Consider the following 56111-nt stretch of genomic DNA (forward strand, 5'->3'; position numbering starts at 1 on the left):
CAGGACATGCCCCTGACCCAGGCCGCGCAGACCGTACAGGTCTCCGCCTACCCGGACGCCTACGCCCAGTGGGAGCAGCAGGCCACCGACCTCGTTGGCCAGCACTGGAACAGCTGACCCCCACCGCACGAACCGACCGATGGCCGGCACCCCGAACCCGGGGTGCCGGCCATCGGCATACCCAGCCCCCGCTCATTGACCTGGCCGCCACCCCGAGTTGGGTGCCGGCCATCGGCATACCCGGCCATCGCTCATTGACCTGGCCGCCACCCAGAGTTGGGTGCCGGCTATCGGTGTACCCGGCCATCGCTCACTGACCTGGCCGCCACCCCGAGCCGGGTGCCGGCTAGCGGCATACCCAGCTCCGCCGAGTGACCGGCCGACCCGCACATCCACGGGCGTAGCTTGGCTGACCGGCATCGTCGGCCCGCGTGACGGTGAATCTTGGACAGCTTCCGTTCGGGCCCTAACGGAAACTGTCCAAGATCTCGGCATGACGGCCGACCGCCGACGGGCGGCGGGCGGCGGGCATTGGGCGGCCGGTCAGGTGTCGGCCGTTGGTATGCCCGGCCCGTGACTGACCGCCGATCGGCATGCCGACCTGGGCGACGCGTGAACCCAAGCGGCATGCGGTGCGTCGACCCGCGCGGTGCGTCGACCCGCGCGGCGCGTACTCCCGGGATTTTCAGTCGTGGTGGCTGCGGAGGATGTCGATCAGCGCGGCGACCAGCGCGAGCGCGATGATCCCCGTGGCGAGCAGTAGCGATTTCTCGAAGGCCGACGTCCAGTTGCCGCGACTGTCGGCGAGCGAGGAGAAGAACATCGACCCGACCGCGGCGATGCCGGCCGCCGCCCCGATCCGCTGGCCGGTCTGGAGCATGCCGGCCCCGCTGCCTGCCTGGGGAACCGGCACCTGGGCGAGGGTGAGTGTCTGGTTGGGGGCGATGACCAGTCCGCTGCCGATACCGGCGACGAGCAGCGGCGCGGCGGTGACCCAGGGCGCCGGGGCGTCGGGCGCGAGGCGCAGTGCGAGCACCGTGGCGGCCAGGCCGACCACCACGCCGAGCAGTCCGATGGCGACCAGGGGACGGCCGAAGCGGTTGACGATGCGTCCCCCCAGCGCGGACGCGGCGGCGGACCCGAGCGCGAACGGGGTGATGGCGAGACCGGCGACGAGCGCGCTGTAGCCGAGGCCGTTCTGCAGGAACAGGGTGAAGATGAAGAAGATCGCGGTGAACCCACCGAAGTAGACCAGCGCGATGAGCGATCCGAGTGTGTACGACTGGAAGGTGAACAGGCGCAGGTCGAACAGGGGCTCGCGGTGCCGCGCGTACCACCGTTCCCACAGCCCGAAGGCGACCAGCACCGCCAGGCCGGCTGGGATGAGCGCCCACTTCCACGGCGTACGCCACTGCTGCTCCTGTACGAGTGGCAGCAGGATCAGCACCACGCCGACGCCGAGCAGTAGCACGCCGATCGGGTCGAGTCGGCGTCGGCCGGGCTGGCCGGCGGGTCGACCGGGCAGCAGCCGCCACCCGAGGATCACCGCGACGATGCCGACCGGCACGTTGACGAAGAAGACCCACCGCCAGCCGTGCTCCTCGCCGCCCAGGGCGATGAGCAGCCCGCCGAGCAACGGCCCGACGGCGGTGGAGATGCCGATGGTCGCGCCGAGCAGACCGAACGGGCGGGCTCGTTCCGGCCCTCGGAACAGCTGTTGGATCAACCCGATCACCTGCGGGTTGATGATGCCGGCGGCGGCGCCCTGGAGCAGCCGGGCGGCGACCAGCCAGGTGGGGGAGGTGGCCAGGCCGGCGAGCGCGCTGGTCAGGGTGAACAGCGCGATGCCGAAGACGAACGCGTTGCGCCGCCCGCGGAAGTCACCGAAGCGGCCGGCCGGTACGAGCACCAGCCCGAAGGTCAGCGCGTACCCGGAGAGGACCCACTGCAGGTCGCTCGGGGAGGCGTGCAACGCGCGGTCGATGGACGGCACCGCGACGTTGACGATGCTCACGTCGAGCAGCGTCATGAACGCGGCGACCAGCCCGACCCCGACGGCCTGCCAGCGTCGGCGGTTCTCGGCCGCGTCGACCGGCTGCGGCTCGTGCGCCGCACTCATGGTGCCCCCCGTTGACGGTCGATCATGCATCCCTGACCGCTACCCCGGCAGGCGGGGGCCAACCGTCGGGGGTCACGCCATCTGGCGGGCGCAGAATCGGGGGCCGAAGTCGAGGCCGGCCATCGGCGAGTCCTCGCGGTGCAGCAGGCCCTTCTGCGTGAGTTCGTGCAGTGGGGTGTGCACCTGCTCCTCGGTCAGACCGGATCCTTCGGCGATCAGGTCCGGATAGGGGACCTGGCCACGAGCTTCGAGGGCGGTGACCGCCTGGTACACGCGCTGCTCGACCTCGGACAGCTGAACCCGCTGCATGATCTCCTCCTTTGCTCGTCCGCTCCCGCGCGGACGGTCGCGCCACGTCGGTTACCCCCTGCCTGACCGAAGATGCCCACCCGATCGGGCGTATGGCAGCTCGCCGTGCCCGGGCCGCGCAGCGGAGGGTGCCCTAGGCTGCAACCGTGATCGTCTGGGATCTCGTCGTCGTCGGCGCCGGCCCCGCCGGGCTCTCCGCGGCACACGCCGCGGCCCGCGCCGGCGTTCGTACGCTGGTTGTCGAGCGGGCCGCGCACCCGCGGTACAAGACCTGTGGCGGTGGCCTGATCGGCACGTCGCTGGCGGCCGTGCGCGGTCGCATCGAGGTGCCCGCGCACGACCGGGTGGACCGGGTGACGTTCACCCGCGACGGCCGGCGGGAGTTCACCCGCCGCAACGGCAGTCCGGTGGTGACCATGGTGCGCCGCGAGGAGTTCGACGACCGGCTGCGCGCGGCGGCGGTCGCCGCCGGCGCGCAGATGCGGGAGCAGGTCGCGGTCCGCGCGATCGAGCAGGACCCCGAGGGCGTACGCCTGCGGCTGGCCGACGGTACGACGATCACGGCCCGCACGGTGATCGGCGCGGACGGTTCCTCGGGGGTGACCGCCCGACACGTGGGCGTGCGCTACCGGCAGGTGGACCTGGGGCTGGAGTTGGAGGTGCCGGTGCCGCCCGCCGAGCAGGAGCGTTGGCGCGGGCGACTGCTGCTGGACTGGGGGGCGATGCCGGGCTCGTACGCCTGGGTGTTTCCGAAGGGCGACCGGTTGACCGTCGGTGTGATCGCGGGCCGGGGCGCGGGGGAGGGGACGCGCGCGTACCTGCGGGAGTTCGTCGACCGGTTGGGCCTGACCGGGCTGCCGGCGGAGCACGACTCGGGTCACCTGACCCGTTGCCGTGCGGAGGACTCCCCATTGCGCAACGGCCGTGTGTTGGTGGTGGGGGATGCCGCCGGGCTGCTGGAGCCGTGGAGCCGCGAGGGCATCAGCTTCGCGCTGCGCTCCGGGGAGATGGCCGGCGCGGCGGTCGCCGACGGTGATCTGGCCGGGTACGAGCGGGCGGTCACCGAGCGCCTGACGCCGGAGATGCGGGCGGGATTCCGGCTGCTCGACCTGTTCACCCGCCGCCCGGAGGTCTTCCACGCGCTGTTGGCGACCCCGCCGGGTTGGCGGATGTTCGTCCGCTTCTGTCAGGGTCGGGCAAGTTTCGACAACATGCTGCGACGCAGACCGGTCCGGGCGGCGCTCGCGGTGCTGGACCGGCTGCCCGCCCCGCGCCGGCCGGCCGCCAACATCTACTCCTGAGCAACAGCCCGGCGGTCCGCAGGCCCGCCAGGCCCGCCTCGCCTGCGCCCGTGTGCCCGCCTGGCCTGCGCTCGCCTGCGTCCGTCTGCTCGCCTGGTCCGCGGGCTGACGGCCGACGGCACCGGTCTGGCCGGCGACCGGGTCGTGGCCCAGGCCCCGCGCCCCCGCCCTGTCGAGGGCGCGTTGCTCGGGCCACACACCCAGGATCCTAGGATGCCTTACGCGATGTGTCGGCCCGCACCCGACGGTCGAGGGGACTGTCAGCCGAGAGGCCGGTGCTGCGGGCCGCCCGCCGTCAGACAATGGCAGGGCAGAAGGGGGTGCCGATGGCCGAGCAACCGTTCACCGAGGACGAGTACGCGTTCCTGCGCCACATCCGGTTCGGGGAGTTGCCGCCCGCTGTTCGCCCGGACGAGCGCGTCGCGCTGACCGAGACCGATCCCGGGCGGGACCGGCCGGAGAAGGCCGAGGACCCGATCCGCTGGAACGTGCAGGGCTGAGGCGGGAACGTGCAGGGCTGAGATTGGAACGTGCGGGGCGCAGAGACGAGCAGGCGGGCCGGGGCGTCGCCACCCACGGCCCGCCTACGTGCTGCGATCAGAAGACCGGCACGCCCTCGCGTACCAGTCGCCAGTTGGGCTGGAAGAAGTCGTCCGGGTTGATCGTCCCCTTGGCCTGCGCCCAGTCGATGAGCAGCTGGCGGATCTCCTGCTGCGCGTTGTAGACCTGGGTCTTCACGATGCCGGGGAAGTTACCTCCGCCGCTGCGCCGGTAGTTGTTCACCGCCATCACGAACTGCGCGTCGTCCGCCACCGGGGTGTCGGTGCCGGGAAGCACCAGCCGGGTGATCCGCTGGCCGACCGGCTTGGAGATGTCGATGTCGTAGTCCAGGCCGGAGATCACGTCGTAGTTGTAGTCCGGAACCGCGGGCGAGTCGCTGATCTGCTCGGTGTCCACGGGAGCGCCCGGGGCGAGGGTCCGGAAGTACTTCGCCGAGTACTCCAGGTACGCGCGCACCTCCGCGCCGCTGAGCACGACCGCCTCGAGGGTGTTGTCGTACACGTACAACCCGGCCACGTCACGGATCTTGACGTCGCCGGCGGGGAAGACCGCGGTACGGCTGAACGGCGAGGCCTGCGACAGCACCGGCAGGTTGGCGTACTGCGTGCCGGCCAGCGCCTTCGTGACGGTCTCGGCCTGGACGTGGTTGATGAAGTCCAGGATGGGGGTGTCCTTGTACCGGGACTCCACGGCGGACATTTCCACGCTGGCCTGGGCCACCACCTGGTTGACGTACGCGATGGTCTTCTGGTGTTGGGCCCGCACGGCGGCGAGCACCTTCGGGTCCTCGACCACCGTGTTGGTGTTGAGCATGGTGGCGGCCTTCTTGGTGATCGTCCAGCGGCCATGCTCACGGGCGAGGGTGAAGTCCATCCGGGTGAGCCGCTGGCCCCACTTCGACGGCTCGGAGAGCAGCACCTGCGCGCCGGTCCGCTCGTTGGTGACGAACCGCTCGACGACCTCGTTGTGGGCGTGCCCGAAGAGGATCGCGTCGATCCCCGGCACCTGCTGCGCGATGAGCGCCACCGGGTTCTCGTTGGGCAGCTCCGGGCCGTAGCTGGAGGTGCCGCTGTCGCCGCCGTGCGCGGAGATCAGCACGAGGTCCGCGCCGCGGGCCCGCATGATCGGCACCCACTTCGCGGCGGTCGCCACCATGTCGTCGAAGCGCAGCTTGCCCTCGACGTTGCCCTTGTCCCAGATGGCCACGCCGGGGTTGGTCAGGCCGAGGATGCCGACCCGCAGGGTCGGCGCCGCGAAGCCGAGGGAGACCTTCTTGATGACGTACGGCAGGAAGGCGGGCTTGCCGGTCTTCGCGTTGATCGCGTTCGCGGCGAGCGCCGGGAAGCCGAGCTGGCGGATCCACAGGTCCAGCAGCGGCAGGCCGTAGTTGAACTCGTGGTTGCCCAGCGTCACGGCGTCGTAGTCGATGACGTTCATGGCCCGGGCCATCGGGTGCTTCTCGCCGGTGGCGGTGATCGGCTCCTGCTTGGCGTAGTACGTGGCGAGGGGGGTGCCCTGAATGGTGTCGCCGGCGTCGAGGACCAGCGTGGCCTTGCCGCGCCGCTCGGCGCGGATCTGGTTGATCAGGGTCGCCAGCTTCGCGACACCGATGTCGTTGTGCTTGCTGTCGTCGTACTCGGCGTCGCGGTAGTAGTCCCAGTTGTAGACGTTGCCGTGGGTGTCCGACGTGCCCAGCAGCGTGAGGTCCCAGGTGCGCGACCGGGCCGGGCCCGCTGCCTGCGCGGGGGCGGCGGCGATCAGCGGGGCGGTCGCCGCCGCGGCGGCGACGGCGAGCACCTGGCGACGCGACGGACCGGATCCAGAGGTCATGACGTGCCTTTCCATGGGGGTGGACGCGCCTCGTGAGCGCCTCGCGCACCATAACCAGCGCCTGTCACGTGCGCCACGCCAGCCCCGATTTTCGCAGGCCGTCGCAGGTAGGGCGCTCTGGACGAGGTCGCGGGGGAGCGGCCCGCGGTGCGAGGAGGAAGAAGGGGCGGCAGTTCGGCACCGACACCCCGCAGGGTCGGCCCGGCCAGCGGCGGAGCTGGCACCCCGGCGGGACGGGTTCGCGGGCGGTGGCGTCAGCGGGGCCAGGTGGCGAAGCGGTGGCGCACCCTGGCGACGTCGTCGGCGTCCAGGCCGTAGCGGCCGAAGCGCTTGTCGGACAGCCGGTCCAGGTAACGCCCGGCGGCCCGCACGTCGGCCGGGTCCAGTGCGGGGTCGACCTGCCGGGCGAGCATCAAGAGCTGCGTCACGTCGTAGTGTTCCAGGGCCGCCGCCACGTCGATGAAGTCTCGGACCTCCCGCCGGTTGACCAACGCCGCGATCTTGTTGGCGACCAGGTCGCGCACGTCCATCACCGGGCCGAGGTCCATCACCACCGGGCTCTGCTGCCGGTCCAGCCGGGCCAGGCTGAGCCGGATCTCCCGCCCGTCGCGGCTCACCACGAAGTCCTTCATGTCCTGGCCGTACCCGTCGAACAGATCGGCGAGCTCGCTGTCCGGGTCGGCGTCGGTGACGGTGAACCCGGCCCGCTCCAGCGCCACGCGCACCCCGGCGGTGGCCGCCGCGGCGGCGCCCTCGACGTCGGCGAAGAGGTCGACGTCCTCGGTTGGCCGGGCTACCAGGCCGTGCGCGGCCCAGGCCACCCCGCCACCCAGCACGAACCGGTACGGCCCGGCGGCGGTCAGCGCCACCCGGGCCACTTCCCGGTAGAACTCGTGCAGGTGTGGTGCGATCACGCCGCGCGCAGGCCGCGGTGCCGGCTCTCCCAGGCGAGGCGGACGCCCCGGGGCAGGTTGAGCAACCGCCACACCCGGCGCAGTGTCCGCCCGTTGATCAGGCTGCGCAGGTCGTCGGCGCTGGCGGTCTCGCGCAGCACGTTCTCGTACATCCAGAGCAGCTGGTCGGGGTCGCCGAGGTCGAAGGTGCGCTCGGCGTTCCACATCAACCGCACCGGCAGCTCGACCAGGCCGCGGGTGGGGCCGGTGAGCTCGGTGAGGGTGCGCGCCACCACGGCCGGACGACCCGGGCGGGCCAGGAAGGCCACGCCGGTCGCGGTGGGCGAGACGGCCTGCATGCTGTCAGGGTAACGCCCGCCGGTCCCGGTGTCGCTCAAGCGACCTTCCTCGGACTGCGCGCACGTCCCGACGTGGTTAACGGAAGCTGCCAGATAACCGACAGCTCGCCCGGTTCTTCGGGGCTAGGGTGGCCGCTTCCCGGTGTCATCTGAAGGGACTCGCGGTGAGCGGTTCGTCAATGTCGTTCGAAACCGCCCGCCGTATTCTCGGCAAGCACGACCCGGGGTGGAGTGCGAAGCTCGGCACCCTGCTGGGATTGGCGGCTCTCGGCAGCGGCGGCGCCGGCGCCCTGCTGCCGGCGATCAGCGTCGCGTGGGGATGGATCGACCAGAAGAACGAGCTGGTCCAGCAGATCACGATGGCCGTCGAGCGTTTCCGTGACCGTACCCTCGGTGCGAAGGGTCGGGAACGGCATGAGTTGATCGCGGCCGCGCACACCGCACTGATCGCGGGCGCCTTCTTCACTGCCCTCAACAAGGTGGTGGGCGAGGGCTACGCACGCCTTCGTCTCACCGAGGGCGAGAAACAGAAGATGGTTCGCGGGAAAAGCAACGTCACCCACGACACCATCGTTTCGTACCTGCTGGGTGTGGAACTGCCGCTGCCGTGGGCGGGCTGTGGGTTCGAGGCCAACCTGAGGGCCTCGGTGATTCCGTTCTACGAGTCGATGACGGAGCGGTGTCTGGGTTTCTTTCGGGGCCTCGCCGCCTGGGAGAAGATCGAGCCCGACGGGCACAACCCGTTCGGGCCGTCGCCGATGGAGATGCGCATCGTCACCAGTGCGATCGGAATCTACCGCGACGACTACCGTCGGCTGGCCGCCGACGTGCCGGAATTCGGCATGTGGGCGTTGCTGGACCAGATCGGGTTCGTGGCGGCGACGCAGGAGGACGCGCACCGGACGTCCGTGCAGTTCCAGCAGCGGTCGCTCGCGCTCATGGAGCAGCTCCTCAACGACCTGCCGTACCTGCCGAACAGGCAGCACGGACACGACCGGACGATCATGGCGCAGCGTAACCGCCATCTGCTGTCGGAGCCGATCGCCCAGGTCACCGAGATGGATCAGATGTCGGGCCTGCGGATGCCGACCACCGAATCGGGTTACGTGAATCCGCACTTCCAGTGGGCCGTCACCGACGGTCAGTCCCGCACCTGGGAGGAGGAGTGGTGGAAGCAGCAGCGGAACGGACACCGGCTGGATCATTTTCTCGCCGCGTACTTCGCCTCGGCTCGCAGCGCGGAGCGTCCGCTGGTGATCCTCGGTCATCCGGGCGCCGGAAAGTCCCTGCTCACCAAGATCACGGCGGCGCGGCTGCCGGCCGAGCATTTCACTGCCGTCCGTGTGCCGCTGCGCGAGGTGAAGAATCCGGCGGGCAAGATCTACCAGCAGATTCAGGAATTCCTGGACGACGACACCCACCTCGGTGTGCGGTGGCGTCAGCTGTCCGACGCCAGTCAGGACGTCACCAGAGTGGTCCTCCTGGACGGTCTGGACGAACTGATGCAGGCCACCGGCGCGACCGAGTCCGGTTTCCTGCACGAGGTGCGCGAGTTCCAGGAGAAGGAGGCATCGATCGGTTCGCCGGTCGCCGTCGTGGTGACCTCCCGTACCGTGGTCGCCAACATCGCGAACATCCCGGCCGGCTCGCTGGTGATCAAGTTGCGCGATTTCGACCGGGAGCAGGTCGGCGAGTGGGTCGACATGTGGAACGAGGTCAATCGGGAGCCGATCGCCAACGCGACGGTCAAGCCGCTCGCCGCCGACACCGTGTGGTCGATGGGCGAGCTGGCCCGTCAGCCGCTGCTCCTGCTCATGCTGGCGATCTTCGGGGCGACTGACGACCCGCCGGTGGACGGCGCCGGTCAGGTCACGCAGGGGCAGCTCTACCAGTGGCTGCTCAACGGCTACGTGAGTCGTGAGGTCACCAAGGCGCCCCGGCCGGCGGGTCGACAGCTGGAGGGCGACGAGGCCGCCGTCCAGGCGGACCGCGAGCTGTGGCAACTGGGAATCGCGGCGTTCGCCATGTTCAACCGGGGGCAGCAGTCGGTGAGTGGCCAGGACCTGGACGCCGACCTGGCGCCGATGCTGCTGTCGTCGGCCGCGTACACCGGGAACCGGAAGCGTTTGTCCCGCCCGCTGGACCCGGCGATCCGTACGATCGCCCGGTTCTTCTTCATCCACGCGGCAGACGTCGACAGCAGTCTGGTCACCGGCAGCAGCTACGAGTTCCTGCACGCGACGTTCGGTGAGTACCTGATCGCCTACCACGTGTTGCATCAACTGGACGGCCTCGCGAACGCGCGGCGATACCTGCCGGTCGGTCAGGAGTGGACCGATGACCAGTTCTTCGCGCTGCTGTCGCACCAGCAGTTGTCGGTCGGCGGCGCGGTCATGCCCTTCGTGCGGGAGCTGTTCGAGACCAGGTCGAGTGGGCAGCGGGCGGTGATCGTGGCCGAGTTGAAGGCGCTCATCCGTTCCAGCCAGGAGCGCGAGACGTTCGGCCGGTTCCGGGACTACAACCCGTCCGGGCGCAACCTGCTCGGCCGGGTCGCCGCCTACCTCGGTAATCTGCTCACGCTTCTGGTCGAGCTCGGCGATGCGTCCATCGCCCTGCGCGATCTCGTGCCCGACGGTCGTGACCCGCTGTCCTGGTGGCAGTCGACGATCAGGTTCCTGCACGCCGGTCTCGACGACAACGGCTGGGCGATGCTCCTGTCCGCCATCGACTTCTCCGCCGGTGACGAGCCGGTGGTGTCCAAGCGGCGCGTGCCGATCGACCGGTTGCTGCGGCACGCCCATGAAGCCCGCCTCGCCGGAGATTCCCGGCGGGAGCTGCAACTCCTGCTCGGCGCGACCGCCCTGCACGGTCGCCGGGTCGCGCAGTGGGACGACGAGCAGGGCGACGTGTGCATGAAGGTGGTGTCGTCCCTGGTGCACCGCGACGAACGCCCCGGCGACCACGAGACCATCATGGACGCCTCGGCCCTGCCGTCGGCGCAGGAGATCGTGAGCCTGCTCATCGAGTATCTCGTCCACCACGCGGGTCGCCTCGAATACGAGGACGTACGGAAGCTGACCCAGCTGGTGCTCTGGTCGGACGGCACCGAGGCGGCGGTGCGGCTCGCCCCGGTGCTGGCGCAGCACCCGAACCTGTTCATCGAGTTTCCCCGGCTGTTCACGATCTACGAACGTGACCTCGTCGACGCCCGTGAGGTGGCCGAGGTGTTCGCCGCGATGCGCGTCGGCCTGGTCGTCTGGCAGGGCAGCGAGGCGCAGGCGTTCAAGGACGTGATCGGTCAACTCGTCAACAAGCAGCGGGGTCGGCTGCGCGAGGTCTCCATCCAGCAGATCAAGGACCTGTCGAAGTTGGCCCCCGAGGTCGCGCGTCCCGCCATCCCGCCGTTGGTCGCCATCCTGGCTGACGATTACCAGCGTCGGGGCGCGGTCGAGGTGCGCACGTCGCCGCTGTCTGACGGGCGGCACCGCAACGACCAGCCGCGGCCGCCCCGCGCCGGGTCGGAGGAGGATCGTCCGGCCCGGTGATGAGTTGTCGCGCCCGCACCCGTCATACCTGCGACGGGACATGACGAGACGGGAGCATGACGTGACGAGTGCGCACACGGACGAGCAGGTGGGCATGGGTGATCTGGGTGAGGTCGACGAGTCGGCCTTCGCAGGGCTGGCGGGTCGGCACCGGCGGGAGCTGCACGTGCACTGCTATCGGATGCTGGGGTCGTTCGAGGATGCCGAGGACGCCGTGCAGGACACGTTGCTGCGCGCGTGGCGGCGGCGGGAGACCTTCGCGGGGCGTTCGTCGTTCCGGGCCTGGCTGTACCGGATCGCCACGAACGCCTGCCTGGACCTGCTCGCCAGGCGCCGCCCGGAGCCGGCGACCGGCGGCGAGGTGCGGTGGTTGCAGCCGTACCCGGACCGGCTGCTCGACGAGCTGCCGGCCGGCGACGCGGACGAGCCGGAGACCGTCGCGGTCGCGCGGGAGACGATCGAGCTGGCGTACCTGGTGGCGGTCCAGCACCTCGCGCCGCGCCCCCGGGCCGTGTTGATCCTGCGGGACGTGCTGGGCTGGCCGGCTAAGGACGTCGCGGAGCTGCTTGGGGACTCCGTCAACTCGGTGAACAGCGCGCTGCAACGGGCCCGCGCCGGCATGCGCGAGCACCTGCCCGCCGAGCGACAGGACTGGACCGGCGGTGCGGAGGACGCCGGGACGCGTGAGCTGGTACGCCGCTTCACCGACGCGAGCGTGGCCAAGGACATCAAGGCCCTCGCCACCATGCTGCGCGACGACGTCCGCTGCTCGATGCCGCCCACCGCCGGCGTCCACGTCGGCCGCGACGCGGTGCTGAACGACTGGGTCCAGGATGGCTTCGCCGACCTGGGACGCCTGCGGGGCGTCCCGACCGCCGTGAACCGGCAGCCCGCCGTCGCCTTCTACCTGTGGCGGGAGTCCGAGAACGCGTACCTGCCGCTGACCATCGACGTTCTGCGCGTCGCCGGCGGGGCGGTCGCCGAGATCGTCACCTTCCACGACGACCAGTTCCCGCGGCTCGGGCTGCCGCAGCGCCTCCCCGAGGACGGTGCCAGGTGAGCGCCGCGGCCCCGGCGTCGGGCCGGACCAGCCGTACCCACCGACTGCGCGGGCTCGTCGGTGTCGGGCTCCTCGCCACGCTGGTCGCGGTGCTGGCCACCACCGTCGCCGCCGCGCTCGCCCGGGCCGCCGGCGTCGACTTCGCGGTCCCCGCTGGTGGCGAGACGATCCCGGTACCCGGGTTCGCCGTGGTGACCGGCGTCTTCTCGGTCGTGGGCATCGTCATCGCCGCCGCTCTGCTGCGCTGGAGCGCGCGTCCCGCCGCGCGCTGGGTGTGGACGGCGGTGTCGCTGACCGCGATCTCGTTGATCGCGCCCCTGCTCTGCGGGGGCACCGCCGCCACCATCACCGCCCTTGTCGGACTGCACCTCGTTCCCGCGGCCGTGATGATCCCCGCGCTGAGTTGGAGCCTGCGCACCGAGTGAGGTTGCCGCGGCGCCACCCTCTCGATTAGCGAACAGTCCTCATCTGACTTATGTTCGTGAGGTCGCTCGCGTGGGAGGGGGTGTCGGCGGTGGGTCTGCGGACGTTCATCGAGGGCTGGCCGGTGTATCGGCAGCTCACCGGCACGGACCCGTTGGGCCGGGGCGCGGCGGCCAAGTCCGCGCGCTCGGCTGGCCTGACCGCTCGTACCGACACCGCCGACTCGGTCGCCCGGTCGGTCTGTCCGTACTGCGCCGTGGGTTGTGGCCAGCGGGTGTTCGTCAAGGACGGGCAGGTCACACAGATCGAGGGTGATCCGGACAGCCCGATCTCGCGGGGCCGGCTCTGCCCGAAGGGCTCGGCGAGCAAGAGCCTCGTGACCAGTCCGTTGCGGCAGACGACGGTGCGCTACCGGCGGCCGTACTCGACGCAGTGGGAAGACCTGGACCTCGACACCGCGCTCGACATGATCGCCGACCGGATCCTCGCCGCCCGCGAGCAGACCTGGGAGGACGTCGACGAGCAGGGCCGGCCGCTCAACCGGACGTTGGGGATCTCCAGTCTGGGCGGGGCGACGCTGGACAACGAGGAGAACTACCTCATCAAGAAGTTGTTCACCGCGATGGGGGCGCTCCAGATCGAGAACCAGGCCCGTATTTGACACTCCGCCACCGTCCCCGGTCTGGGGGCCAGCTTCGGTCGTGGCGGTGCGACGGATTTCCAGCAGGACATCGCCAACGCTGACGTCATCGTCATCCAGGGCTCGAACATGGCCGAGGCGCACCCGGTGGGTTTCCAGTGGGTGATGGAGGCCAAGCGCCGTGGCGCGAAGGTCTTCCACGTCGACCCACGGTTCACCCGGACCAGCGCGGTGGCCGACACGTACCTGCCGATCCGGGCGGGCACGGACATCGCCCTGCTCGGCGGCGTGGTGCGCTACATCCTCGACAACGAGCTGGACTTCCGGGAGTACGTGCTCGCCTACACCAACGCGGCGACGATCGTCAGCGAGCAGTTCAGCGACACCGAGGACGGCGACGGCTTCTTCTCCGGCTTCGACCCGGAGACCGGCAGTTACGTGCAGGACAGCTGGCAGTACGAGGGTCACGAGGGCTCCTCCGGCAGCGGGCACACCGCCCAGGAGCGCGACAACGCCGCGGGGTTGGCGCACGAGTCGCACGGGGCGCCGGTCGGCGGGCAGACGCAGCGGGACGAGACGTTGCAGCATCCGCGCTGCGTCTACCAGATCCTCAAGCGGCACTTCTCCCGCTACACGCCCGAGATGGTGGAGCGGGTCTGCGGCATCCCGCAGGAGAAGTTCCTCGAACTGGCCCAGGCGTGGACGGCCAACTCCGGCCGCGACCGCACCGGGATGCTCATCTACTCGGTGGGATGGACGCAGCACAGCGTCGGCGTGCAGTACATCCGTACCGGGGCGATCATCCAGCTGCTGCTGGGCAACATGGGCCGCCCGGGTGGCGGGGTGATGGCCCTGCGCGGTCACGCCAGCATCCAGGGTTCGACGGACATCCCGACGCTGTTCAACCTGCTGCCCGGCTACCTGCCGATGCCGCACCACGCCGACCACCCGACCTTCGGCGAGTGGGTGGACAGCATCCGGCACCCCGGCCAGAAGGGCTTCTGGGGCAACGCCGAGTCGTTCGCCGCCAGCCTGCTCAAGGCGTACTGGGGTGACGCGGCGACGCCGGAGAACGACTACTGCTACGGCTACCTGCCTCGGATGACCGGTGACCACGGCACCTACCAGCAGGTGCTCAACATGATCGACGGGAAGATCAAGGGGTACTTCCTGCTCGGGCAGAACCCGGCAGTGGGCTCGGCGCACGGCCGGGCGCAGCGCCTCGGCATGGCCAACCTCGACTGGCTTGTCGTGCGGGACCTGTTCATGATCGAAAGTGCGACCTTCTGGCAGAACGGCCCCGAGGTGGCCACCGGCGAGATCGTGCCCGAGGAATGTCGCACCGAGGTGTTCTTCCTGCCGGCCGCCTCGCACGTGGAGAAGGAGGGCACGTTCACCCAGACGCAGCGGTTGTTGCAGTGGCGGGAGAAGGCCGTTGAGCCGCCGGGCGACGCCCGCTCCGAGCTGTGGTTCTTCTACCACCTCGGGCGCAAGCTGCGGGAGAAGCTGGCCGACTCCAAGCTGCCGCGTGACCGGGCGTTGCTCGATCTCACCTGGGACTACCCGACGCACGGTCCGCACGCGGAGCCGAGCGCCGAGTCGGTGCTGCGGGAGATCAACGGGTACGACGTGACGACCGGCCGTCCGTTGTCCAGTTTCACCGAGGCCCGGGCGGACGGCTCCACCGCGATCGGCTGCTGGATCTACACCGGCGTGTACGCCGACGGCGTCAACCAGGCCGCCCGCCGCAAGTCCCGACACGAGCAGGACTGGGTGGCCGCCGAGTGGGGCTGGGCGTGGCCGTCCAACCGCCGCATCCTCTACAACCGCGCCTCGGCCGACCCGGACGGCAACCCGTGGAGTGAGCGCAAACGCTACGTGTGGTGGGACGCGGAGAAGGCCGAGTGGACCGGCTACGACGTACCGGACTTCGAGAAGACCAAACCCCCGTCGTACCGGCCGCCGGCCGGCGCGTCCGGGCCGGAGGGGATCGCCGGCGACGATCCGTTCGTCATGCAGGGCGACGGCAAGGGTTGGCTCTACGCGCCCAGCGGCGTGCTGGACGGGCCGCTGCCGACGCACTACGAGCCGGTCGAGTCGCCGGTGCGCAACCCGCTCTACCGCCAACAGGCCAACCCGACCCGCAAGTCGTACGCGCACCCGGTGAACTCGGTCAACCCGAGCCCGCCCGAGGAACACAGCCAGGTCTTCCCGTACGTGTTCACGGTCAGCCGGCTCACCGAGCACCACACCGCCGGTGGGATGAGCCGCACGGTGCGCCCGCTGGCCGAATTGCAGCCGGAGATGTTCGTCGAGGTGTCGCCCGAGTTGGCCGCCGAGGCCGGGTTGGCGCATCTGGGGTGGGCGCACCTGGTCAGCGGGCGCGCGGTGATCGAGGCGAAGGTGCTGGTGACCGACCGACTCACTCCGCTGCGGGTGGACGGTCGGATCATCCACCAGGTCTGGCTGCCGTACCACTTCGGTTACGAGGGTCTGGTCACCGGCGACTCGGCCAACGACCTGTTCGGCATCACCCTCGACCCCAACGTCCTCATCCAGGAGAGCAAGATCGGTACCTGTGACGTCCGGTCGGGCCGCCGGCCCACCGGGACGGCGTTGCTCGACCTGGTCGCCGACTACCAGCGGCGGGCCGGGATCACACCGGGCGGACATGCGCCGGCCGTCACCACCGACCAGGACGTGGAGGGGCGCGATGGCTCCTGACCCGAACAGCCTCTACGGGCCGCTCGATCCGGCGCCGGACGCCGGTTATGTGGACGCGCCGCCGCGGATGGGGTTCTTCACCGACACGAGCGTGTGTATCGGGTGCAAGGCGTGCGAGGTGGCCTGCAAGGAGTGGAACGGCGTTCCGGGAAGTGGCCTGGATCTGCTGGGCATGTCGTACGACAACACGGGGGCGTTGACCGCGAACTCCTGGCGGCACGTCGCGTTCATCGAGCAGCCACGCCCGGCGGGGCACGGCGGCGCGGCGTTCGCGGGTACGCCGACCGGCGCGACGGTCGGCGCGGCGTCGGCGGCGGTCGCCGCCGGCACCACCGGCCCGACCGGCACCGACCCGGGCCTGCCGCCCGGGTCACCATCGGCCGCCGCCCGCATGGCCACCGGCACTCCCGCCACCGCGGGGTCGACGCCTAGCGGCCGGATCGACGTGCTCGGCGACCCGGCCGCCGCGCACAGCCCGCACCCCACCGTCACGCGCGACGGCCCCACCGGGACCAACGGCGGCGCGGGCCCGCAGTTCCTGGGTATGCCGGGTGGGCAGCCGCCGGGGCGGGGCACTGGTGTGGAGCGGCGGTCGGATTTTCGGTGGTTGATGATGTCGGATGTGTGTAAGCACTGCACGCATGCGGCTTGTTTGGATGTGTGTCCGACGGGTTCGTTGTTCCGGACGGAGTTCGGGACGGTGGTGGTGCAGGAGGACATCTGTAATGGGTGTGGTTACTGCATTTCGGCGTGTCCGTATGGGGTGATCGATCAGCGTAAGGGTGATGGTCGGGCGTGGAAGTGCACGCTGTGTTATGACCGGTTGGGTGCGGGGATGACGCCGGCGTGTGCGCAGGCGTGTCCGACGGAGTCGATTCAGTACGGGCCCCTGGACGAGTTGCGGGAGCGGGCGGCGGCGCGGGTGCAGACGTTGCACGACCGCGGGGTGCCCGAGGCGCGGTTGTACGGGGAGGATCCGAACGACGGTGTGGGTGGTGACGGGGCGTTCTTCTTGCTGCTGGATGAGCCGGAGGTGTATGGGTTGCCGCCGGATCCGGTGGTGACGACGCGGGATCTGCCGGCGATGTGGAAACGCGCCGGCCTCGCCGCGCTGGCCATGACGGCGGCGGCCGTCGCCGCGTTCGTCGTCGGAGGATCCTCGTGAGCACAGAGCGCCCCCGGGTGGGCGATCGGTTCCGCCGGTTCACCAACGCCCGCGACGAGACGGCCGCCCGGCAGCCCGGCGGTGACTCCGTCGCACGGCAGCCCGCCGGCGACCCGACCCGGCGGGCGGGCCGGCGGCGCGGTCGGGGCGGCGGCGAGGAGCTGCGGGTTCCGGAGGCCGAGTTCACGTCGTACTACGGGCGGCCCATCCTGAAGGCGCCGGTCTGGAAGTGGGACATCGCCGCGTACCTGTTCACCGGTGGGCTGGCCGCCGGCTCGTCGCTGCTCGCCGCGGGAGGGCAGCTCACCGGCCGGCCGGTGCTGCGCCGCGCCGGTCGGGTCACCGCGCTGGGCGCCGTCAGCGCCAGCGCCGTCTTCCTGATCCGGGACCTGGGCCGGCCGGAGCGGTTCCACCACATGCTGCGGGTGGCCAAACCGACCTCGCCGATGTCGGTGGGCACCTGGATCCTCACCGCGTTCGGGCCGGCCGCCGGGGTCGCCGCGATCGCCGAGGGCGCCGGCCTGCTGCCCCGCCGCGGGCTGCTCGGGTTCGCCGGCCGGGCACTGCCGCCGGTCGGGCACGCCGCCGGGCTCGTCGCCGCCGCCACCGCGCCGGCGCTGGCCACGTACACCGGGGTGCTGCTCGCCGACACGGCGGTGCCGTCGTGGCATGAGGCGTACCCCGAGTTGCCGGTCATCTTCGCGGGCAGCGCGCTGGCCAGCGGCGCCGGCGTGGGTCTGCTCGCCGCGCCACCGGCACAGGCGGGGCCGGCCCGCCGGATGGCGGTGGCCGGCGCGGCCCTGGAGCTGTACGGCGCGCACCGGGTGGAGACCCGCCTGGGGCTGCTCAGCGAGCCCTACCGGTCGGGGCGGCCCGGTCGGCTGCTGCGCGCCGGTCGGCTGCTGACCGTCGCCGGGGTGGCCGGGGCGCTGCTCGGCCGGCGCAGCCGCGCGGCGGGCGCGTTGTCCGGGGTCGCGTTGCTGGGCGCGTCGGTGGCCACCCGGTTCGGCATCTTCTACGGTGGCGTCGCGTCGGCGCGCGACCCGCGCTACACGGTGGTGCCGCAACGCGAGCGGGTGAATGCTCGACGGACCGGGGTGGATCCGGCGGCTGACTGAGCGGCCGCTTGGGCGTTGTGATCGAATGTCCGACGGAGGCGTTCAGGCGGCTGGTGCCCCTCCCGGTCTTCAAAACCGGTGTGGTCCGGGACCCGGGCCAGGCGGGTTCGATTCCCGTCCGTCTCCGCCAACTGCGGCAGGAGTGACGTGATGCGCGACGGCAGCGTGGACCCGCGACGCCGGGTGCCCCGCACTGACACGCTGCTCGCCGATCCGCGGCTGGCCGAGGCCGTCGCGATCCTCGGCCGGGACCGGGTCAAGGCCGCCGTCGTCCAGGCGCAGGAGCGGGCCCGCCGCGGTGAGATCGAGCCCGACGAGGTCCCCGACGCCGTGGTCGCCGGGCTACCCGCCCCGGGTCCGCGGACGGTGCTCAACGCCACCGGCGTCGTGCTGCACACCAATCTGGGTCGGGCGCCGCTGTCACCCGCCGCCGTCGCCGCGGTCGTGGCGGCAGCCGGCCACACCGACGTCGAGCTGGACCTGCGCACGGGGCGACGCGCGCGCCGTGGCCGGGACGCGATCGACGCGCTGGCCGCCGCCGTGCCGGACGCCGCCGCCGTGCACGTGGTCAACAACGGCGCCGCCGCGCTGGTGCTGGCCGCCACCGCGCTGGCCGCCGGTCGGGAGATCGTCGTCAGCCGAGGCGAACTGGTCGAGATCGGCGACGGTTTCCGCCTGCCGGACCTGCTGGAGAGCACCGGCGCCCGCCTGCGCGAGGTGGGCACCACCAACCGCACCACGCTCGACGACTACGCGGCGGCCGTCGGACCGCAGACCGGTTTCGTGCTCAAGGTGCACCCGTCGAACTTCCAGATCACCGGCTTCACCTCGGCCACACCGGTACGCCAACTGGCCACGCTCGACGTGCCGGTGGTCGCCGACATCGGCTCCGGGCTGCTCGCGCCGGATCCGCTGCTGCCCGACGAGCCGGACGCGGCCGGCACCCTGCGCGCCGGCGCGGCCCTGGTCACCGCGAGCGGCGACAAGCTGCTCGGCGGCCCCCAGGCCGGACTGCTGCTCGGCGACGCCGCGCTTGTCGAACGGCTACGCCGCCACCCGCTGGCGCGGGCGCTGCGCGTGGACAAGCTGACCCTGGCCGCGCTGGCCGCCACCCTGCACCGCCCGGACACGCCGACGCGGACCGCGCTGCACGCCGACCCGGCCGCCCTGCGCCGCCGGGTGGAGCTGCTGCGTGACCGGCTCGGCGCGGACGGACGCAAGGCGGAGGTCGTCCCGGCGGTCGCCGTGGTCGGCGGCGGCGGCGCCCCCGGCGTCGAGCTGGACTCGTGGGCGCTGAGCCTGCCCGAGCGGTACGCCGTGCCGCTGCGCACCGGTGACCAGCCGGTGCTCGGCCGGGTGGTACGGGGCCGGCTCCTGCTCGACCTGCGTTGTGTGCCCGTCGACGCCGACGAGGCGGTCCTGGCGGCCGTGCTCCGCGTCCCCGGGGACGACTGATCATGTTCGTCGTCGCCACCGCCGGGCACGTCGACCACGGCAAGTCGACCCTGGTCCGGGCGTTGACCGGGATGGAACCCGACCGATGGGCCGAGGAACGCCGCCGGGGCATGACCATCGACCTGGGTTTCGCCTGGACGACGCTGCCGTCCGGCGCCACCATCGCCTTCGTCGACGTGCCCGGGCACGAGCGGTTCGTGCCGAACATGCTCGCGGGGGTCGGGCCGGTGCCGGCCGCGTTGCTCGTGGTCGCCGCCGACGAGGGGTGGATGCCGCAGTCCGCCGAGCACCTGGCCGCGCTCGACGCGCTCGGCGTCGGGTACGGCCTGCTGGTGGTGACCCGCGCGGACCTGGCCGACCCCGCGCCGGCGGCGGAGCGGGCCCGCGCCGAGATCGCGGCGAGCAGCCTCGGCGCGGTGGAGACGGTGGCGGTCAGTGGGCTGACCGGTGCCGGCCTGCCGGAGTTGCGGGCCGCGCTGGACCGGCTCACCGCCCGGCTGCCCGCCCCCACAGTGGACGCCCCGGTGCGCCTCTGGGTGGACCGCAGCTTCACCGTGCGAGGCAGCGGCACCGTCGTCACCGGCACGCTGGGCGCCGGCCGGTTGCGCGTCGGCGACGAGTTGGAGCTGGCCGGCGCCGACGAACCGGTTCGGATTCGGGGCCTGCACTCCCTCGGCGAGGCCCGTCCGGAGGCGGCGGCCGTGGCCCGGGTCGCGGTCAACCTGCGCGGAACGCCCCGGGACCGGCTCGGCCGCGGCGACGCGCTGCTCACCCCGGGCCGGTTCCACCACACCGACGTCATCGACGTACGGCTCACCGGCGACCCGGCCGCCGACCTGCCCGCCACCCTCACCCTGCACGTGGGGTCGGCGGCGGTGCCGGTGCGGGTCCGGCCGCTCGGCGCGGACACCGTCCGGCTGCGGCTGGCCCGCCCGTTGCCGCTGCTGGTCGGCGATCGGGCGCTGCTGCGTGATCCCGGCCGACACCACGTGGCCGGCGGCGTACGGGTCCTCGACGTGGCGCCGCCACCGCTGTCGCGCCGGGGCGCGGCTGCCGCCCGCGCGGCGGTCCTGGCCGACCTCGACGGTCGACCGGACCTGGCCGGTGAGCTGCGCCGCCGTCGGCTGGTCCGGGTCGGCGCGCTGCGGCGGATGGGTGTGCCGGCGCAGGCCACGCCGGTGGCGGGTGACTGGCTGGCCGACCCCGCGCACTGGCGGCGGCTCGGCGAGCAGCTCACCGAGGAGGTCGACCGGTACGCCCGGGAGCACCCGTTGGAGCCGGGCATGCCGGTGGACGCGCTGCGTCAACGCCTCGCCCTGCCCGACCGTGCGCTGGTCGAGGCGCTGATCCGCCCGCCGCTGCGGGTCCACGGTGGGCGGATCGGCACGGCCGCTGTCGACGCCCTGCCGGAACCGGTCGCCCGGGCCGTGCAGCGGGTCCGCGCCGAATACGCCGACCGGCCGTTTCGCGCCCCCGAGGCGGACCGTCTCGTCGACCTGGGCCTGGGCCCCCGGGAGATCGGTGCGGCGGTACGCGCCGGCGCGCTGCTGCGGCTGGCCGACACCGTGGTGCTGCTGCCCGACGCCCTCGACGCGGCGGTCACCGTGCTGGCGGGGCTGCCGCAGCCGTTCACCCTGTCGGCGGCCCGGCAGGCGTTGGACACCACCCGCCGGGTGGCGGTGCCGCTGCTGGAGTTGCTGGACCGTCGCGGCGCCACCCGCCGCCTCCCCGACGACGCCCGGGTCGTCGTCACCTGAGCGCGCCACCGCCATGATCCGGGGCGGACAGGATTGCGGCGGGCTGCCAGGGTGAACAGATGGCCGAGCTGTCCCCGCCCCTGTCCCCGTCGCGGCCGTTCGCTGACCGGTGGCGTGGTGTCGTCTCGGTCGCGCTGCGCTGGGGGTTGCCGCTGCTGTGGGTGCTGTGGGCTTCGCTGGCATGGTGGGTGGCGCCGCGCGAGGCGACGGCGGGCCAGCTCGACCGGGATCTGGCGGCGGGCCGGGTGGTGACCTTCCAACGGGCGTCGGGCTGGGCCGACGACGACCCGTACTGGGGCAGCCGGCCGCAGCCGCGGTACGACCCGCAGGGCGCGATGATCACCTGGAGCGTGCCGGGTGGCCGGGTCCGGTACGCCTTCGTCGAGCCGCTCGACGTGCAGGAGGAGCCCGCCGGGCCGCAGTCGACGGAGCGGCCCGCCGGGTTGGACGCGAGACTGGCCGCGTCGGCGGACCCGCGGCAGAGCGCCGGCGCTGCCGCGCGCCGGATCGCCGACGCCGCCGGGCTGCTCGCCGGCGCGGTGACCCTGCTGTGGCTGGTCCGGCTGGTCGGCGGCGCCCCGCCGGTGGTCGGCACCCGGTGGTTCTGGTACTGGATCGGGCTCCTGCCGTTCGGGGTGGGCGTGCTGGCCTGGTCGTACCGGGAGATCTGGCGACCGCCGCCGGTGCCGCCGCCCGCTCGCGGCTCGGGGTGGCGCGGCGTCGGTTGGCTGCTGCTCGCCGGGATCGGCATCGCCCTGCTGGTGTCCGCCGCGCGTGCTCTGCTCGGCGTCGCGGTGGTGCCGGGCTAACCGGCCCCCCGACCGTCGGCGGTCACCTACGGTGACGCCATGGACCCTTCGGCGGTCTGGCGGGACCGGCAGCACCAGTGGCGGATCGAGGCGTACCGCGCGCCGGATCTGCGGTTCGCCATCTACGCCACCAACGGCCCCACCGAGTCGGTGCCGCTCTGGCTGTTCGGCATGTCGGCGCTGGCCCGGTGGCTGATGACCCACTCCATCTCGCTGGACGACCTGGAGGTCGACTGAGCGCCCCGCCGGCCGGAAACGGGGCCCGGAGCCGGGCGCGCTGGGGTTAGGTGACCTGAGGCGGGCAACGGGGGTGGGCGGTGGGCGGTCAGCTGGGGCAGTTGGCGCTGGTGGCCGTGCTGGTGCTGGTCAACGCCGCGCTCTCGGGCAGCGAGATGGCGCTGGTGACGCTGCGGGAGGGGCAGCTGCGCCGGTTGGGTCGGCGGACCCGCGCCGGTGACCGGCTGGTCCGGCTCTCCCGGGACCCGAACCGCTACCTGGCCACCATCCAGCTCGGCATCACCCTGGCCGGGTTCCTCGCCTCGGCTGCCGCGGCGGTGTCGCTCGCCCAGCCGCTGGTCGGCCCGTTGGGCTTCCTCGGCGCGGCGGCCCGCCCGGCCTCGGTGCTGCTGGTGACCGTGGCGCTGACCTTCGTCACGTTGGTGCTGGGCGAGTTGGCGCCCAAGCGGCTGGCCATGCAACGGGCCGAGCGATGGGCGTTGCTCAGCGCCGGGCCGCTGGACCTGCTCGCCCGGGTGTCCCGCCCGGCGGTGTGGCTGCTCAGTCGGGCCACCGACATGGTGGTCCGGCTGGCCGGCGGGGACCCCCGGGCCAGCCGGGAGGAGATGACCGAGGAGGAGTTGCGGGAGATGCTGGTCAGTCAGCGTGGCCTGTCGGCGCAGCAGCGAGAGATCCTGACCGGCGCGTTCGACATCGCCGGTCGGACGCTGCGGGAGATCCTGGTGGCCCGCCGGGAGGTGACCACGTTGCCGACCGACCTGGCCGCCGACGAGGGGGTACGCCTGCTGGCCGCCGCAGGCCGGTCCCGCGCCCCGGTGACCGGCCCCGGCGGTCTGGACGAGGTGATCGGCGTGGTGCACATCCGCGATCTGGTGCGGGCCGGCACCGGGACGGTGGGGGAGCAAGTCCGGTCACCGTTGCTGCTGCCGGTCACCCTGCCGGTGGCCGACGCGTTGCGCCGGTTGCGCCAGGAACACCAGCAACTGGCCCTCGTCGTCGACGAGCACGGCGGCATCGACGGCATCGTCACGCTGGAGGACCTGCTGGCCGAGGTCGTCGGCGAGTTGTACGACGAGACCGACCGCGACGTGCGCGACGTGGCCCGGGAGCCGGACGGGGCGCTGCTGGTGCCCGGTGACTTCCCCCTGCACGACCTGCCCGATCTGGGGGTGCGACTGAGCTTCCCGCTGTCGCGGGAGTACACGACGGTGGCCGGGCTGGTGCTGGCCCGGTTGGGTCACCTGCCGGGTGAGCCGGGCGAGACGGTGCGCTTGCCGGGGTTGACCATCGAGGTGGTGGAGGTCGCCGACCGGGCGGTGCGGCGGGTGCGGCTGCGCGGGTTCGTCACCGAGCGCTGAGCGCGTCGCCCAGAAGAGGGACAACACGCGCGAAACGCCCCCCAGTGGACGCTCCTCGCCTACCGTGCGGTACGTGAAGGACCGAGGGTTGCGTACGTTCGTCACCGTGCTCGCCGGTCTCGCGGTGATCTACTTCGGCAGCGCGGGCCGCAGCCCCGAGGAGGGCCGTGGCATCTCCGGCGGGGTCATCGTCCTGGCGCTGCTCGCCGCGCTCGGCGTGTGGCACCTGACCCGACCGCAGGGAGACAAGCCGGTCAAGTGAGCGCCTCACCCGGCGGCGACGCGGGTGACCTCGCCGGCGGACTCCTCGCCGAGCGCCACCCGGACCAGCGCCGAGGCGAGCCGGCCGAAGTCCGGTTCGTCGACCAGTCCGGCCAGCCGGTCCGGCGAGCCCGGCAGGCCCAGCCGCTTCGCGCCGGCGAGGGCCCGACGGTCGGCGTACGGGCGCAGGTCGGACCACACCGTCTGGGCCTCGCGCAGGTAGATGTCCGCGCCGGTGGGCCCGATGCCGGGAAACTCGGTGAGCCGTCGGCGCAACCCGACCGGGTCGCCCTGGGCGTCGCGGTGCAGCCGCCGCAGGTCGCCGTGCCAGCGGTCCAGACACAGCCGGGCGCCGGTGCCGAGCATGGTGGCGGTGCGCTCGTCGTAACGGCGGTAGTGACCGCGGCCCAGCGCGTCGACCCGCTGCTGCCAGCTCGCCGCCTCCATCGCCTGCGGCGTGCGGTAGCCGGCCGCGAACAGCTCCCGCGCGGCGTCGACCGCCACGCACGCCCGGATCCGGGTGCTCAGCAGGGTGGCCAGCACCAGCAGCTGGTACAGCGGCCCGGGGCGGTCGGCGAGCCGGATACCGGCCTCCTCGGCGTACGTGTGGCTGCGCCGGTCCAGCAGGACCCGCACCACCGCTCGATCGTCACCCACACCCGGTGCGTACCCACCCTGGGCGCGGCTAGCCCTGCGGGCGCGGGGCGGGACCGGAATGCCGCCCGGCCGGACGGGTATGCCGCTGGTGCAGGCGGTCGATGCCGCCCGCCGTACCCGGAGGGAGACACTCGTGGTCAACCCGCAGCAGGAGGAGTTCCGGCGCAACGCCAGGGGAGCGACGAGTCAGGACAGCAAGGGGCCCCAGCCGACCGGGCATCCGCTCAACCGCGGCACGTCGCGCGGAGACGCCGGTCGGCCGGTGCCCAAGGGCCAGGTGTCGCCGTACGGCCCGGCGGGTGAGCCGGTCGCCGAGGACGACAGCGACGCCCGCGCCTAACGACCGTGACCGGACGGCCGCCGCAACCTGTTCCAGGTGGCGGCGGCCGTCAGTCCGTACGCCAGGTGCGGGATGATGTCGGAGATCCAGTCGGAGCGCCGCCAGGTGCGCGGATCGCTGATCCCCAGCGCGGTGATGGACCCGTCGGTCATCGCCATGACGCCGGCGCCGAGCACGCCGGTGGCCATCGGCAGTGGCTGGCGCCGACCACCGGCGTAGAGCGCGAACGCCACGCCGGCGGCGATGCCCAGCCCGTAGCCGATCAGGGGCCCGAGCCCCGAGCGGCGGTTCGCCGCCCGGGGCCCCGACCCCAGGTCCACGTGCGCGATGCCGGCCAGCCGGTCGACGGTCTGCTCCGGCGTGCTGCTCGCCGGCCGTGCCCGCAGGGCGATGTCCAGGAAGCCGACCACGTTGAGCGCGGTTGTGCCGACGGCGCCCGCGATGGCGCCGTCGGCCAGGTCGACCCTCCTCACTTCGGGTCGCCCGGTTCGCGTTCACTCTTGGGGCCGTAGGTGCGCTCGCCGCGTACGACGCCCCGTTGGCCGCGATCCTCCTGCAGGATCCGGTTCGCGACCTGGTTGGCCTTGCCGTCGGGCACCCGGCGTCCGGAGTCGTCGATCGCGTTGCGCAACCGCGCCCGCTGCTTGTCGTACGCGTTGCTGCCCGGCCGTGGTCCTGGCATCTGCTGCCTCCTTCGTCGCCGTTGGCGTACCGCGGCCGTCTACCCGTCTGGCGGGAGGCCAACCCCGGGTGTCAGCGGGGGCCGCGGACCACGGCGACCGGGCAGCGGGCGTGGTGCAGCACCGACTGACTCACCGACCCCAGCAGCAAGCCGGTCACCTCGCCGCGCCCCTGCCCCCCGACGACCAACAGTTGGGCGGAACGGGACGCCTCGGCGAGCACCGCGCCGGCGCGGCCGTGCGTCGCCCGCCAAGTCAGCCGCAGCCCCGGGTGGCGGTCGGTCAGCCCGTCCAGCCAGCCGGTGAGCATCCGCTCCTGCTCGGCGTGCAGCTGCGCCTCGTCGTACACCAGGGGTTGCATGTCACCGGGGCCGCTGCTGCCGGGGTGCCGGTAGGCGTGCACCGCGCGCAGCGGCACGCCGCGCGCCACGGCGGTCTCGGCGGCGAAGTCGGCGGCGAGCCGGGACGCCGCCGAGCCGTCCATCGCCACCAGTACCGGCTCGTCGGGGCGTTGGTCGCCGCGGGCGACGAGCACCGGGCAGTCGGCGTACGCGCAGACCTGCACCGCCACCGAGCCGACGACCAGCGTGGAGAAGCCGCCCAACCCGCGGTCGCCGAGCACGATGAGCGCGGCGGTGGGGGACTCACCCACCAGCACCGCGGACGCCTCGCCGTCGATGATCTCGCCGGAGACCGTCAGCCCGGGCGCGGTCGCCTCGGCCTCGGCCACCGCGGCGGCGACCAGCTCCTCGGCCCGCTGGCGCAGTCCGGCGCCGGGCGGCGCGTCGGGAGCGGGGGAGACCGGCGCGTGCAGCAGCGGCCAGATGAACCCGTGCACCACCCGCAGCGGCCGATGCCGGCGGACGGCCTCGGCGGTGGCCAGGCGCACCGCGCGCAGGGACGGCTCGGAGCCGTCCACGCCGACCACCACCGCCGCGCTGTCCGCCGAGTTCACCCGTCTCACCTCCCGCCGAGCCAGTATCGCGGGCGTGGCGGCGCGACGGAGCGATACCGCCGGTCGGGCCCGGGTCGGTACGCTGGCGGCGACCGGACGGGGAGGAGCGTCGTCGATGGGTGAACCGGACGAGCCGAGCACCGTCCGCATGATCGACTTCTGGCTCGGCGGGGAGCACCACTTCGACGTGGACGTGGCCGCGGCGGCCGCCTTCGAGCAGGCGTACGGGCCGTGCGCGCCGGTCTTCCGGGAGTTGCGGGCGTTCCTGCGCCGGGCGGTGCGGGCGATGGTCGAGCAGGGCGTGGACGGGTTCCTGGTGTTCGGCGCCGGGGTGCCCACGATGGGCAACGTGCACGAGGTCGCCCCCGAGGCCACCGCGCTCTACACCGACGTCGACCCGGTCACCATCCGGCTGGGGCAGCGGATCCTCGCCGACAGCGACCGCGCGGGCTACGGCTACGGCGACGCCACCGACATCGGCACGATCGACCCGGCCCAGCTGCATCGATTCGTACCCGGGTGGGGGCGGCGGCCGGTGGGGGTGGTCTTCCTCGGGCTCGCCGCGTTCCTCGACGACGCCACGCTCACGCGCACCCTCGACGAGCTGTTCGCCGCCGCGGCGCCGGGCAGCCTGCTGGCCGTGGACTTCGACACCGAGGAGCTGGCCGCCCACCCTCAGGCGCTGGCGATGATGGGTCCGGCGTTCCGGATGCGTCCCCCGGCGGCATTCGCCCCGCTGCTGGGCCGGTGGACGCCGACGTCGGACGGGATCGTCCCGGTCCACCGGTGGCGGCCCGCCGGCCCGCCCGCCGACGTGCCGGACGCCTTTTACGGCGTACTGGCGACACGGGACGCCGACTGACCCGCGACGACCGGCTGTCCGGTGGCGTCCGTATGATGCTTGCCCTGTAGCAAGTTTCTGGAGGGACGACCAACCATGGTGGACGCGCCGGACGGGGTGTCGCGCGCGCTGCGCGAGGCCGCGCCCGACCAGTTGGCGGAAGCGGCGGACCGGGCGATCCGGTCGGCGTTGGGCGCGTTGCGCACCGACGTGTTCGTCGCCGACTACCGGATCAGCGGGCTCTGGCCGGTGCTGGATCCGGACCTGCCGGCGGCCGGGTTCCTGGCCTGCCACACCGTGGCGCAGCGCTGCTTCAGCAGTCAGCAACCGGTGCGCGACGGGGCCGAAGACGGCGCGTGCCGGCTCTACCTGCCCCTGACTGTGTGGGGGGAGCGGCTGGGTGTGCTGCTCATCGAGCTGCCGACCGTCCCGGGCCCGGCGGTCACCGGCCGTGCCACCGACATCGCCGGCGACCTGGCGGTGGCGATGCGGGCCGCGGACCGGGAGACCGACCGCTATCGGCGAGCCCGTCGCCGGGAACGGCTCAGCATGGCCGCCGAGATGCAGTGGGACCTGCTGCCCGGTCGCAGCGTGGCGCACCGCGCCTTTCACCTGGCCGGGCAGTTGGAACCGGCGTACACCGTCGGCGGGGACCACTTCGACTGGTCGTTGGACGGTGACCGGCTCACCCTGACGGTGCTCAACGGCGAGGGCACCGGTCTGGCCGCGTCGCTGCTGACGGCGGTCACCGTGAACGCGATGCGCAACGCCCGCCGCTCCGGCGGTGGCCTCGTGGAGCAGGCGGAGCTGGCCTCGGACACGGTCTACTACCAGCACCGGGGCCGTCGGCACGTGGCCACGCTGCTGCTCGAGCTGGACATCCGCACCGGGCGGGTGCGGGCGGTCGACGCCGGTTCGCCGCACCTGCTGCGGATGCGTGGCGCGACGGTCGAGCCGCTGAAGCTGGAGCAGCAACTGCCGCTGGGCATGTTCGCCGAGACCCGCTACGAGCTGCAGGAGTTCCAGCTCGAGCCGGGTGACCGTGTCTTCGTCGTCAGCGACGGCGTGTGGGCGGCCGAGCCGGCGGGGCAGGAGCCGTACGGGCAGCGGATGATGGCCCGATCCCTGCGGGCCACACGGTTGCAGCCGGCGACCGAGGCGGTTGGTACGGTGATGCGCGAACTACACGCCTATCACGCGGATTCCGATTTGCGCGACGACGCCGTCGTCGTCTGCCTCGACTGGCACGGTCCGCGTGAGCGGGACGGCGGATGAGGGTCGCCGCCGCCGCGCCGGGCGGGCACCAGCGTGACGACGGCAGGGGACATCGGGTGGAGCGACCTGCGGATCTCGCCTCGGCGATCGACGCGGCCGCCGAGACGCTGATCGCCGTGCTCGACTCGGCGGCGTCGCGGCATCAGGTGCCACCGACGCAGCTGCGGGTGCTGATGCTGATCAGCGGCCGGCGGGAGACCAACGTCAACGGCCTCGCGGAGCTGCTGGACGTGGTGCCCTCCTCGGCCAGCCGCCTCTGCGACCGGCTGGAGGCGACCGGTCTGTTGCGCCGGGTGCCCGACCCGCGCGACCGGCGGGAGGTGCGGTTGGTGCCCACGGCCGCCGCCCTGACCCTGCTGCGGGAGCTGGCGGAGCGGCGCCAGCGCGCGGTGCAGGCCGTGTTGGACCGGATGCCGCCGCGGATGCAGCACGATCTGCTGCTGTCGTTGCTCGCCTTCGCTCGGGCGGCCACGCAGACGGTGCCGGAGCAGCAGACCGACCAGGCGGTCCAGACGGCCTGAACCGCCATCCCTTCCACTAGTATCCTAGGACGCTCTATGCGTGGTGATCCACGCCACAGTGCGGCACAGCCGCACCGAGAGCACGCGGCGGCGGCCGAGGAGCGCGGGGAAGCCCGATATAGTGGCAGCGCACTCACCCGGCCCGCGATCATCGAGATCGCGGGCCGCATCAGGACAGAGGTCCCAACCCGGGGCCGCAGGGGAGCCGGCGGTTGCCGGCCCGACAGCGCGTACGACCTCCGCCGCGCCCGATCTCGGTCTGGCGTCGGGGCGTGCGGTGGAGGAGGTTCGGGTGTCGCGTCGGCCGGCTCGGGCAGAGCATCCGCGGGACACCGGTGACCAGGCTCCCGGCGACCAGGTGCTCACCCTGCCCAACCTGATCAGCTTCGGGCGCCTGCTGGGCGTACCCCTGTTCCTCTACCTGTTCCTGGTGGCCCGCGCGGACGCGGCGGCGGTGGTGGTGCTGGCCATCGGCGGCACCACCGACTGGGTCGACGGTTGGATCGCGCGCCGGCTGCGTCAGGTGAGCCGGCTCGGGGAGCTGCTCGACCCCCTCGCCGACCGGCTCTACATCCTCGCCACGCTGCTCGCCTTCACCGCCCGGGAAATCGTGCCGTGGCAGTTCACGGCGGCGCTGCTGGCCCGCGAGGCGCTGCTGCTCGGCTCGCTGGCGGTGTTGCGCCGCCACGGGTACGGGCCGCCACCGGTGCACTACGTGGGCAAGACCGCCACCTTCCTGCTGCTCGCGGCGTTCCCGGTGCTGCTGTTGGCCACCGAGTGGAGTCAGGCGGCGACGGCGACGGCCGCGATCGGCTGGGGGCTGGCCTGGTGGGGGCTGGTGCTCTACTGGGTGGCCGGCGCCATGTACGTGGTGCAGGCGTCGCGGCTGGTGCGCGCGGCGCGCGGCCCGGGAGCGGCCGCGTGAGCGCGACGCCGCCGGAGCGTCCCCGCCCGGATCGGGTGTACGCCCCGGACTTCCTCACCGAACTGTTCCGCAACCCCCTGGATCCGGGGTACGCGGACGCTGCGGCCGCGCGCGGGCGGGTGTCGTCGTCGCAGGACGCGTCCGGGGGTTGGCCGGCGCGGACGGTCAGCCTGGTCGTGGTGGTGGTGCTGGGTTTCCTGTTCGCGGTGGCGTATCGCCAGACGATGGCGGACGAGCCGGGGCGTGCGCAGGCCCGCTCCGGGTTGGTGGCGCAGATCAAGGAGCGGGAAAGCCAGACCGACCGGTTGTCGGCGCGCGCGGATCAGCTGCGGGAGGAGGTCAGCCGGCAGCGGGACGCGGCGTTGAGCGGGTCGACCGCGGCACGTCTGCGGGACCTGGAGGCGGTCACCGGGCTCGGCCGGATGCGGGGTGACGGTGTGGTGGTGCGCTTGGCGGACGCCCCGGGCAACGCGGACGCGGTCACCGGTAAGGGCGCGGGGCCGCCGCAGGTGCTGTACAGCGATCTGCAGGGTGTGGCGAACGCGTTGTGGAGCGCCGGTGCCGAGGGGATCGCGATCAATGGGCAGCGGTTGACGTCGACGTCGACGATCCGTACGGCGGGCGAGGCGATCCTGGTGGATTTCCGGCCGGTGACGGGGCCGTACGAGGTGTCGGCGATCGGGCCGGGGTCGATGCGGCGCAAGTTCGAGGACAGTCGCAGCGCGGCGGTGATGCAGGACGTCGCGCAGAAGACCGGCCTGTCCTTCGGTGTGCGCAAGGCGGAGGACCTCACCCTGCCGGCGGCTCCGGAGCCGCAGCTACGCTACGCCAAGCCGTCGGTCAGTCCGAGCCCTTCGGGGTCGGGTGTCCGGTCCGGCAGTCCTGGGTCGTCGGGTTCGCCGGGGACCGCTAGTCCTTCCGGAGGTGGCGGATGATCGCGGTGCTGGCGTTGCTCGCCGGTGTGGTGCTGGGCGTGTGGCTTGATCCCACGGTGCCAGCGGCGTTGCAGCCGTACCTGCCGATCGCGGTGGTCGCCGCGTTGGACGCGGTGTTCGGTGGGGTCCGGGCGAAGTTGGACCGCATCTTCGACGACAAGCAGTTCGTGGTGTCGTTCATCTCGAACGTGCTGGTGGCGGGTCTGATCGTGTATCTGGGGGATCAGTTGGGCGTGGGCGGGCAGTTGTCCACCGGTGTGGTGGTCGTTCTGGGTGTGCGGATCTTCGGGAATGTGGCGGCGATCCGTCGGCACCTGTTCCGGGCGTAGGTTTGACAGCGATGAGCGACGAGCAGGCGGAGACGGGGACGGGTTGGCCGCAGCCGGCGGGACCGGGGCGGCCGGGTGGACCGGCGGGTGAGCCGGATCCGCGGCCGGACGCGCCGGATCCGGACGAGTTGAGTCCGTTGGCGCCGCACGGTCCGACGAAGGAGCCGGAGTCTCCGGATGCGGAGCCCGGGGTGGCCCCGGTCGATGACGGCGCGACGGTGGACCTGAGCGCGGTGTCGCGGGCGGGTGAGCCGGTGGACGAGCCGGTGGTGGAGTCGGCCCCTGCGGTGGCGGCGGGTCGGTCGCGGTTCAGCGCGGCCGGGGTGATGATCGCGGCGCTGTTGGCGTTGCTGGGGTTCACGCTTGTCGTGCAGTTGCGGACGACGTCGACCGATCCGACGTTGGGGGCGACGCGTCAGGAGGACCTGGTGCGGATCCTGTCGGATCTGGATGCGCGCGAGAACCGTCTCCAGCAGGACATTCGGGCGTTGGAGGAGAGCCAGCGGCAGTTGGCCTCGGGTGCGCAGGGTCGGCAGGCGGCGTTGGACGAGGCGACTCGTCGAGCCGACGAGCTGGGGATTCTGGCGGGCACGTTGCCGGCGGTGGGTCCGGGGTTGACGGTGCAGTTCTCCAGCAACGGGGTCAAGCCGATCACGGCGGACCGGGTGTTGGACGCGGTGCAGGAGTTGCGGGGCGCGGGCGCGGAGGCGATGCAGATCTCCGGTGGTGACCGGGCGACGGTGCGGGTGATCGCATCGACGTACTTCCTCAATGGGGACGACGGGTCGTTGATGGTGGAGGGGCGTCGATTGACGGGGCCGTACACCATCACGGTGATCGGTGATCCGGCGACGATGCGTACGGCGTTGAACATTCCTGGTGGGGTGGTCGCGTCGGTCCGGGGTGACGGCGGTAACGTGACGTTTGGGGAGCGTGAGGTTGCCGAGGTTTCGGCGCTGCACGCGCCGACCAAGTAGGAACACGCCCGTCCGGTCTCCTGACCGGCGCGGCCGCGCCGGGCCCGGGTGGTCCGGGGCACCGATGGATGAGGACGCGTCTGGTGATTCCCGAGGATCTGCGATACACCGCCGAGCATGAGTGGGTGGCGGGTGACGGTACCGGCTCGGTGCGGGTCGGCATTACGCACTTCGCGCAGGACGCGTTGGGTGACATCGTGTACGTGCAGTTGCCGGAGGCGGGTGCGGTCGTCGCGGCCGGTGATTCGCTGGGTGAGATCGAGTCGACCAAGAGTGTGTCGGAGATCTACGCGCCGGTGGCGGGCACGGTGGCGGCGCGCAACGACGCGCTGGGTGACACCCCTGAGCTGATCAACACGGATCCGTACGGTGCGGGTTGGCTGGTGGAGATCACCCCGAACGATCCGACGGCGACGGACGGGTTGCTGACGGCGGGCGCGTACCAGAAGATCACCGAAGGCTGAGTGTGCTTGATCCGGTGTGCGGGATGTCTGCGCGCGTCCGGTTGCCCTGCATTTCGGCGCTGGCTAGGCTCGCCCAGTCGACCGAGAAGAACCCATTAGTTGAGCGTTGTGGAATTGCCTTCCCGGGCACGGGGAGCCAGCCGCCGGGTGGACGAGCGCCCGGCGGCCAGACCCGCCATTACCCGACGCCGACCGAACAGATCCGTGAGGTGGTCCCATGACGCGCCCAGACGACGAGTTCCCCCCACTCGACGTCACCTCGACGCTCAATCTCGGCTCGCTCGACGAAGTGCTGGAGGGGCCGGACACCGATGTGGTGCCGAGCCGGATGTCCGGTTCGTTGCCGCCGGGTATGGCGCTGCTGGTGGTTCGTCGCGGCCCGAATGCGGGTGCCCGGTTCCTGTTGGACCACGATGTGACGACCAGTGGCCGGCACCCGGACAGTGACATCTTCCTCGACGATGTGACGGTGTCGCGCCGGCACGCGGAGTTCCACCGTGATGGTGGGACGTTCACGGTGCGGGACGTGGGTAGCCTGAACGGCACGTACGTGAATCGTGAGCGGGTCGAGGCGGCCACGTTGAGCAATGGTGACGAGGTACAGATCGGTAAGTTCCGGGTGGTGTTCATCGCCGGTCCGCGCCCGGAGGAGGAGGCCGGCCGGGGGTGAACGAGCCTGCGGCCTCCACGCCACCCGGGGCGGCCCGGTCCCAGCCGCTGATGAGCATCGGTGAGGTGCTGGGGCAGTTGCGGGTGGATTTCCCGGACACGACGATTTCGAAGCTGCGGTTCCTCGAGGCCGAGGGGCTGGTCGAGCCGCAGCGGACGGCGGCGGGTTACCGGAAGTACAGCTGGGACGATGTGGCGCGGTTGCGGTTCGTGCTGACCGCGCAGCGGGACCGGTACCTGCCGTTGCGGGTGATCCGTGAGCAGTTGGCCCAGTGGGATTCGTCCGGCGAGCAGCCGGAGCGGTCGCGGCCGGCGTTGGTCGCGGTGGGGCCCGATGGTGCGGTGCCGGGTCGGGAGTCGGTGGAGCCGGCCGAGTCGTCGCAGGTGCGGCTCGGCCGGGCTGAGCTGGTGGCCCGCAGTGGGATCGACGAGTCGACGCTTGTGGAGTTGGAGCGGCTCGGTGTGCTGGTGTCGGATCCGCCGGGGTGGTACGACGCGGATGCGTTGATCATCGCGTCGGCGGTGGCGGGTTTGGCGGCGTACGGGTTGGAGCCGCGGCATCTGCGGGGTTACCGGAGCGCGGCCGATCGTGAGGTCGGGTTGTTCGCGCAGTTGGTGGCGCCGTTGGCGCGGCAGAGTGATCCGGCGGCGCGGGCGCGGGCGGCGGAGACGGCGCGGGAGTTGGTGGCGTTGTCGGAGCAGTTGCACGCGGCGTTGGTGCGGGTGGGGCTTCGGTCGACGTTGGGTCGGTGAGGGTGCCCGGCAGGTGGCGGTGGAGCGGAAAGATCTCTTCTCCGAAGCGTGCCGTAGGCTTGCCGGGGTAACCCCTCTCTGGCGCGGGCGTGGTGCTGTAGCGCATCGGACGACCGTGTTGCGGTCCGTGTACCGTGCAGGGAAGGGCGCGGTGCGGCGTAGGTGACAACGACACGGAGGCGGCGGTGCGCGAGCTGAGCGTGGTCGGAGTTCGGGTGGAGCTGCCCAGCAACCAGCCGATCGTCCTGCTCAGGGAGGTCGAGGGCGACCGCTATCTGCCGATCTGGATCGGCGCGGTCGAGGCCACGGCTATCGCTTATGAGCAGCAGGGGGTCAAGCCGGCCCGTCCGTTGACGCATGATCTTCTGCGGGATGTGTTGGCGGCGTTGCAGGCGCCGTTGCAGGCGGTGGAGATCACCGAGCTGAAGGAGAACGTGTTCTACGCGGATCTCCTGATCGGCGATGGGGTGCGGGTGTCGGCGCGGCCGAGCGATTCGATCGCGTTGGCGTTGCGGGTCGGTGCGCCGATTCGTTGTGCGGAGCAGGTCCTCAGCGAGGCGGGGATCGTTATCCCCGACGAGCAGGAGGACGAGGTGGAGAAGTTCCGCGAGTTCCTGGAGCAGGTGCGTCCGGAGGATTTCGCGGGCTGAGTGGCTCGGTTCCGCGGCCTGGTGTCACGGTGGGTGACGTCGGCGTGTGGTTGGTGATCTTTCTCGGTGGCTGCGCGGCGTGTCGCGTCGGTTCCTCCGTGGTAACCCCTGACGGTGGCGTTAGGGTTGCCGTGTCGAGGGGTGCGCGTCCCGGAAACGACGCGTCGCCGCACTGACGGGGAGGTTGTCCGGATGCACGAGCCGCAGGATCCTGATCCGGGTACACAGGTGGGTGAGCCGGGTGCGTCGTCGCCGGGTGTGGCGACTGAGGGTGACGGCTCGGTGGGCTACCGAGGTGTGACGGCGTGCCACGCGGTGGGCATCAGTTATCGGCAGTTGGATTACTGGGCGCGTACGACGCTGGTGGTGCCGAGCGTCCGGGACGCGTCGGGTTCGGGGACGCAGCGGTTGTACTCGTTCCGCGATCTGGTGGTGTTGAAGGTCGTGAAGCGGTTGTTGGACGCGGGGGTGTCCCTGCAGAACATCCGCAAGGCGATCGAGGCGTTGCGGTCGCGTGGTGTGGAGGATCTGGCGGGAATCACGCTGATCTCCGACGGGACGACGGTGTACGAGTGCCGGTCTCCGGAGGAGGTGGTCGACCTGTTGCAGGGTGGGCAGGGCGTCTTCGGGATCGCGATCGGTGGGGCGTTCAAGGAGATCCAAGGGTCGTTGTCGCATCTGCCGGCGGAGCCGGCGGCGAGCGGCCCGGCGGAGCCGGTGGTGGGGTCCTCGTCTGATCCGGTGGGTGACGAGTTGGCGGCGCGGCGGGCGCGGCGGCGGGCCGGCTGAGTCGCGCTGCGCGTCCGCTGGTGGCCGGTCCGTCGATACGGGTGACCTTTTTTGGCTAGGGCCTTCTGGTGACTGTGGGTCAGGTCGCGGCGTCCGGGTGACGCTTCCCCGGGTGACGTTTTCCATAGTGGATACCGTGGGTGATCTTCTGGTTGCCGTGGGTGGATCTTCGGGGTCCCCTGTGGTGACGATGCGTGTGCGTCGACTGTCGGGAAACCGATAGGGGGGCCCTGACCGGAGGTCGCGGGCACGCTATGGTCCGTCACGGTCCCCGGTGTGCCGCCGTGGCATGACGGTGTGGCGTCGGTGGCCGTTGCCCCTGCGCGTCACCGCGCGCGCGACCTGTCACCCCGGAAGGAACGACCGTGACGGTTACGGAAGAGACCGCTTCCACCTCGAATTACGACCGCATCGGCGGAGCGAGTTCGGTGAAGGCGGCCGTGGAGCTGTTCTACGACAAGGTGCTCGCCGATCCTGAGTTGGCGGGTTATTTCGCCACTGTGGACATGGCGGGCCAGCGTCGGCACCTGGCGTTGATGTTGACGGTGGTGCTGGGCGGCCCGAACGAGTACACCGGTCGTGGGTTGGCCGAGGCGCACCAGCCGTTGGGCATTCCGGTGGCGCACTACGCCAAGGTCGGTGAGTACCTGATCGCGACGCTGACCGAGTTGGGTGTTCCGGCCGACGTGCAGGACGACGTGCGGGCGGTGCTGGCGCAGGTGCAGGACCAGGTGGTGGCCACCGGAGAGCGTCCGGGCGCCTGAGCGTGGACGCGGCCCGACTCAAGCAGAGTTGGTCCCTCGTCGCCGGGCACGGCGACGAGGTGCCGCTCTACTTCTATTCGACGTTGTTTCTGGCGCATCCCGAGACGCGGCAGATGTTTCCCACGAACATGGCGGGGCAGCGGGACCGCCTGGTCACCGCGCTGGGCCACATCGTGTCCCACGTGGATCAGGTCGATCGGCTGGTGGGTTTCCTGCAGGACCTCGGCGCGGATCACCGTAAGTTCGCGGTCCGCGCGGAGCACTATCCGGCGGTCGGTGAGGCGCTGTTGGCGACGTTGCAGCATTTTCTCGCCGAGCAGTGGACCGATGAGCTGGCCCAGGACTGGGCGGCGGCGTACGGGCTGATCGCGCAGGTGATGACGGAGGCGGCGCAGGCCGCAGAGGCGGTGAACCCGCCGTGGTGGGTGGCGGAAATCGTGTCCCATGAGCGGCGGGCGTTCGACGTGGCGGTGTTGACGGTGCGTCCGCAGTACCTGTTGCCGTTCACCCCGGGTCAGTCGATCGGGGTGTCGCATCCGTCGGTGCGGTCGTGGCGGTACTACTCGCCGGCGAACGCGCCGCGCGCGGACGGCACGCTGGAGTTGCATGTGCGGGCCGCTCCGGGTGGCGCGGTGTCGTCGCGGCTGGTGTACGGCTCGGCGGTGGGGGACCGCGTGCATCTGGCCGCTCCGGTGGGGGAGCGCCTGGCGTTGTGGGCGGCGGGTTCCAGTGATCTGTTGCTGCTGGCGTCGGGCACCGGCTGGGCGCCGGTGAAGGCCCTGGTGGAGCAGGTCGCCGCGGAGGGTTCCGGTCGTCGCGTGGATCTGTACGTGGGTGCGCGGTCGCGCAGCGAGTTCTACGACAGCGACGCGATCGACAAGCTGGCGTCGTCGTGTCCGTGGTTGACCGTGACGTACGTGGTGGGCGCCGACGCGAACCGGCCGGGTGAGTTCGTGTACGCGGTGGACCGGGCGTTGGCCGATGGTGACTGGCGTTCGCGGCACGTGTACGTGTGCGGGTCGGACGAGATGGTGTCGCACGCGGTGCAGACGTTGGCTCGGGCGGGTTACCACGAGGGTCAGGTGCATCACGAGGGTCTGGGCAAGCAGTGGTACGGCCCGGCGTGGCGTACGGCGGTCCAGCAGTCGAGTGAGGGGGGTGAGAGGTGAGCGCGACCCCGATCAGCCGGTACGACGGGATTCAGGTGTCCGGCGGTGTGCAGGTGCGGATGACCTCCGACCGGGTTCGCCGGTGGGAGTTCGGGACGGCGCCGTTCGCGCGGCGTGGCTACGACAACGCGGACGTGGACCGGTTCCGGGTGCAGGTCGCCGACGAGTTGGATCTGTTGGCGACGCAGATCGCGAATCTGCGGGCGGAGAACGAGCGGCTCACCGACCGGGTGGAGCTGCACCGCCACGGGGTGATCCCGAGCACTCCGGCGGCGGCGAAGGTGCCGGCGGCCAAGGAGGTGAATCTGCTGTCGGCGGCGCAGCGGGAGGCCGAGCAGATCATCGCGCAGGCGCACGACTACGCGCGGCGGGTCGCCGAGTACGCCCGGTTGCAGTACGAGAGTTACATGCGGGCCGCGGCGGAGGAGGCGAAGCAGGAGGCCGAGCGGGCGGTGGCGGAGTACCGCAGTACGGCCGGGCCGAGCTTCGACGACACGGTGGCGACCCGGGAGGCGTTGCGGATCTTCGGCGAGATGATGGTGTCGCACATGCAGGCGGCGGCGCGGCATCTCGACGACGGCAGTGAGCAGTTGGCGCGCACGATGGACCGCATCGCGAAGGAGACGCCGGGGGCGCCCTTCGTGGGGGGCGTGGTGGGGCAGGCGGCGTTGCCGCGTCACCACCAGCGGTGATGCCGGGGCGCCTGGGGTCCGCCGTGCGGCGGACCCCAGGCATCCCCCCGAGTTGTCGGCCAGCCTTCACCCGCTGACGAACGGGCCCTAGGGCCCGTTTTGTAAGAACTGGCCGGTCGTCGTCTGGACTCCGCCTCGGCTCGACCGCCCTTGTGAAACAGGCCCTAGGCGATGACGGTGGCCCAGCCGCAGTCGGTGTCCGCTCCGGCGGATCCGTTACGCCTGCACACCTCGATCGACAGGGTGTCACCGGAGTGGTAACTGCCGCTCGGTGCGGTCGCGGTGCCCGGCGTTCCGTTGCTGCCGTTGGCGTCCTGGGCGCCGAGGATGAACAGCCCGCCCAGGCTCTCGTTGTAGACAAACGCGACGACCCGCCGGCTGTCGCCGTTGGTGTCCTGGACCGTCAGCTTCCGCGTCGAGGTGTTGAACGTGGCATAGCCGTATCCGGACGGGCTGGTGTAGGCGGTCTTCGACGCGGCCTGGGCGGGGCCGGGTGCCACCACCGCCAGGCTGAGTACCACTCCACCGGCCAGCACCAGGGCCCGCTTGACGTTGCGAGACATGGTTTCTCCTCTCGGACGCTCGAGGCGTCGCTGCTCGCGGCTGTGACCTGTGCCTGCGGGGCCGCCGTGGTGCCCCGTGAGACCACTGTCCCGAGAGCCGATGCAAGTGGCGTGGAAGCTGCGTGGAAGCCGTGGGCCGGTCGCCGTCAGGTCGTGGCGGCGCGGACGGCGTCGGCGATCGGCGTCGGTCCGTCGACGAGTTCCAGGGTCGTGCCGGCGGTGCGGGGTTCGTCGAGCAGGGCCGCGAGGACGTGGGCGACGTCGGCGCGGCTGATGGCGCCCCGGTCGGCGTGTCGGGTGAGGGTGACGCGGCCGGTGGGTTCGTCGTCGGTGAGGCGGCCGGGTCGCAGGACTGTCCAGGCCAGGTCACGGGCGCGCAGGTCGTCCTCGGCGGCCCGCTTGGCCCGCAGGTAGGCGGCCCACACCTCGTCGGTGCCGGCGGCGGGTGGGTCGTCCACGCCCATGGAGGAGACCAGCAGGTAACGCTGGACGCCGGCGCTGGTGGCGGCGTCGGCGAGCAGCGCGGCGGCGGCCCTGTCGACGGTGTCCTTGCGGGCGGCGCCGCTGCCGGGGCCCGCGCCCGCGGCGAAGATCACCGCGTCGGCGTCGTGCAGATGCGCGGCGACGTCGGCGACGTCGGCGTGTTCCAGGTCGCAGACGACGGGCGTGGCGCCGGCGGCGCGCAGGGCGTCGGCCTGGGCGGGGTTGCGGATGAGGCCGACCGTGGTGTCACCGCGGTCGGCGAGGTGCCGCTCCAGCAGCAGGGCGATCTTGCCGTGGCCTCCGGCGATGACGACGCGCATACGCCCAACCTACCGGTCGATAGCGGCGTGCGGCCTTGACCTTCACCGTGGGGTAACCCCCAGCCTGGTGCGTGCCGGTCGGGGTGACCGGCGCGAGGAGGATGCCGACGTGGAGCTGTTGACCATCGGGGCGTTCGCGCACGCGGCGAGGCTGACACCGAAGGCGTTGCGCCTGTACGACGAGGTGGGGCTTCTGTTGCCGGCGGCGGTCGATCCCGAGTCCGGTTACCGGCTCTACGACCCGGCGCAGTTGCCGCTGGCCCGGTTGGTGGCCCAGCTGCGTCGCATCGGCATGCCGCTGGCGACGATCCGCGTCGTGTGCGCTCTGGAGCCCGCGGCGGCGGCCGAGGCGGTCGCCGCGTACTGGCGGGGAGTCACCGATGACACGTCGGCGCGGGCGCGGCTCGCGGCCATCCTCGTGGACCACCTGTCCGAAGGGGGCACCACCATGTCTCAGACGAATCCCACACGTGCCGTCCGATCCGCCGCTGCCTGTGAGATGGGGGCCGTGCGCGACAGCAACGAGGACGCCGCGTACGCCAGCGAACGGTTGCTCGCCGTCGCCGACGGCATGCGCGGGCCGGGTGGCGCTGCCGCCAGCGCCGCCGCCATCGACGCTCTGCGGTCGGTGGAACTCACCGACGCGCCGGCGGTCGAGCTGTTGACGAAGGTGGCGGGGGCGGTGACCGACGCCGACCGGATCGTGCGGGGGTTGGCGACCGGCGAGCACCGGCCGGCCACCACGCTGACCGCGCTGCTGCGCAGCGGATCCCACCTGGTCCTGGTGCACATCGGTGACACCCGGGCGTACCTGCTGCGCGGCGGCGAGTTGTCCCTGCTGACGCAGGATCACACGTGGGTGCAGGCCGAGGTGGATCAGGGCAGGCTCGACCGGGAACAGGCCGCCGCGCATCCCCGGCGCGCGGTGCTGGTGCGCGCCCTCGGTGGCGGCCAGCAGGTCGAGGCGGACCTGGCGCTGCGGACGGCGCTGCCGGGTGACCGGTACCTGCTGTGCTCCGACGGGCTGTCCGCGGTCGTGGACCGCGCCGACCTGCGCTCGACGCTGGTCGCGGCGGCCGATCCCGCCGACGCGGTGCGGGGCCTGATCGATCGGGCGCGGGCCGCGGGGGCGCCCGACAACATCGCCTGCGTCGTCGCCGACGTCGCCGCGGTGTAGGAGCCACCACAGGTTCGTCGTCGGCGGGTGCGCTGAGGCAGCATGAAGGGGTGACGAAGAGCCTGGAGGCGTTGACCTCGCTGGTGGCCGGCGGTCAGGTGGTGGTGCTCAGCGGGGCGGGCCTGTCCACCGAATCGGGTATCCCGGACTATCGGGGGCCCAGTGGGGTGGCCCGCCGGCACACCCCGATGACCTTCCAGGCGTTCACCCGGGATCCCCTCGCTCGGCGGCGGTACTGGGCGCGCAGCCACCTGGGGTGGCGGTTGATCGCGCGGGCGGCGCCGAACGCCGGGCACCGGGCGGTGGCGCGGCTGCAACGCGCCGGCCTGGTCGACGCGGTGATCACGCAGAACGTCGACGGGTTGCACGGCGCCGCGGGCAGCGACCGGGTGGTCGAGTTGCACGGCCGTCTCGACGAGGTGGTCTGCCTGGACTGCGGCAACCTGACCTCCCGGGAGGAGGTGGACCGGCGGCTGCGCGAGGCCAACCCGGACTTCGTGGCCCGCGTCGCCGCCGTCAACCCGGACGGTGATGTGGATCTCCCCGACGAGCAGGTGGCCGGGTTCCGGCCGGTGGACTGCGGGATCTGCGGGACGGGGATGCTGAAACCGGACGTGGTGTTCTTCGGCGAGACGGTGCCGTCCGAGCGGGTGGCGCGGTGTTTCGCGCTGGTGGAGCAGGCGCGCGCGGTGGTGGTGCTCGGGTCGTCGTTGACTGTCATGTCCGGGCGCCGGTTCGTGATCCGCGCCGCGAAAAACGGCATTCCGGTCGCGATCGTCAACCAGGGGCCGACCCGGGGTGACGGGTACGCCACGGTGTGCCTCGACGCGCCGCTGGGGGCGCTGCTGCCGGTGCTGGCCGACCGGGTCGTCGGCGGGGCCGCCCCGCTGGCCACGCCGGCCGGCGTGTGACGTCACCGGGGTAGGACATCTGCCGGAAACACCGGCGCTGGTAGCGTTGACCATGCCGGTACCACCCACGTGGGAGAGACCGCCCGACAGCAGCAGGGGCGGCGCCGAAGGGGCAAATCCTCCCCGGAACCTCTCAGGCAAAAGGACCTCGTGGGCAGGCACTGTGGAGCGCTGTGCGGGCGCGACAGAGGGGGAGGCCGATCCGTCGACCTCGCCCGGGAGCGCCCCTGATGTCCGTAGAGCAGTTCGCCACCCGTCACATCGGTCCCGGCCCCGACGATGAGCGTCGGATGCTTGAGGTCGTCGGGCACGACTCGATCGACGAGCTGATGGACGCCGCGATCCCCGAGGTGATCCGCTGGCACGGCACCCTCGACCTGCCGGATCCGGCCACCGAGGCCGAGGCGATCGCCGAGCTGCGGGCCCTCGCGGCCCGCAACACCGTCGCCGTCTCCATGATCGGCCTGGGCTACCACGGCACGCACACCCCGGCGGTGATCCGCCGCAACGTCCTGGAGGACCCGGCCTGGTACACGGCGTACACGCCGTACCAGCCGGAGATCAGCCAGGGCCGCCTCGAGGCGCTGCTGAACTTCCAGACCATGGTCACCGACCTGACCGGCCTGGCCACCGCGAACGCCTCCATGCTCGACGAGGGCACCGCCGCCGCAGAGGCCATGACCCTGGCGCGGCGCGCGTCCAAGAGCAAGAGCGGGGTGTACGTCGTCGACGCCGACGCCCTGCCGCAGACCATCGCGGTGATCACCAGCCGGGCGGTGCCGCTCGGCATCGACGTGCGGGTCCTCGACGTCGAGCGCGACGAGCTGCCGGCCGAGTTCTTCGGCCTGCACCTGCAGTACCCGGGCGCGTCCGGGGCGGTACGGGACCACGCGCGGCTCGTCGAGGCGGCCCACGCGGTCGGGGCCCTGGTGACCGTCGCCGCGGACCTGCTGGCGTTGACGCTGCTGCGCGCGCCGGGGGAGATCGGCGCGGACATCGCCGCCGGCACCACCCAGCGTTTCGGCGTACCCATGGGCTTCGGTGGGCCGCACGCCGGCTACCTGGCGGTCCGCGCGGGCCTGGAGCGGATGCTGCCCGGGCGCCTGGTCGGGGTGTCCCGCGACGCGGACGGCAACCCGGCGTACCGGCTGGCGTTGCAGACCCGCGAGCAGCACATCCGGCGGGAGAAGGCCACCAGCAACATCTGCACCGCGCAGGTGCTGCTCGCCGTGATGGCCGGCATGTACGCCGTCTACCACGGCCCGGACGGGCTGCGCGCCATCGCGACGCGTACCCACGCCATGGCGGCGCGGCTCGCGGCCGGGCTGCGCGCCGGCGGCGTCGACGTCGCGGACGTCGCGTTCTTCGACACCGTCACCGCGCGCGTGCCGGGCCGGGCCGCCGAGGTGGTCGCGGCGGCCGCCGAGCGTGGGGTGAACCTGCGACCGGTCGACGCCGACCGGGTGGGGATGTCCTGCGACGAGACGACCACCGACGCGCACCTGCGAGAGGTGTGGGCGGCGTTCGGTGTGGACGCGTTCGACGGCGACGCCGACGCGGCCCTGCCGGTCGACCTGGCCCGGACCTCGGACTTCCTGACCCACCCGGTGTTCCGCAGTCACCACTCGGAGACGGCGATGCTGCGCTACCTGCGGCGGCTGTCGGACTTCGACTACGCCCTGGACCGGGGCATGATCCCCCTCGGGTCGTGCACGATGAAGTTGAACGCGACCACCGAGATGGAGCCGGTCAGCTGGGCGGAGTTCGCGCACATCCACCCGTTCGCGCCGGACTCCCAGACCGCCGGGTACCGGGAGATGATCGGGCAGCTGGAGTCGTGGCTGGCCGAGGTGACCGGCTACGACGCGGTCAGCGTGCAGCCCAACGCCGGCTCCCAGGGTGAGCTGGCCGGCCTGCTGGCCATCCGCTCCTACCACGCGTCGCGGGGTGACACGCACCGCGACGTGTGCCTGATCCCGTCGTCGGCGCACGGCACCAACGCGGCCAGCGCGGTGATGGCCGGCATGCGGGTGGTCGTGGTGGCCTGCGACGACGACGGCAACGTCGACCTCGTCGACCTGGACGCGAAGATCGACAAGCACCGCGACGCGCTCGCCGCGATCATGGTGACGTACCCGTCGACGCACGGCGTGTACGAGACGGGCATCGCGTCGCTGTGCGCAAAGGTCCACGACGCCGGCGGTCAGGTGTACGTCGACGGGGCGAACCTCAACGCCCTCGTCGGGTTCGCCAAGCCGGGCACGTTCGGCGCGGACGTGTCGCACCTGAACCTGCACAAGACGTTCTGCATCCCGCACGGCGGCGGCGGCCCCGGTGTGGGACCGGTGGCGGTGCGCGCGCACCTGGCGCCGTTCCTGCCCGGTGACCCGCTCGGCGCGCACGCCGACGCCACCCCGGCGATCTCGGCGGCGAAGTACGGGTCGGCGGGGATCCTGCCGATCCCGTGGGCGTACCTGCGGATGATGGGCGCCGAGGGCCTCACCCGGGCGACCGGCGTGGCCGTCCTCGCCGCGAACTACGTGGCGGCGCGGCTGCGCGGGCACTTCGACGTGCTGTACGCCGGCAACAAGGGCCTGGTGGCGCACGAGTGCATCCTCGACCTGCGGCCGTTGACGAAGGCCACCGGCGTGAGCGTCGACGACGTGGCGAAGCGGCTGATCGACTACGGCTTCCACGCGCCGACGATGTCGTTCCCCGTAGCAGGGACGCTGATGGTGGAGCCGACCGAGAGCGAGGACCTGGCCGAGCTGGACCGGTTCTGCGACGCGATGATCGCGATCCGGGCGGAGATCGACCAGGTGGGGTCGGGGCAGTGGCCGGCGGGGGACAACCCCCTGGCGAACGCGCCGCACACCGCGGCGATGGTCAGCGGCGACGAGTGGCCGCACCCGTACCCGCGGTCGGTGGGCGCGTACCCGGGTGGGACCGACCGGGCGGGGAAGTACTGGCCGCCGGTGCGGCGCATCGACGGCGCCTACGGGGACCGGAACCTGGTCTGCTCGTGCCCGTCGCCGGAGGCGTTCGAGGACTGACGTCGGCGGGCCGGGGCGGGCGGTTCTGGCCGCCCCGGCTGCGCCGCGACCTGGGCGGAGACGTCCCGTACCGGGGGACTAGCCTGGGTCGACGGCAGCGGTGTGGTAACTCTGGGTGGTCGTTCAGGCCACGAGAGCGTGGCGGGCGGGGCCGCGGTGCGGTGCGATGCTGCTGCCGTCGGGGAGCAGCTCGCCGGTGTCCTCGAAGACGATGACACCGTTGCAGAGCAGGCTCCAGCCCTGCTCAGGGAAGCAGGCGAGGACCCGGGCGGCTTCCCGGTCGGTGGCTTCAGCGGAGGGGCAGGTCGGTTGGTGCTGGCACATCGGGTTCTCCGGACTGTGGGGGCACTGTGTCATGGTTCACATGACCAGTGACGCACAGTACCAAGCGAAAGTGTCCAGCATCGAGCAGGTGCCGGCCCGGCGTACGGGAAATCCACTGAACGGATGAGGAAGGTCGGACCATACGGCGTGGAAACGCTCCCACAGGTGCTGGTCGATGTGCCGGCCGCGCCCACCGCGTGTCGCGACGCGCTCGCTGAACGCGCCCGCCTGCACTGGCGCCGCACCGACGGCGGCGACCCCGCCGTCCTCGCCGAGGAGTTCCTCGCCGCGCACGGCCTGAACCTGCGTGACCTCACCCGCCCCGCACCCACCCACCACGACACCGGGGTGTGCGGCGCCGCGCTCTACCTGTCCGCCGCCGCCGGAGCACACCTGGCCGGCGCCCCCACCGCGGCGCCCGAACCCGCCCCGGCCCTGCCCGACCTCGCCGTCGTCGTCTACGACCACGGCCCCACCCGGCGCGCCCCCGCCCGCGGGGCGACACCCTGGTGGCTCGGCGACTGGACCGACAGCTGGACACCCGAGCAGCACGCCGCGGCCGTCGACGCCATCCGCGCCGCCATCGGCCGCGGCGACGTCTACCAGGCCAACCTCGTCGGCCACGCCGTCGCCCCCTACACCGGCGACCCGCTGCCCGTCCTGCGCCGCCTGGGCGCGCTGCCCGGCGCCCGCTACGGCGGTGTCCTCACCGGCGACGGCTGGGCCATCGGCTGTGCCTCCCCGGAAACCCTCATCGAGGTCCGCGACGGGCACCTGATCACTCGACCCATCAAGGGCACCCGCCCCGCCACCGCCGCCGGCCGCGTCGAACTGCTCACCAGCGCCAAGGAACGCGCCGAACACATCATGATCGTCGACCTGGAACGCAACGACCTCGCCCGCGTCGCCCGCACCGGCACCGTCACCGTCGACGACCTGTTCGCCGTACGCCGCTGGTGCGACCTGTGGCAGGCCGAATCGACCGTACGGGCAGCCGCCGCCGACGGCCTCGGCCTCGCCGACCTGCTGCGCGCCACCTGCCCCGGCGGCTCCGTCACCGGCGCCCCGAAACTCGCCGCCCTGACCCACATCGCCGCCCTCGAACCCGTCGGCCGCGGCGCCAGCATGGGCGCGCTCGGCTGGGTCGCACCCGGCCGCGTCGACCTCGGCCTGACCATCCGCACCGCCGCCGCCGACGGCGAATCCCTGCACACCTGGGCCGGCGGCGGCATCACCTGGGACAGCGACCCCGCCGCCGAGGTCGCCGAAGCCGCCGCGAAGACCACCCCGATCCGCGCCACCCTGGCCGGACGCTGACCCCAGCACCGGCGGCGATACGCTGACCCGCATGACCATGCGGCCCATCCGGATCATCGGCGACCCCGTCCTGCGCACCGAATGCGAGCCGGTCACCACCTTCGACGCCGAGCTACGCGCCCTGGTCACCGACCTCATGGACACCCTGCTCGGCGAACCCGGCCGCGCCGGCGTCGCCGCACCGCAGATCGGCGTCAGCGCCCAGGTCTTCGTCTACGACGCCGACGGACACCGCGGCCACCTGATCAACCCCACCCTGGAACTGTCCGACGAACTCCAGGACGACGAGGAAGGCTGCCTGTCCATCCCCGGGCTGTACTTCCCGACCGTACGGGCCCTGCACGCCACCGCCCACGGCGTCGACCAGCACGGCGAACCGCTCACCATCAGCGGCACCGGTTTCCTCGCCCGCGCCCTGCAACACGAAACCGACCACCTGCGCGGCACCCTCTACGTCGACACCCTGCGCGGCGACACCCGCCGCCGGGCCCTGCGCGAGATCCGCGCCGGCCGCTTCGACTCACCCAGCCGCCGCGCCTAGACGCCCGCCTCCGTCAGCGGGCCACCCACTGGTCGTGACCCAACTTCGCGACCAACGCCAGCACCACCACCAGCAGCACCACCCGCACGAACCCCGAACCACGGCGCAACGCCATCCGCGCACCCAGCACCGCGCCCGCGATGTTGCACACGGCCATCCCCGCGCCCAGCAACCACCACACGTGCCCGGTCACCCCGAACACCACCAACGCGCCCAGGTTCGTGCCCGCGTTGACCACCTTCGCCATCGCCGACCCGTGCACGAAGTCCGCACCGATCAGCGCCGTGAACGCCAACACCAGGAACGTGCCCGTACCCGGACCGATCAACCCGTCGTACAGGGCGATGCCCACCCCGGCCACGCCGATCGCCACCGCCACCCGCGCCGGCGTGCGCCGCGTCGGCACGGCCACCACCCCCAGCCGGGGACGCAGCAGCACGAACACCGCCACCGCCACCAGGACCACCAACACCACCGGCCGGTACGCCGACGCCGGCACCGCCCCGGCCAGCACCGCACCCACCCCGGCGCTGAGCACCGCCAACCCCGCCGCCGGCCCCACCACCCGCCAGTCGAGCTTCGTCCGCCGCGCGTACGTCGCCGCCGCCGTCGCCGTACCGAAGATCGCCGCCAACTTGTTCGTGCCCAACGCGGTGGCCACCGGCAACCCCGGCGCGGCCACCAGCAACGCCGGCAACAGCAGCAGCCCACCACCGCCGACCACGGCGTCCACCCACCCGGCCATCGCCGCGGCGACCAGCAAAGTACTCAGCGATACGGCGTCCACGGGCGGCAATTCTCCCCACCCCACCCGACCCACCGACGCCTGAAGTGGCCAGCCTCACCCGTCACCGACCCCGCGAACGCCGCAACCACACCCCCAACGCGCCAACCGCCACGAACACCAGCATCGAACACAGCAGCACCTTGACCACACGGCAACCCTGCCACGGGGACGTAAGGTGCAGGAGTGCGCCTGGCCACCTTCAACCTGCTGCACGGCCGATCCCTCACCGACGGGCTCGTCAACCCCGACCGACTCGCCGCCGCCGTGCGCGCCCTCGACGCCGACGTCCTCGCCCTGCAGGAGGTCGACCGCGACCAACACCGCAGCGGCAACCTCGACCTCACCGCCATCGCCGCCCGAGCCCTCGACGCGCCACACCACCGCTTCGCCGCCGCCGTCGTCGGCACCCCCGGCGAACAGTTCCGCCCCCTGCGCCACGACGACGACGGCCACGGCGAACCCTGCTACGGCATCGGCCTCATCAGCCGCCACCCCGTACGCAGCTGGCACGTCACCCGACTCAAGCCCGCCCCCGTCCGCTCACCCGTCTACGTCCCCGGCCCCGGCGGCGGCCTCATCCTGCTGCACGACGAACCCCGCGTCGTCCTCGCCGCCGTCCTCGACACCCCACACGGCCCCCTCACCGCCGCCGCGACCCACCTGTCGTTCGTGCCCGGCTGGAACGCCCGCCAACTCCGCCAGACCGTGCGCGCCCTCCGCGCGCTACCCGGCCCCCGCGTCCTGCTCGGCGACCTCAACCTGCCCGCCGGCCCGGCCCGGTTCATCTCCGGCTGGCGCCCCCTGGGCCGACTCCCCACCTACCCCTCCGGGCAGCCCCGCGTCCAACTCGACCACGTCCTCGCCGACCGGCACGCCCTCAACCAGCTCCCACCCGTACGGGCCGTCACCGCTCCACCGTCCACCATCTCCGACCACCGCCCCCTGCTGGTCGACCTCGGCTGAAGACCGATCCCGACCTGCACGCAGCCAGCGTCGAGCCGCAAGATTGCCTCAAGATCATTGCATCGACGAACTTCGACGATCATGCTGGGCGGGTCGCGCCACGATCACGCAGTCGGAGGCCACATGAGACGCCAGCGATCCACCCTCGTCGCCGCAGCAACCCTCATCGCTCTCACCCTCACCACCGCACCCACCCCCGCCAACGCCCAGAGCGCCGCGCAACCGAACCAGGTCGACGACCTCACCGTCCGCCAAGCCGACGGGTACGCCACCCTCGCCTGGACACCCGTCGACGGCGCCACGGACTACCAGATCGAACGCACCGCCGTCGACGCCAACGGCACACCCACCGGCGCACCGACGATCGTCGGCGTCTGGCGCCCCAACCGCCAGATCAACCAGCAGGCGCCCACCTTCGCCGACTCCGGATTCAACCCCGGCGGCAGCTTCCAGTGGCGCGCCCGCGCCCGCACCGGCACCACCGAACAGCCCTACTCCGACCCCGTCACCGCCACCACCACCGCACCCTGGGGCAACCCCGACACCCCAGGCCAACGGTTGCGCACCCAGTGGGAGACCACCCACGCCGCGCAGTACACCAGCGACACCGACGAGTACGCCTACACCGCGGCCATCGACGCCCTCAGCGACCGGGTACGCGTCGTCGAACTCGGCCGCACCGTCCAGAACCGGCCCATCAACATGCTGGTCATCGGACACCCCACCCCGGCCGCCACCCCCGAGGCCGTCGCCGCCACCGCACCCGTGGCCATCAATTGCAACGTGCACGGCAACGAACCCGGCGACCGCGAAGCCTGCCTCATCATGGCCCGGCAACTCGCCTTCAGCACCGACCCCCGCATCACCGACCTGCTCAGCCACACCACCGTCCTGATCGTCCCCACCATCAACGGAGACGGCCGCGCCGCCAACACCCGCGGCAACTCCACCGGCCAGGACCTCAACCGCGACTACTCCCTGATCCGCCAACCCGAGACCGCCGCGTACATCACGATGGTCCGCGACTACCGACCCGTCGCCGGCTACGACGGCCACGAGTTCGGCAACTCCCGCGCCGGCGACCTGCCCATGCTGCCGCCCCGGCACCAGAACGTCGCCCAGCCCATCTTCGACCAGTCCCAGGACATGATCGAAGGCCACATGTACGCCAAGGGCGCCGAAGCCGGCTGGTGGCCCTGCCCCTACGGCTGCGAAGGCGGCGGCAACGTCGGCCTCAGCGAGGAAACCATCCTGCGCAACACCCTCGGCCTCAAGAACGTCACCAACTCCCTGCTGGAACTGCGCAGCTCCGGCGGCCAGACCCGACCCGACGAGGGCAACACCGCCAACAACCGGCGCCGCAAGACCTACTCCGCCCTCTGGACGTTCCAGCAGTTCCTCGACTACCACCGCACCGACCGCGGCGACATCCTCACCTCCCGCGCCGAGGCCATCGAGATCCAGGCCGCCAACACCGGCCGCCTCGTCTTCCGCGGCTCCCGCCCCATCCCCGCCCACCCCGCACCCCACCCGGGCGACAGCCCGCCGCCCCTGGACGCGCCCCCGGCCAACCTGATCCTCGACAACGCGCCGTGCGCCTACAAGCTCACCGACGCCCAGTACAACGGCCCGCGCACCGACGGACCCGGCGGCGTCGGCACCACCGTCGCACAGCGCATCGCCGCCCACGGCTGGAAGGTCATCACGACCACGGACGGCTACTACATCCCCCTCAACCAGCCCGAACGCGGCCTCATCCCACTGCTGCTCGACCCGTTGGGCGTGGAGAAGCTGACCGACGGCGAACGCGTCTACCCGAGGATCACCGGCCGACACAACGGACCACTTGTCGTCACCGGCTTCACCTGCGCCGCCAACGCCACCGTCAACGGACCGGTCACCGTCCGCGCCGGCGCGGCACTCGTCACCACCGGCACCACCATCAGCGGCCCGGTCACCGCCAGCGGCGCCGCCGGCGTCCTGCTCGCCGACAGCACCGTCAACGGCCCCATCCAGATCACCAACACCACCGACGCGGTCTCCATCATCGACGTCACCGCCGCCGGCCCGGTCAGCCTGACCGGCAACACCACCGGCACCGACATCCCACTGCTGGCCGGCTCCATCATCCGCGGCCCTCTCACCTGCACCGGCAACAACCCCACGCCGACCAACCTCGGCATCGCCAACACCGTGCACGGCCCCCGCACCACCCAGTGCGCGGCACTCTGAACCCCAACTGACCGCACCGGCGGCGCAGGCCCCACGCCCGCGCCGCCGGTCCACCCCGAACCCGTGGAGGCCGTCGTGTCGCACCCCGCCACCGCAGCGCGACACCCCCGACCGCGAAGGCTCCTCCTCCTCGCGCCGACATTGCTGCTGCTCGCCGCCTGCACCGGCACCACACCCCGCGCCCAGGACGCGTCAGCCACCACCACACCCCAGGTCACCGGACCCCTCTGCGCCGCCCTGCCCAACGGCACCGACCCCGGCAACCCGACCTTCCTCGCCGGCCATCCCGTCGATGAGGCACTGCGCTGGATCCCCACCCTCACCACGTTCGAAGCGGCCCTGCGCACCAGCGGCGTCCTCACCGACCTCCCCGCCGGCACCGCCGTCACCGTCCTCGCACCCACCGACGACGCCTTCGCCGCCACGTTCTCCGAGGACAACTGGGACGACCTCATGACCCACCACACCGACCAGCTCCGCACCCTGCTCAAGGCCCACCTCAGCACCGGAGCCCACCCGATCGGCGACCTCGCCACCGCCGGCTCGACCACCACCCTCGACGGCGCCACCATCACCGTCACCCGTACCGGAGCCACCACCCGCCTCGCCGACCGCGCCGACACCGTCTGCGCCGACTACCAGGCCACCAACGCCCGCATCCACATCATCAACGCCGTCCTCGGCCCCCTTCCCGCCACCGCCGACGGCACCGGCCACCGCGCACACTGACCCCGCTCAGTCCTGGTCCACCCCGACCAGAGCAGCCAACGCGCGATTGGTGCGGTTGGCCCGCACCGCGTCACGCTGCTGCCCGGCCGTCACCTCGATGTACGTCTGCGACGACGCCAACGACGCGTGCCCCAGCAACCGCATGATCTCCGCCGCGCTCGCACCGTCCTCCGCCAACCGGGTCGCGAACGTGTGCCGCAACGCGTGCAGCCGCGCCCCACGCGGCACCCGGTCACCGATGCCCGCCCGCCGATAACACGACTCCACCAGATACTGCAGACCACCACGGCGCAGCGGCTCACCGCGCCGGTCCACCAGCAACGCCGAGTCCGGCCGCACCGACCGCGACCCGAAACGGCGCGCGCGACTGTCCAGGTAGTCCCGCAGCACCCGATCCAGGTCCGCCTCGATCGGCACCACCCGCGGCCGCCCGCCCTTGCCGACCACCTCGATCCGCCGCTCACCCGGCCGACCCGCCAACGAGCCGACCCGCAGCGCCAGCAGCTCCGACAGGCGCAGCCCCGCGCACAGCGCCACCGCCAGCACCGCCACGTCCCGCTCCGGCCACGGGTCGCGCTGCCGTCCGTCGTCGCGGGCGACCGACGCGAGCAGCACCTCGGGGGTGTCCGCGCCCCGCAGCGGTTTCGGCTGGGGGAGTAGCGCCCGGGGGCGGCCCACCGCCGGCATCGGATTGCCCGCCACCACCTGATCGGCGACCAGGAACGTGAAGAAACTGTTCCAGGTGGACCAGGCCCGGTGCACCGACGCGGGCGCCCGGGGCGCGGCGAACCGGGCGAACGCCGCCCGCATGGCGCGGGGGGAGAGGTCGGTGATCGACAGCGCGTCCAGGGGGAGGGGAGTGGTGTCACCCTCGGCGACCAGGGCGGCCACCGCGTACAGGTCTCGCCGGTAGGCCGCCAGGGTGTGGGGGGAGGGCTTGCGGGTCGCGCGGGCGGTCAGGAACTCCTCGATCAGCACCCCGAGCGATTCGTCCTTTCTGTCATGCATAAGGGATATTATGCAGCATTTTCGCGTTCCCGGGAAGCGGGGGGAGAGGAGAGAGAACATGCGCGAACCACGGAGGTATGTCCTGACCGGAGCACCCGGCGCCGGCAAGACGACCCTGCTGGAGGCACTCCGCCACAGGGGACACGCCACGGTCCGAGAGGCCGCCACCGACATCATCGCCGAGCGCCAGGCGCAGGGGTGCGCCGAGCCGTGGCACGAACCCGACTTCGTCGACGCCGTGATCGCCCTGCAGAGCCGCCGCCAGATCGACGCCACCATCGCCGCACGCCGCGTCCCGGTCCACCTGTACGACCGTTCGCCCCTGTGCACACTGGCGCTGGCGCGCTACCAGGGCAGGCCGATCGGGCCGGCGCTCACCGCCGAGGTGGACCGCATCTCGCGGCAGCGGATCTACCAGCGGTCGGTGTTCCTGATCAGTCCGCTGGGCTTCATCCGCCACACGGCCGCACGCCGGATCAGCTACGCCGATGCGCTGGCCTTCGCCCGCGTGCACGAGCAGGTGTACGAGGCGTACGGGCACCACCTGATCCACGTGCCGGCTGGACCGGTGTCGCAACGGGTCGCGCTGATCGAGAGGCACGTGTCGTGCCGGGCATGACCCGCGCCTGACCGCTGTCGAGGGGACCCCCGAATCTGCTTACTTTACATAATGTGCATTATCGAAGGTGTCTAGGCGGCACCCGGGAGTAGACCGGGTGGGCTAGCGTGTCGTCGATCTACTGGGGAGATCTCCAGCATCCTTCGGGGAAAGAAGCACACGTGTCACTGTGGAAGAAGACCGCGGTGGTGGCGCTCTCGGCGTTCACCGCACTCAGCGCCTCGGCCTGCGGCGTGGTGTCCGGCTCGTCCGAGGCGCCGAAGCAGCCCAGCGTCCTTGAGCTGCTCGCCAGCGACCTCAAGGGGTCGCTGCAGAAGACGATGGACGTCACCGACAAGAGCGACTCGGTGACGATGACGATGACGGGCACGGTCGGCGGCGAGAAGATCTCCGCGCAGGGTGTCCTGGACCTGGGTGACCCGGTCAAGGCCGAGATGACGACGGCGGACCCGGACGGCGACACGACCACCATCCGGTTGATCGGCACCGTGGTCTACGTCGAAGTGCCGACCAAGGACCGCGCGAGCATGGGCGGTAAGCGCTGGATGAAGATGGACATGGCCAGCGTCGGCCAGCAGGCGGGGATGGACTTCAGCAAGCAGTTCGAGGACATCGACCCGACCAAGCAGGTCAAGACGCTGCTCGCCGCCGAGGGCGTGACGGTCATCGGTGAGGAGACGGTGAACGGGGCGCGTACCGTCCACTACACCGTCACCACTCCGGTGGCGACGCAGCTGGCTCAGGTCGACGCCAAGCTGCGGGCCGGTGTCGAGAAGCAGTTCGCCGCGGCGGGCGTCAAGGAGATCAAGGTCGACCTCTGGGTCGACGAGCAGTACCGGCCGCGCCGTGCGGGCACCGTCATGGGCGCGATGGGCGACATGGTGGTCGACTACACCGACTACGGCAAGGCGGTGACCATCGAGACGCCGCCGCCGGCGGAGACCAGCGACTTCGCCGAGATGCTGCAGGGGTTGAAGAACCTGGGTGCCGGCAGCTGACCGCAGCCGCGACAGTGCCCGGTCGGCGAGGATTCTCGTCGGCCGGGCACTGCCCGTTTCCGCGTCGCCTCTCCCCCAGCTCGGATCGGCCATGATCGCCCTTTGCTGCCGTGCTGTGTGCGGGTGGTTACTCGAAGTGGTCGGCCAGCTTTCGCAGTTTGCTGACGTACGCCGGCCAGTCCTGCCCGTCGGGGATGCTGGTGCCGTCGCGGTGCCAGCCGATCGCGCCGTCGTGCTGCTCGCGCATGATGTCCGCCTGACCGGCATGCCGGGCGAGGTCGCCGCTTACGTGCATGATGATCCGGTACAGGGTCACGTCCTGGTGGCCTGGCCGCCACCAGGGCACCTGCCCGGGCGCGTCGAGCGGCAACTCGTCGATCGTCTCGTCGACGAACAGCGCCACCCGGCGGTACAGGTCGATCAGGCCGTCCTTCGTCTCGTCCTCGCGCGCGTACCAGTCGGCCTGCGGGTCGTCGTCGAACGCCTGCAGGGGAACCAGTTCCTCGGGCGTCGGGAACTGCCGGCCGAAGGCGAGCCCGAAGTAGCCGGCTTCGACGTTGAGGCAGTGTTTGACGATGCCGAGCAGGTTGTTGCCGGTCACGGTGCGGGGTGTTCTGGCCTCGCGTTCGCTCAGACCGTCGAGCTTCCAGACGAGGTCGTCGCGCGTCCGCCGCAGGTAGAAGTGCAGCGCGGCCTTCATGTCGCTCAGGTCAGCCATGCCGGCCATTGTCGCGCAGGCGCTGCGCCGTCGTGTGCCCTGGCGTGGGCGAGGTGAGCGTCCGGTGTAGCCAGTCCTGGGTGAGGGCGCGCAGCAGTGCTGGTTGTTCGTAGGGCAGGTAGTGCCCGGCGGCGTCGATCGTGGTGTAGGTGCCTCGGGGGTAGCGGCGCATGGCGTGGAACTGGTCGGTGTAGCCGACGATGCCGTCCTGGCGGCCGGTGAGGACGCTGACGGGGCCGTCGTAGGGGGTGTCGGTGGCCTCGTCGGGTAGCGCGTACCCGGGGTCGGTGCGCAGGGTCTGCAGGAAGGTGTCGTCGCCGGGGCCGCCGGCGTGCAGGGCGGCGAGCACGGTGGCGACGACGGTCGGGGTGCGGTGGCCGAGCGCGGTGTCGAGGTGGGTGCGCAGTTCGGTGGGGGCGTCGTCGAGCCAGCCGGCGGGTCCCGGGGGTGGGCGGTGCTCGGGCAGGGTGCGGCTGGCCGGTGCGATGGTGATTCCGGGGGAGACGAGGAGCAGGCCGCGGACCAGGTCGGGGCGTTGGCGGGCGATGCCGGCGGCGAGGTAGGCGCCGTAGGAGGCGCCGGCGATCAGGACCGGTGCGTCGATGTGGTGGTCGAGCCATGCGCAGACGGTGTCCAGCAGGGCCTGGGAGGTGGGTGGGCAGGTGGCCGGGCTGTCGCCGTGGCCGGGCAGGTCCAGGTATGTCTCGCGCAGGTCGGCGCCGGCGAGGGCGGGGCTGAAGGCGGTGGCCGTGGCGGTGCGGGTCATGCCGAACATCGGCAGGCACACGACCTCGGGGCCGGCTGCGGCGGATCGGTCGACTGCCAGGTTCATTCTGGGGTCCTCCCCTGTTGCGCGGAGCGTGGCTGCGCGTCTTCGGTCGTGGCGGATCCGTGGGAGAGGGTGGAGCGTCGGGGTTGGCGCGCCTTAGGATGATCGAGATTTGTCGATCAGGGTTGGGTGTCGCCCGCGTCACACCTGATCGGTGGATCTTCTCAGGGTGTGCGCCGTCGCTGTCGCCGACCTCACGTGTGTCGTTGCCGGGGAATTCCTCCAGTGGG

General features: G+C 72.0%; 56 protein-coding genes, 1 tRNA gene and 1 riboswitch. Of the genes, 41 read left to right on the forward strand and 16 right to left on the reverse strand.

Features of this window, described 5'->3' with window-relative positions; all coding sequences use genetic code 11:
• Positions 1–685: 685 nt before the first annotated feature.
• Positions 686–2149 carry an MFS transporter gene (locus ACGGAQ_RS19425; RefSeq protein WP_393051139.1) on the reverse strand — a complete coding sequence of 488 codons (1464 nt, stop codon included), beginning with the start codon at positions 2147–2149 and terminating at the stop codon, positions 686–688.
• A 42-nt stretch (positions 2150–2191) separates the two neighbouring features.
• On the reverse strand, positions 2192–2428 hold the full coding sequence (locus tag ACGGAQ_RS19430; protein ID WP_393051142.1) for a hypothetical protein: 237 nt from the start codon (positions 2426–2428) through the stop codon (positions 2192–2194).
• Between the two features lie 146 nt (positions 2429–2574).
• Between ACGGAQ_RS19430 and ACGGAQ_RS19435 the strand changes: the two genes are divergently transcribed.
• Both ACGGAQ_RS19435 and ACGGAQ_RS19440 read left to right on the forward strand, forming a co-directional pair.
• Positions 2575–3729: a geranylgeranyl reductase family protein gene (locus ACGGAQ_RS19435; protein ID WP_393051145.1), complete on the forward strand. Its 1155-nt coding sequence runs from the start codon at positions 2575–2577 to the stop codon at positions 3727–3729.
• Positions 3730–4055: 326 nt separating this feature from the next.
• Positions 4056–4229, forward strand: a complete 174-nt coding sequence (locus tag ACGGAQ_RS19440) for a hypothetical protein (RefSeq protein ID WP_234591432.1) — start codon at positions 4056–4058, stop codon at positions 4227–4229.
• Positions 4230–4326: 97 nt separating this feature from the next.
• On the opposite strand, the gene ACGGAQ_RS19445 is transcribed toward ACGGAQ_RS19440, so the two are convergent.
• The 3 genes from ACGGAQ_RS19445 to ACGGAQ_RS19455 form a co-directional block, all read right to left on the reverse strand.
• The gene (locus ACGGAQ_RS19445; RefSeq protein ID WP_393051148.1) at positions 4327–6120 is read right to left on the reverse strand and encodes a bifunctional metallophosphatase/5'-nucleotidase; all 1794 of its coding nucleotides are present in this window, start codon (positions 6118–6120) and stop codon (positions 4327–4329) included.
• Positions 6121–6374: 254 nt separating this feature from the next.
• The gene (locus ACGGAQ_RS19450) at positions 6375–7034 is read right to left on the reverse strand and encodes a nucleotidyl transferase AbiEii/AbiGii toxin family protein (RefSeq protein ID WP_393051151.1); all 660 of its coding nucleotides are present in this window, start codon (positions 7032–7034) and stop codon (positions 6375–6377) included.
• Positions 7031–7372, reverse strand: a complete 342-nt coding sequence (locus ACGGAQ_RS19455; protein ID WP_393051154.1) for a hypothetical protein — start codon at positions 7370–7372, stop codon at positions 7031–7033. The genes ACGGAQ_RS19450 and ACGGAQ_RS19455 overlap by 4 nt, the downstream gene beginning before the upstream one ends.
• A 179-nt stretch (positions 7373–7551) precedes the next feature.
• Here ACGGAQ_RS19455 and ACGGAQ_RS19460 point away from each other — a divergent pair, with 179 nt between their 5' ends.
• The 13 genes from ACGGAQ_RS19460 (at position 7552) to ACGGAQ_RS19520 (ending at position 23925) form a co-directional block, all read left to right on the forward strand.
• A complete protein-coding gene (locus ACGGAQ_RS19460) occupies positions 7552–10917 on the forward strand; it encodes an NACHT domain-containing protein (RefSeq protein WP_393051157.1) in 3366 nt (1121 codons plus the stop codon).
• Between the two features lie 94 nt (positions 10918–11011).
• Positions 11012–11977, forward strand: a complete 966-nt coding sequence (locus tag ACGGAQ_RS19465) for an RNA polymerase subunit sigma-70 (RefSeq protein ID WP_393051609.1) — start codon at positions 11012–11014, stop codon at positions 11975–11977.
• Complete coding sequence (locus tag ACGGAQ_RS19470) at positions 11974–12402, forward strand: DUF6069 family protein (RefSeq protein WP_393051160.1); 429 nt, start codon at positions 11974–11976, stop codon at positions 12400–12402. Before ACGGAQ_RS19465 ends, ACGGAQ_RS19470 begins: the two co-directional genes overlap by 4 nt.
• Positions 12403–12452: 50 nt before the next feature.
• Positions 12453–15764 (forward strand): formate dehydrogenase, encoded by a 3312-nt coding sequence (fdh, locus tag ACGGAQ_RS19475; protein WP_393051163.1) that lies wholly within the window; start codon positions 12453–12455, stop codon positions 15762–15764.
• Positions 15754–16929 (forward strand): 4Fe-4S dicluster domain-containing protein, encoded by a 1176-nt coding sequence (locus ACGGAQ_RS19480; RefSeq protein ID WP_393051165.1) that lies wholly within the window; start codon positions 15754–15756, stop codon positions 16927–16929. The genes fdh and ACGGAQ_RS19480 overlap by 11 nt, the downstream gene beginning before the upstream one ends.
• Positions 16926–18047: an NrfD/PsrC family molybdoenzyme membrane anchor subunit gene (nrfD, locus tag ACGGAQ_RS19485; RefSeq protein ID WP_393051167.1), complete on the forward strand. Its 1122-nt coding sequence runs from the start codon at positions 16926–16928 to the stop codon at positions 18045–18047. The genes ACGGAQ_RS19480 and nrfD overlap by 4 nt, the downstream gene beginning before the upstream one ends.
• A 34-nt stretch (positions 18048–18081) precedes the next feature.
• Positions 18082–18177: transfer RNA gene (locus tag ACGGAQ_RS19490), tRNA-Sec, on the forward strand.
• A 20-nt stretch (positions 18178–18197) separates the two neighbouring features.
• Positions 18198–19502 carry an L-seryl-tRNA(Sec) selenium transferase gene (selA, locus tag ACGGAQ_RS19495; RefSeq protein ID WP_393051169.1) on the forward strand — a complete coding sequence of 435 codons (1305 nt, stop codon included), beginning with the start codon at positions 18198–18200 and terminating at the stop codon, positions 19500–19502.
• Positions 19503–19504: 2 nt separating this feature from the next.
• Complete coding sequence (gene selB / locus ACGGAQ_RS19500; RefSeq protein ID WP_393051170.1) at positions 19505–21259, forward strand: selenocysteine-specific translation elongation factor; 1755 nt, start codon at positions 19505–19507, stop codon at positions 21257–21259.
• 59 nt (positions 21260–21318) lie between these two features.
• The gene (locus ACGGAQ_RS19505) at positions 21319–22068 is read left to right on the forward strand and encodes a hypothetical protein (RefSeq protein ID WP_393051172.1); all 750 of its coding nucleotides are present in this window, start codon (positions 21319–21321) and stop codon (positions 22066–22068) included.
• A gap of 39 nt (positions 22069–22107) precedes the next feature.
• Positions 22108–22305, forward strand: a complete 198-nt coding sequence (locus ACGGAQ_RS19510; RefSeq protein ID WP_088989536.1) for a hypothetical protein — start codon at positions 22108–22110, stop codon at positions 22303–22305.
• Positions 22306–22385: 80 nt separating this feature from the next.
• The gene (locus tag ACGGAQ_RS19515) at positions 22386–23663 is read left to right on the forward strand and encodes a hemolysin family protein (protein ID WP_393051174.1); all 1278 of its coding nucleotides are present in this window, start codon (positions 22386–22388) and stop codon (positions 23661–23663) included.
• Between the two features lie 73 nt (positions 23664–23736).
• Positions 23737–23925 carry a hypothetical protein gene (locus tag ACGGAQ_RS19520; protein WP_354862920.1) on the forward strand — a complete coding sequence of 63 codons (189 nt, stop codon included), beginning with the start codon at positions 23737–23739 and terminating at the stop codon, positions 23923–23925.
• A gap of 5 nt (positions 23926–23930) precedes the next feature.
• Here the strand turns inward: ACGGAQ_RS19520 and ACGGAQ_RS19525 are convergent, their stop codons facing one another.
• Positions 23931–24581: a hypothetical protein gene (locus ACGGAQ_RS19525; protein WP_393051176.1), complete on the reverse strand. Its 651-nt coding sequence runs from the start codon at positions 24579–24581 to the stop codon at positions 23931–23933.
• A gap of 133 nt (positions 24582–24714) precedes the next feature.
• Between ACGGAQ_RS19525 and ACGGAQ_RS19530 the strand changes: the two genes are divergently transcribed.
• Positions 24715–24921, forward strand: coding sequence for a hypothetical protein (locus ACGGAQ_RS19530; RefSeq protein WP_393051178.1), 207 nt, complete (start codon positions 24715–24717; stop codon positions 24919–24921).
• On the opposite strand, the gene ACGGAQ_RS19535 is transcribed toward ACGGAQ_RS19530, so the two are convergent.
• The 3 genes from ACGGAQ_RS19535 to ACGGAQ_RS19545 form a co-directional block, all read right to left on the reverse strand.
• Positions 24918–25394 carry a hypothetical protein gene (locus ACGGAQ_RS19535; protein WP_393051180.1) on the reverse strand — a complete coding sequence of 159 codons (477 nt, stop codon included), beginning with the start codon at positions 25392–25394 and terminating at the stop codon, positions 24918–24920. The two genes, ACGGAQ_RS19530 and ACGGAQ_RS19535, sit on opposite strands and share 4 nt — an antisense overlap.
• A complete protein-coding gene (locus tag ACGGAQ_RS19540) occupies positions 25391–25603 on the reverse strand; it encodes a phosphatidylethanolamine-binding protein (RefSeq protein WP_088948250.1) in 213 nt (70 codons plus the stop codon). The genes ACGGAQ_RS19535 and ACGGAQ_RS19540 overlap by 4 nt, the downstream gene beginning before the upstream one ends.
• A gap of 71 nt (positions 25604–25674) precedes the next feature.
• A complete protein-coding gene (locus tag ACGGAQ_RS19545) occupies positions 25675–26556 on the reverse strand; it encodes a universal stress protein (protein ID WP_393051182.1) in 882 nt (293 codons plus the stop codon).
• A gap of 115 nt (positions 26557–26671) precedes the next feature.
• Here ACGGAQ_RS19545 and ACGGAQ_RS19550 point away from each other — a divergent pair, with 115 nt between their 5' ends.
• The 15 genes from ACGGAQ_RS19550 to ACGGAQ_RS19620 all read left to right on the forward strand — a co-directional run bounded on the left by ACGGAQ_RS19550 (position 26672) and on the right by ACGGAQ_RS19620 (position 38309).
• Positions 26672–27418 (forward strand): SAM-dependent methyltransferase, encoded by a 747-nt coding sequence (locus ACGGAQ_RS19550; RefSeq protein ID WP_393051184.1) that lies wholly within the window; start codon positions 26672–26674, stop codon positions 27416–27418.
• 75 nt (positions 27419–27493) lie between these two features.
• Positions 27494–28672 (forward strand): PP2C family protein-serine/threonine phosphatase, encoded by a 1179-nt coding sequence (locus ACGGAQ_RS19555; RefSeq protein ID WP_393051186.1) that lies wholly within the window; start codon positions 27494–27496, stop codon positions 28670–28672.
• Between the two features lie 56 nt (positions 28673–28728).
• Entirely contained in the window at positions 28729–29193 is a 465-nt protein-coding gene (locus ACGGAQ_RS19560; protein ID WP_393051611.1) for a MarR family winged helix-turn-helix transcriptional regulator, read from the forward strand.
• 292 nt (positions 29194–29485) lie between these two features.
• Complete coding sequence (locus ACGGAQ_RS19565; protein WP_393051188.1) at positions 29486–30118, forward strand: CDP-alcohol phosphatidyltransferase family protein; 633 nt, start codon at positions 29486–29488, stop codon at positions 30116–30118.
• Positions 30115–31053, forward strand: a complete 939-nt coding sequence (locus tag ACGGAQ_RS19570; protein WP_393051190.1) for a DUF881 domain-containing protein — start codon at positions 30115–30117, stop codon at positions 31051–31053. Before ACGGAQ_RS19565 ends, ACGGAQ_RS19570 begins: the two co-directional genes overlap by 4 nt.
• Complete coding sequence (locus ACGGAQ_RS19575) at positions 31050–31382, forward strand: small basic family protein (protein WP_007460356.1); 333 nt, start codon at positions 31050–31052, stop codon at positions 31380–31382. The genes ACGGAQ_RS19570 and ACGGAQ_RS19575 overlap by 4 nt, the downstream gene beginning before the upstream one ends.
• Positions 31383–31393: 11 nt before the next feature.
• Positions 31394–32359, forward strand: a complete 966-nt coding sequence (locus tag ACGGAQ_RS19580; RefSeq protein ID WP_393051192.1) for a DUF881 domain-containing protein — start codon at positions 31394–31396, stop codon at positions 32357–32359.
• Between the two features lie 83 nt (positions 32360–32442).
• Positions 32443–32823: a glycine cleavage system protein GcvH gene (gene gcvH, locus ACGGAQ_RS19585; RefSeq protein ID WP_007460354.1), complete on the forward strand. Its 381-nt coding sequence runs from the start codon at positions 32443–32445 to the stop codon at positions 32821–32823.
• 217 nt (positions 32824–33040) lie between these two features.
• Positions 33041–33493, forward strand: coding sequence for an FHA domain-containing protein (locus ACGGAQ_RS19590; protein ID WP_007071101.1), 453 nt, complete (start codon positions 33041–33043; stop codon positions 33491–33493).
• Positions 33494–33543: 50 nt separating this feature from the next.
• The gene (locus ACGGAQ_RS19595) at positions 33544–34245 is read left to right on the forward strand and encodes a MerR family transcriptional regulator (protein ID WP_393051612.1); all 702 of its coding nucleotides are present in this window, start codon (positions 33544–33546) and stop codon (positions 34243–34245) included.
• A gap of 185 nt (positions 34246–34430) precedes the next feature.
• Complete coding sequence (locus tag ACGGAQ_RS19600) at positions 34431–34895, forward strand: bifunctional nuclease family protein (RefSeq protein ID WP_007460347.1); 465 nt, start codon at positions 34431–34433, stop codon at positions 34893–34895.
• Between the two features lie 192 nt (positions 34896–35087).
• Positions 35088–35684: a MerR family transcriptional regulator gene (locus ACGGAQ_RS19605; protein WP_393051194.1), complete on the forward strand. Its 597-nt coding sequence runs from the start codon at positions 35088–35090 to the stop codon at positions 35682–35684.
• A 365-nt stretch (positions 35685–36049) separates the two neighbouring features.
• Positions 36050–36448, forward strand: coding sequence for a group 1 truncated hemoglobin (locus tag ACGGAQ_RS19610; RefSeq protein ID WP_393051196.1), 399 nt, complete (start codon positions 36050–36052; stop codon positions 36446–36448).
• A gap of 2 nt (positions 36449–36450) precedes the next feature.
• The gene (locus ACGGAQ_RS19615; protein WP_355138783.1) at positions 36451–37617 is read left to right on the forward strand and encodes a globin domain-containing protein; all 1167 of its coding nucleotides are present in this window, start codon (positions 36451–36453) and stop codon (positions 37615–37617) included.
• Complete coding sequence (locus ACGGAQ_RS19620) at positions 37614–38309, forward strand: DivIVA domain-containing protein (RefSeq protein ID WP_393051198.1); 696 nt, start codon at positions 37614–37616, stop codon at positions 38307–38309. The genes ACGGAQ_RS19615 and ACGGAQ_RS19620 overlap by 4 nt, the downstream gene beginning before the upstream one ends.
• 164 nt (positions 38310–38473) lie before the next feature.
• Here ACGGAQ_RS19620 and ACGGAQ_RS19625 read toward each other — a convergent pair whose 3' ends face one another.
• Together ACGGAQ_RS19625 and ACGGAQ_RS19630 are read right to left on the reverse strand one after the other, a co-directional pair.
• Positions 38474–38872, reverse strand: coding sequence for a hypothetical protein (locus ACGGAQ_RS19625; RefSeq protein ID WP_393051200.1), 399 nt, complete (start codon positions 38870–38872; stop codon positions 38474–38476).
• A gap of 146 nt (positions 38873–39018) precedes the next feature.
• Positions 39019–39675, reverse strand: coding sequence for an SDR family oxidoreductase (locus tag ACGGAQ_RS19630; RefSeq protein WP_393051202.1), 657 nt, complete (start codon positions 39673–39675; stop codon positions 39019–39021).
• Positions 39676–39784: 109 nt separating this feature from the next.
• Between ACGGAQ_RS19630 and ACGGAQ_RS19635 the strand changes: the two genes are divergently transcribed.
• From ACGGAQ_RS19635 to gcvP, 3 genes are all read left to right on the forward strand, one after another.
• Complete coding sequence (locus tag ACGGAQ_RS19635; protein ID WP_393051204.1) at positions 39785–40852, forward strand: MerR family transcriptional regulator; 1068 nt, start codon at positions 39785–39787, stop codon at positions 40850–40852.
• A gap of 50 nt (positions 40853–40902) precedes the next feature.
• The gene (locus tag ACGGAQ_RS19640) at positions 40903–41763 is read left to right on the forward strand and encodes an NAD-dependent protein deacetylase (protein WP_393051205.1); all 861 of its coding nucleotides are present in this window, start codon (positions 40903–40905) and stop codon (positions 41761–41763) included.
• 60 nt (positions 41764–41823) lie between these two features.
• Positions 41824–41922: riboswitch (glycine riboswitch) on the forward strand.
• Between the two features lie 71 nt (positions 41923–41993).
• Positions 41994–44816 carry an aminomethyl-transferring glycine dehydrogenase gene (gene gcvP, locus ACGGAQ_RS19645; RefSeq protein ID WP_393051207.1) on the forward strand — a complete coding sequence of 941 codons (2823 nt, stop codon included), beginning with the start codon at positions 41994–41996 and terminating at the stop codon, positions 44814–44816.
• Between the two features lie 123 nt (positions 44817–44939).
• Here gcvP and ACGGAQ_RS19650 read toward each other — a convergent pair whose 3' ends face one another.
• Positions 44940–45140 carry a DUF5999 family protein gene (locus tag ACGGAQ_RS19650; RefSeq protein WP_089000314.1) on the reverse strand — a complete coding sequence of 67 codons (201 nt, stop codon included), beginning with the start codon at positions 45138–45140 and terminating at the stop codon, positions 44940–44942.
• Between the two features lie 123 nt (positions 45141–45263).
• Here ACGGAQ_RS19650 and ACGGAQ_RS19655 point away from each other — a divergent pair, with 123 nt between their 5' ends.
• Together ACGGAQ_RS19655 and def are read left to right on the forward strand one after the other, a co-directional pair.
• A complete protein-coding gene (locus ACGGAQ_RS19655) occupies positions 45264–46457 on the forward strand; it encodes a chorismate-binding protein (RefSeq protein ID WP_393051210.1) in 1194 nt (397 codons plus the stop codon).
• Positions 46458–46488: 31 nt separating this feature from the next.
• Positions 46489–46998, forward strand: a complete 510-nt coding sequence (gene def / locus ACGGAQ_RS19660; protein WP_354855305.1) for a peptide deformylase — start codon at positions 46489–46491, stop codon at positions 46996–46998.
• 13 nt (positions 46999–47011) lie between these two features.
• Here the strand turns inward: def and ACGGAQ_RS19665 are convergent, their stop codons facing one another.
• Positions 47012–47785: a sulfite exporter TauE/SafE family protein gene (locus ACGGAQ_RS19665; protein WP_393051212.1), complete on the reverse strand. Its 774-nt coding sequence runs from the start codon at positions 47783–47785 to the stop codon at positions 47012–47014.
• A gap of 183 nt (positions 47786–47968) precedes the next feature.
• Between ACGGAQ_RS19665 and ACGGAQ_RS19670 the strand changes: the two genes are divergently transcribed.
• The 3 genes from ACGGAQ_RS19670 to ACGGAQ_RS19680 all read left to right on the forward strand — a co-directional run bounded on the left by ACGGAQ_RS19670 (position 47969) and on the right by ACGGAQ_RS19680 (position 51709).
• Positions 47969–48748: an endonuclease/exonuclease/phosphatase family protein gene (locus tag ACGGAQ_RS19670; protein ID WP_354855303.1), complete on the forward strand. Its 780-nt coding sequence runs from the start codon at positions 47969–47971 to the stop codon at positions 48746–48748.
• Positions 48749–48871: 123 nt separating this feature from the next.
• A complete protein-coding gene (locus tag ACGGAQ_RS19675) occupies positions 48872–50980 on the forward strand; it encodes a M14 family zinc carboxypeptidase (protein ID WP_393051214.1) in 2109 nt (702 codons plus the stop codon).
• 75 nt (positions 50981–51055) lie between these two features.
• Entirely contained in the window at positions 51056–51709 is a 654-nt protein-coding gene (locus tag ACGGAQ_RS19680; RefSeq protein WP_393051216.1) for a fasciclin domain-containing protein, read from the forward strand.
• Between the two features lie 6 nt (positions 51710–51715).
• Here the strand turns inward: ACGGAQ_RS19680 and ACGGAQ_RS19685 are convergent, their stop codons facing one another.
• Complete coding sequence (locus ACGGAQ_RS19685) at positions 51716–52717, reverse strand: tyrosine-type recombinase/integrase (protein ID WP_393051218.1); 1002 nt, start codon at positions 52715–52717, stop codon at positions 51716–51718.
• 58 nt (positions 52718–52775) lie between these two features.
• Here ACGGAQ_RS19685 and ACGGAQ_RS19690 point away from each other — a divergent pair, with 58 nt between their 5' ends.
• Together ACGGAQ_RS19690 and ACGGAQ_RS19695 are read left to right on the forward strand one after the other, a co-directional pair.
• The gene (locus tag ACGGAQ_RS19690; RefSeq protein ID WP_393051220.1) at positions 52776–53336 is read left to right on the forward strand and encodes an AAA family ATPase; all 561 of its coding nucleotides are present in this window, start codon (positions 52776–52778) and stop codon (positions 53334–53336) included.
• A 161-nt stretch (positions 53337–53497) separates the two neighbouring features.
• Positions 53498–54334, forward strand: a complete 837-nt coding sequence (locus ACGGAQ_RS19695; protein ID WP_393051222.1) for a hypothetical protein — start codon at positions 53498–53500, stop codon at positions 54332–54334.
• Between the two features lie 127 nt (positions 54335–54461).
• Here the strand turns inward: ACGGAQ_RS19695 and ACGGAQ_RS19700 are convergent, their stop codons facing one another.
• Positions 54462–55052 (reverse strand): DinB family protein, encoded by a 591-nt coding sequence (locus tag ACGGAQ_RS19700; protein ID WP_393051224.1) that lies wholly within the window; start codon positions 55050–55052, stop codon positions 54462–54464.
• Positions 55045–55884 (reverse strand): alpha/beta fold hydrolase, encoded by an 840-nt coding sequence (locus tag ACGGAQ_RS19705; protein ID WP_393051226.1) that lies wholly within the window; start codon positions 55882–55884, stop codon positions 55045–55047. The genes ACGGAQ_RS19700 and ACGGAQ_RS19705 overlap by 8 nt, the downstream gene beginning before the upstream one ends.
• Between the last annotated feature and the right edge of the window lie 227 nt (positions 55885–56111).

Source organism: Micromonospora sp. NPDC047557 (assembly GCF_043205095.1).
Lineage (GTDB): Bacteria > Actinomycetota > Actinomycetes > Mycobacteriales > Micromonosporaceae > Micromonospora.

Bases quoted from the DNA above. Each gene is read 5' to 3' on its own strand.
- ACGGAQ_RS19425 (WP_393051139.1), bottom strand. From the start codon at position 2,149: ATGCATGATCGACCGTCAACGGGGGGCACCATGAGTGCGGCGCACGAG.
- ACGGAQ_RS19430 (WP_393051142.1), bottom strand. From the start codon at position 2,428: ATGCAGCGGGTTCAGCTGTCCGAGGTCGAGCAGCGCGTGTACCAGGCG.
- ACGGAQ_RS19440 (WP_234591432.1), top strand. From the start codon at position 4,056: ATGGCCGAGCAACCGTTCACCGAGGACGAGTACGCGTTCCTGCGCCAC.
- ACGGAQ_RS19445 (WP_393051148.1), bottom strand. From the start codon at position 6,120: ATGACCTCTGGATCCGGTCCGTCGCGTCGCCAGGTGCTCGCCGTCGCC.
- ACGGAQ_RS19455 (WP_393051154.1), bottom strand. From the start codon at position 7,372: ATGCAGGCCGTCTCGCCCACCGCGACCGGCGTGGCCTTCCTGGCCCGC.
- ACGGAQ_RS19460 (WP_393051157.1), top strand. From the start codon at position 7,552: ATGTCGTTCGAAACCGCCCGCCGTATTCTCGGCAAGCACGACCCGGGG.
- ACGGAQ_RS19465 (WP_393051609.1), top strand. From the start codon at position 11,012: ATGGGTGATCTGGGTGAGGTCGACGAGTCGGCCTTCGCAGGGCTGGCG.
- ACGGAQ_RS19480 (WP_393051165.1), top strand. From the start codon at position 15,754: ATGGCTCCTGACCCGAACAGCCTCTACGGGCCGCTCGATCCGGCGCCG.
- selA (WP_393051169.1), top strand. From the start codon at position 18,198: ATGCGCGACGGCAGCGTGGACCCGCGACGCCGGGTGCCCCGCACTGAC.
- selB (WP_393051170.1), top strand. From the start codon at position 19,505: ATGTTCGTCGTCGCCACCGCCGGGCACGTCGACCACGGCAAGTCGACC.
- ACGGAQ_RS19505 (WP_393051172.1), top strand. From the start codon at position 21,319: ATGGCCGAGCTGTCCCCGCCCCTGTCCCCGTCGCGGCCGTTCGCTGAC.
- ACGGAQ_RS19510 (WP_088989536.1), top strand. From the start codon at position 22,108: ATGGACCCTTCGGCGGTCTGGCGGGACCGGCAGCACCAGTGGCGGATC.
- ACGGAQ_RS19540 (WP_088948250.1), bottom strand. From the start codon at position 25,603: ATGCCAGGACCACGGCCGGGCAGCAACGCGTACGACAAGCAGCGGGCG.
- ACGGAQ_RS19550 (WP_393051184.1), top strand. From the start codon at position 26,672: ATGGGTGAACCGGACGAGCCGAGCACCGTCCGCATGATCGACTTCTGG.
- ACGGAQ_RS19555 (WP_393051186.1), top strand. From the start codon at position 27,494: ATGGTGGACGCGCCGGACGGGGTGTCGCGCGCGCTGCGCGAGGCCGCG.
- ACGGAQ_RS19575 (WP_007460356.1), top strand. From the start codon at position 31,050: ATGATCGCGGTGCTGGCGTTGCTCGCCGGTGTGGTGCTGGGCGTGTGG.
- ACGGAQ_RS19580 (WP_393051192.1), top strand. From the start codon at position 31,394: ATGAGCGACGAGCAGGCGGAGACGGGGACGGGTTGGCCGCAGCCGGCG.
- ACGGAQ_RS19590 (WP_007071101.1), top strand. From the start codon at position 33,041: ATGACGCGCCCAGACGACGAGTTCCCCCCACTCGACGTCACCTCGACG.
- ACGGAQ_RS19595 (WP_393051612.1), top strand. From the start codon at position 33,544: ATGAGCATCGGTGAGGTGCTGGGGCAGTTGCGGGTGGATTTCCCGGAC.
- ACGGAQ_RS19605 (WP_393051194.1), top strand. From the start codon at position 35,088: ATGCACGAGCCGCAGGATCCTGATCCGGGTACACAGGTGGGTGAGCCG.
- ACGGAQ_RS19625 (WP_393051200.1), bottom strand. From the start codon at position 38,872: ATGTCTCGCAACGTCAAGCGGGCCCTGGTGCTGGCCGGTGGAGTGGTA.
- ACGGAQ_RS19630 (WP_393051202.1), bottom strand. From the start codon at position 39,675: ATGCGCGTCGTCATCGCCGGAGGCCACGGCAAGATCGCCCTGCTGCTG.
- gcvP (WP_393051207.1), top strand. From the start codon at position 41,994: ATGTCCGTAGAGCAGTTCGCCACCCGTCACATCGGTCCCGGCCCCGAC.
- ACGGAQ_RS19650 (WP_089000314.1), bottom strand. From the start codon at position 45,140: ATGTGCCAGCACCAACCGACCTGCCCCTCCGCTGAAGCCACCGACCGG.
- ACGGAQ_RS19655 (WP_393051210.1), top strand. From the start codon at position 45,264: ATGAGGAAGGTCGGACCATACGGCGTGGAAACGCTCCCACAGGTGCTG.
- def (WP_354855305.1), top strand. From the start codon at position 46,489: ATGACCATGCGGCCCATCCGGATCATCGGCGACCCCGTCCTGCGCACC.
- ACGGAQ_RS19675 (WP_393051214.1), top strand. From the start codon at position 48,872: ATGAGACGCCAGCGATCCACCCTCGTCGCCGCAGCAACCCTCATCGCT.
- ACGGAQ_RS19685 (WP_393051218.1), bottom strand. From the start codon at position 52,717: ATGCATGACAGAAAGGACGAATCGCTCGGGGTGCTGATCGAGGAGTTC.
- ACGGAQ_RS19690 (WP_393051220.1), top strand. From the start codon at position 52,776: ATGCGCGAACCACGGAGGTATGTCCTGACCGGAGCACCCGGCGCCGGC.
- ACGGAQ_RS19700 (WP_393051224.1), bottom strand. From the start codon at position 55,052: ATGGCTGACCTGAGCGACATGAAGGCCGCGCTGCACTTCTACCTGCGG.
- ACGGAQ_RS19705 (WP_393051226.1), bottom strand. From the start codon at position 55,884: ATGAACCTGGCAGTCGACCGATCCGCCGCAGCCGGCCCCGAGGTCGTG.